General features: G+C 69.5%; 64 protein-coding genes and 2 pseudogenes (1 of these 66 running past the window's edge). 38 read left to right on the top strand and 28 right to left on the bottom strand.

Features of this window, described 5'->3' with window-relative positions:
• The first annotated feature begins 134 nt into the window (after positions 1-134).
• Together QMK30_RS38940 and QMK30_RS38945 are read left to right on the top strand one after the other, a co-directional pair.
• A complete protein-coding gene (locus QMK30_RS38940; protein WP_283521539.1) occupies positions 135-404 on the top strand; it encodes a hypothetical protein in 270 nt (89 codons plus the stop codon).
• On the top strand, positions 355-555 hold the full coding sequence (locus tag QMK30_RS38945) for a hypothetical protein (RefSeq protein WP_283521540.1): 201 nt from the start codon (positions 355-357) through the stop codon (positions 553-555). The genes QMK30_RS38940 and QMK30_RS38945 overlap by 50 nt, the downstream gene beginning before the upstream one ends.
• A 96-nt stretch (positions 556-651) precedes the next feature.
• Here the strand turns inward: QMK30_RS38945 and QMK30_RS30395 are convergent, their stop codons facing one another.
• Complete coding sequence (locus QMK30_RS30395) at positions 652-1,398, bottom strand: DNA-methyltransferase (protein ID WP_283521541.1); 747 nt, start codon at positions 1,396-1,398, stop codon at positions 652-654.
• 573 nt (positions 1,399-1,971) lie between these two features.
• Here QMK30_RS30395 and QMK30_RS30400 point away from each other — a divergent pair.
• The 29 genes and pseudogenes from QMK30_RS30400 (at position 1,972) to QMK30_RS30550 (ending at position 26,836) form a co-directional block, all read left to right on the top strand.
• Positions 1,972-3,117, top strand: coding sequence for a C40 family peptidase (locus tag QMK30_RS30400; protein WP_283521542.1), 1,146 nt, complete (start codon positions 1,972-1,974; stop codon positions 3,115-3,117).
• Positions 3,118-3,205: 88 nt separating this feature from the next.
• On the top strand, positions 3,206-3,514 hold the full coding sequence (locus QMK30_RS30405; RefSeq protein ID WP_283521543.1) for a DUF6112 family protein: 309 nt from the start codon (positions 3,206-3,208) through the stop codon (positions 3,512-3,514).
• A complete protein-coding gene (locus tag QMK30_RS30410) occupies positions 3,514-4,203 on the top strand; it encodes a hypothetical protein (RefSeq protein WP_283521544.1) in 690 nt (229 codons plus the stop codon). The genes QMK30_RS30405 and QMK30_RS30410 overlap by 1 nt, the downstream gene beginning before the upstream one ends.
• Positions 4,204-4,230: 27 nt before the next feature.
• Positions 4,231-5,619 carry an SCO6881 family protein gene (locus QMK30_RS30415; RefSeq protein ID WP_283521545.1) on the top strand — a complete coding sequence of 463 codons (1,389 nt, stop codon included), beginning with the start codon at positions 4,231-4,233 and terminating at the stop codon, positions 5,617-5,619.
• Positions 5,620-5,761: 142 nt separating this feature from the next.
• Positions 5,762-7,234 (top strand): SCO6880 family protein, encoded by a 1,473-nt coding sequence (locus QMK30_RS30420; RefSeq protein WP_283521546.1) that lies wholly within the window; start codon positions 5,762-5,764, stop codon positions 7,232-7,234.
• A gap of 34 nt (positions 7,235-7,268) precedes the next feature.
• A complete protein-coding gene (locus tag QMK30_RS30425) occupies positions 7,269-7,721 on the top strand; it encodes a DUF6238 family protein (protein WP_283521547.1) in 453 nt (150 codons plus the stop codon).
• Between the two features lie 26 nt (positions 7,722-7,747).
• The gene (locus QMK30_RS30430; RefSeq protein WP_283521548.1) at positions 7,748-9,253 is read left to right on the top strand and encodes a putative type IV secretion/conjugal transfer ATPase; all 1,506 of its coding nucleotides are present in this window, start codon (positions 7,748-7,750) and stop codon (positions 9,251-9,253) included.
• A 33-nt stretch (positions 9,254-9,286) separates the two neighbouring features.
• On the top strand, positions 9,287-9,757 hold the full coding sequence (locus QMK30_RS30435; protein ID WP_283521549.1) for a hypothetical protein: 471 nt from the start codon (positions 9,287-9,289) through the stop codon (positions 9,755-9,757).
• Between the two features lie 25 nt (positions 9,758-9,782).
• Entirely contained in the window at positions 9,783-10,475 is a 693-nt protein-coding gene (locus QMK30_RS30440) for a hypothetical protein (protein WP_502963256.1), read from the top strand.
• 135 nt (positions 10,476-10,610) lie between these two features.
• Positions 10,611-11,192, top strand: coding sequence for a hypothetical protein (locus QMK30_RS30445; protein ID WP_283521550.1), 582 nt, complete (start codon positions 10,611-10,613; stop codon positions 11,190-11,192).
• A 97-nt stretch (positions 11,193-11,289) separates the two neighbouring features.
• Positions 11,290-12,060 (top strand): hypothetical protein, encoded by a 771-nt coding sequence (locus QMK30_RS30450; protein ID WP_283521551.1) that lies wholly within the window; start codon positions 11,290-11,292, stop codon positions 12,058-12,060.
• Between the two features lie 26 nt (positions 12,061-12,086).
• Positions 12,087-12,584 carry a hypothetical protein gene (locus QMK30_RS30455; protein WP_283521552.1) on the top strand — a complete coding sequence of 166 codons (498 nt, stop codon included), beginning with the start codon at positions 12,087-12,089 and terminating at the stop codon, positions 12,582-12,584.
• A gap of 61 nt (positions 12,585-12,645) precedes the next feature.
• The gene (locus tag QMK30_RS30460; RefSeq protein WP_283521553.1) at positions 12,646-13,155 is read left to right on the top strand and encodes a hypothetical protein; all 510 of its coding nucleotides are present in this window, start codon (positions 12,646-12,648) and stop codon (positions 13,153-13,155) included.
• Between the two features lie 116 nt (positions 13,156-13,271).
• Entirely contained in the window at positions 13,272-14,549 is a 1,278-nt protein-coding gene (locus tag QMK30_RS30465; protein ID WP_283521554.1) for a hypothetical protein, read from the top strand.
• Positions 14,550-14,554: 5 nt separating this feature from the next.
• Positions 14,555-14,803, top strand: a complete 249-nt coding sequence (locus QMK30_RS30470) for a hypothetical protein (RefSeq protein WP_283521555.1) — start codon at positions 14,555-14,557, stop codon at positions 14,801-14,803.
• 127 nt (positions 14,804-14,930) lie between these two features.
• Positions 14,931-15,605: a hypothetical protein gene (locus tag QMK30_RS30475; protein ID WP_283521556.1), complete on the top strand. Its 675-nt coding sequence runs from the start codon at positions 14,931-14,933 to the stop codon at positions 15,603-15,605.
• 108 nt (positions 15,606-15,713) lie between these two features.
• Positions 15,714-17,502: pseudogene (locus tag QMK30_RS30480) on the top strand (type IV secretory system conjugative DNA transfer family protein).
• Positions 17,503-17,725: 223 nt separating this feature from the next.
• Positions 17,726-18,895 carry a DnaB-like helicase N-terminal domain-containing protein gene (locus QMK30_RS30490; protein WP_283521558.1) on the top strand — a complete coding sequence of 390 codons (1,170 nt, stop codon included), beginning with the start codon at positions 17,726-17,728 and terminating at the stop codon, positions 18,893-18,895.
• Positions 18,896-18,940: 45 nt separating this feature from the next.
• The gene (locus tag QMK30_RS30495; protein ID WP_283521559.1) at positions 18,941-19,522 is read left to right on the top strand and encodes a hypothetical protein; all 582 of its coding nucleotides are present in this window, start codon (positions 18,941-18,943) and stop codon (positions 19,520-19,522) included.
• Position 19,523: 1 nt separating this feature from the next.
• Positions 19,524-19,697: pseudogene (locus QMK30_RS30500) on the top strand (DNA cytosine methyltransferase); the annotation flags it as partial.
• Entirely contained in the window at positions 19,642-20,721 is a 1,080-nt protein-coding gene (locus QMK30_RS38950) for a DNA cytosine methyltransferase (RefSeq protein ID WP_502963257.1), read from the top strand. The pseudogene QMK30_RS30500 and the gene QMK30_RS38950, both read left to right, overlap by 56 nt.
• Positions 20,722-20,814: 93 nt before the next feature.
• Positions 20,815-21,426, top strand: coding sequence for a DUF4913 domain-containing protein (locus QMK30_RS30515; protein WP_283521561.1), 612 nt, complete (start codon positions 20,815-20,817; stop codon positions 21,424-21,426).
• The gene (locus tag QMK30_RS30520; RefSeq protein WP_283521562.1) at positions 21,423-22,190 is read left to right on the top strand and encodes a glycosyl hydrolase; all 768 of its coding nucleotides are present in this window, start codon (positions 21,423-21,425) and stop codon (positions 22,188-22,190) included. Before QMK30_RS30515 ends, QMK30_RS30520 begins: the two co-directional genes overlap by 4 nt.
• Positions 22,187-22,663, top strand: coding sequence for a hypothetical protein (locus tag QMK30_RS30525; RefSeq protein ID WP_283521563.1), 477 nt, complete (start codon positions 22,187-22,189; stop codon positions 22,661-22,663). Before QMK30_RS30520 ends, QMK30_RS30525 begins: the two co-directional genes overlap by 4 nt.
• Positions 22,660-23,328, top strand: a complete 669-nt coding sequence (locus tag QMK30_RS30530) for a hypothetical protein (protein ID WP_283521564.1) — start codon at positions 22,660-22,662, stop codon at positions 23,326-23,328. Before QMK30_RS30525 ends, QMK30_RS30530 begins: the two co-directional genes overlap by 4 nt.
• Before the next feature lie 443 nt (positions 23,329-23,771).
• Positions 23,772-24,314 carry a hypothetical protein gene (locus QMK30_RS30535; protein ID WP_283521565.1) on the top strand — a complete coding sequence of 181 codons (543 nt, stop codon included), beginning with the start codon at positions 23,772-23,774 and terminating at the stop codon, positions 24,312-24,314.
• A 56-nt stretch (positions 24,315-24,370) separates the two neighbouring features.
• On the top strand, positions 24,371-25,210 hold the full coding sequence (locus QMK30_RS30540) for a winged helix-turn-helix transcriptional regulator (RefSeq protein ID WP_283521566.1): 840 nt from the start codon (positions 24,371-24,373) through the stop codon (positions 25,208-25,210).
• Between the two features lie 121 nt (positions 25,211-25,331).
• Positions 25,332-26,276, top strand: coding sequence for an SPDY domain-containing protein (locus tag QMK30_RS30545; RefSeq protein ID WP_283521567.1), 945 nt, complete (start codon positions 25,332-25,334; stop codon positions 26,274-26,276).
• Positions 26,277-26,347: 71 nt separating this feature from the next.
• Positions 26,348-26,836 (top strand): hypothetical protein, encoded by a 489-nt coding sequence (locus QMK30_RS30550; RefSeq protein ID WP_283521568.1) that lies wholly within the window; start codon positions 26,348-26,350, stop codon positions 26,834-26,836.
• Between the two features lie 4 nt (positions 26,837-26,840).
• Here the strand turns inward: QMK30_RS30550 and QMK30_RS30555 are convergent, their stop codons facing one another.
• Positions 26,841-27,107, bottom strand: coding sequence for a hypothetical protein (locus QMK30_RS30555; RefSeq protein ID WP_283521569.1), 267 nt, complete (start codon positions 27,105-27,107; stop codon positions 26,841-26,843).
• A 220-nt stretch (positions 27,108-27,327) separates the two neighbouring features.
• Here QMK30_RS30555 and QMK30_RS30560 point away from each other — a divergent pair, with 220 nt between their 5' ends.
• The 6 genes from QMK30_RS30560 to QMK30_RS30585 all read left to right on the top strand — a co-directional run bounded on the left by QMK30_RS30560 (position 27,328) and on the right by QMK30_RS30585 (position 29,264).
• A complete protein-coding gene (locus QMK30_RS30560) occupies positions 27,328-27,675 on the top strand; it encodes an SPDY domain-containing protein (RefSeq protein WP_283521570.1) in 348 nt (115 codons plus the stop codon).
• 33 nt (positions 27,676-27,708) lie between these two features.
• On the top strand, positions 27,709-27,969 hold the full coding sequence (locus tag QMK30_RS30565) for a hypothetical protein (RefSeq protein WP_283521571.1): 261 nt from the start codon (positions 27,709-27,711) through the stop codon (positions 27,967-27,969).
• A gap of 52 nt (positions 27,970-28,021) precedes the next feature.
• Entirely contained in the window at positions 28,022-28,234 is a 213-nt protein-coding gene (locus QMK30_RS30570; RefSeq protein ID WP_283521572.1) for a hypothetical protein, read from the top strand.
• A 93-nt stretch (positions 28,235-28,327) separates the two neighbouring features.
• Positions 28,328-28,657 (top strand): esterase, encoded by a 330-nt coding sequence (locus tag QMK30_RS30575; protein WP_283521573.1) that lies wholly within the window; start codon positions 28,328-28,330, stop codon positions 28,655-28,657.
• A 104-nt stretch (positions 28,658-28,761) separates the two neighbouring features.
• Positions 28,762-28,998 (top strand): MarR family transcriptional regulator, encoded by a 237-nt coding sequence (locus QMK30_RS30580; RefSeq protein WP_283521574.1) that lies wholly within the window; start codon positions 28,762-28,764, stop codon positions 28,996-28,998.
• Positions 28,999-29,093: 95 nt separating this feature from the next.
• Positions 29,094-29,264 (top strand): hypothetical protein, encoded by a 171-nt coding sequence (locus QMK30_RS30585; RefSeq protein WP_283521575.1) that lies wholly within the window; start codon positions 29,094-29,096, stop codon positions 29,262-29,264.
• A gap of 70 nt (positions 29,265-29,334) precedes the next feature.
• Here the strand turns inward: QMK30_RS30585 and QMK30_RS30590 are convergent, their stop codons facing one another.
• The 9 genes from QMK30_RS30590 to QMK30_RS30630 form a co-directional block, all read right to left on the bottom strand.
• On the bottom strand, positions 29,335-29,739 hold the full coding sequence (locus tag QMK30_RS30590) for a hypothetical protein (RefSeq protein ID WP_283521576.1): 405 nt from the start codon (positions 29,737-29,739) through the stop codon (positions 29,335-29,337).
• A gap of 107 nt (positions 29,740-29,846) precedes the next feature.
• Positions 29,847-31,619, bottom strand: coding sequence for a relaxase/mobilization nuclease domain-containing protein (locus tag QMK30_RS30595; RefSeq protein ID WP_283521577.1), 1,773 nt, complete (start codon positions 31,617-31,619; stop codon positions 29,847-29,849).
• Positions 31,619-32,086: a MobC family plasmid mobilization relaxosome protein gene (locus QMK30_RS30600; protein WP_283521578.1), complete on the bottom strand. Its 468-nt coding sequence runs from the start codon at positions 32,084-32,086 to the stop codon at positions 31,619-31,621. Before QMK30_RS30600 ends, QMK30_RS30595 begins: the two co-directional genes overlap by 1 nt.
• 194 nt (positions 32,087-32,280) lie before the next feature.
• Positions 32,281-32,505, bottom strand: a complete 225-nt coding sequence (locus QMK30_RS30605; RefSeq protein ID WP_283521579.1) for a hypothetical protein — start codon at positions 32,503-32,505, stop codon at positions 32,281-32,283.
• A gap of 102 nt (positions 32,506-32,607) precedes the next feature.
• Complete coding sequence (locus QMK30_RS30610; protein WP_283521580.1) at positions 32,608-33,672, bottom strand: DUF2637 domain-containing protein; 1,065 nt, start codon at positions 33,670-33,672, stop codon at positions 32,608-32,610.
• Positions 33,669-34,235, bottom strand: a complete 567-nt coding sequence (locus tag QMK30_RS30615) for a WhiB family transcriptional regulator (RefSeq protein WP_283521581.1) — start codon at positions 34,233-34,235, stop codon at positions 33,669-33,671. The genes QMK30_RS30610 and QMK30_RS30615 overlap by 4 nt, the downstream gene beginning before the upstream one ends.
• Positions 34,236-34,352: 117 nt before the next feature.
• On the bottom strand, positions 34,353-35,057 hold the full coding sequence (locus tag QMK30_RS30620; protein ID WP_283521582.1) for an ATP-binding protein: 705 nt from the start codon (positions 35,055-35,057) through the stop codon (positions 34,353-34,355).
• A complete protein-coding gene (locus QMK30_RS30625; protein WP_283521583.1) occupies positions 35,057-36,076 on the bottom strand; it encodes a hypothetical protein in 1,020 nt (339 codons plus the stop codon). Before QMK30_RS30625 ends, QMK30_RS30620 begins: the two co-directional genes overlap by 1 nt.
• Before the next feature lies 1 nt (position 36,077).
• Positions 36,078-36,404, bottom strand: coding sequence for a transcriptional regulator (locus QMK30_RS30630; protein WP_283521584.1), 327 nt, complete (start codon positions 36,402-36,404; stop codon positions 36,078-36,080).
• Between the two features lie 589 nt (positions 36,405-36,993).
• Between QMK30_RS30630 and QMK30_RS30635 the strand changes: the two genes are divergently transcribed.
• Positions 36,994-37,839: a helix-turn-helix domain-containing protein gene (locus QMK30_RS30635; RefSeq protein ID WP_283521614.1), complete on the top strand. Its 846-nt coding sequence runs from the start codon at positions 36,994-36,996 to the stop codon at positions 37,837-37,839.
• Between the two features lie 318 nt (positions 37,840-38,157).
• Here the strand turns inward: QMK30_RS30635 and QMK30_RS30640 are convergent, their stop codons facing one another.
• From QMK30_RS30640 to QMK30_RS30720, 17 genes are all read right to left on the bottom strand, one after another.
• Positions 38,158-38,784, bottom strand: a complete 627-nt coding sequence (locus tag QMK30_RS30640; RefSeq protein WP_283521585.1) for an HAD-IA family hydrolase — start codon at positions 38,782-38,784, stop codon at positions 38,158-38,160.
• 267 nt (positions 38,785-39,051) lie between these two features.
• Complete coding sequence (locus QMK30_RS30645; protein ID WP_283521586.1) at positions 39,052-40,287, bottom strand: MAB_1171c family putative transporter; 1,236 nt, start codon at positions 40,285-40,287, stop codon at positions 39,052-39,054.
• Positions 40,288-41,625: 1,338 nt separating this feature from the next.
• On the bottom strand, positions 41,626-42,384 hold the full coding sequence (locus tag QMK30_RS30650; protein WP_283521587.1) for a 3-deoxy-manno-octulosonate cytidylyltransferase: 759 nt from the start codon (positions 42,382-42,384) through the stop codon (positions 41,626-41,628).
• A gap of 35 nt (positions 42,385-42,419) precedes the next feature.
• Entirely contained in the window at positions 42,420-42,971 is a 552-nt protein-coding gene (locus tag QMK30_RS30655) for an NUDIX hydrolase (protein WP_283521588.1), read from the bottom strand.
• Positions 42,972-42,977: 6 nt separating this feature from the next.
• Complete coding sequence (locus tag QMK30_RS30660) at positions 42,978-44,099, bottom strand: adenosylhomocysteinase (RefSeq protein WP_283521589.1); 1,122 nt, start codon at positions 44,097-44,099, stop codon at positions 42,978-42,980.
• 31 nt (positions 44,100-44,130) lie between these two features.
• The gene (locus QMK30_RS30665) at positions 44,131-45,135 is read right to left on the bottom strand and encodes an NAD-dependent epimerase/dehydratase family protein (RefSeq protein WP_283521590.1); all 1,005 of its coding nucleotides are present in this window, start codon (positions 45,133-45,135) and stop codon (positions 44,131-44,133) included.
• Between the two features lie 37 nt (positions 45,136-45,172).
• Positions 45,173-46,003, bottom strand: a complete 831-nt coding sequence (locus tag QMK30_RS30670; protein ID WP_283521615.1) for an aminoglycoside phosphotransferase/kinase family protein — start codon at positions 46,001-46,003, stop codon at positions 45,173-45,175.
• Positions 46,004-46,005: 2 nt separating this feature from the next.
• Positions 46,006-46,653: a histidine phosphatase family protein gene (locus QMK30_RS30675; RefSeq protein WP_283521591.1), complete on the bottom strand. Its 648-nt coding sequence runs from the start codon at positions 46,651-46,653 to the stop codon at positions 46,006-46,008.
• A complete protein-coding gene (locus QMK30_RS30680; RefSeq protein WP_283521592.1) occupies positions 46,650-47,411 on the bottom strand; it encodes a phosphotransferase in 762 nt (253 codons plus the stop codon). Before QMK30_RS30680 ends, QMK30_RS30675 begins: the two co-directional genes overlap by 4 nt.
• Entirely contained in the window at positions 47,408-48,256 is an 849-nt protein-coding gene (locus tag QMK30_RS30685) for a class I SAM-dependent methyltransferase (protein ID WP_283521593.1), read from the bottom strand. The genes QMK30_RS30680 and QMK30_RS30685 overlap by 4 nt, the downstream gene beginning before the upstream one ends.
• Positions 48,257-48,287: 31 nt before the next feature.
• A complete protein-coding gene (locus QMK30_RS30690) occupies positions 48,288-48,797 on the bottom strand; it encodes a P-loop NTPase family protein (protein WP_283521594.1) in 510 nt (169 codons plus the stop codon).
• A 96-nt stretch (positions 48,798-48,893) separates the two neighbouring features.
• Positions 48,894-49,946 carry a glycosyltransferase family protein gene (locus QMK30_RS30695; protein ID WP_283521595.1) on the bottom strand — a complete coding sequence of 351 codons (1,053 nt, stop codon included), beginning with the start codon at positions 49,944-49,946 and terminating at the stop codon, positions 48,894-48,896.
• Entirely contained in the window at positions 49,943-51,661 is a 1,719-nt protein-coding gene (locus QMK30_RS30700) for a carbamoyltransferase family protein (RefSeq protein WP_283521596.1), read from the bottom strand. The genes QMK30_RS30695 and QMK30_RS30700 overlap by 4 nt, the downstream gene beginning before the upstream one ends.
• Before the next feature lie 8 nt (positions 51,662-51,669).
• Entirely contained in the window at positions 51,670-52,620 is a 951-nt protein-coding gene (locus tag QMK30_RS30705) for a thymidylate synthase (protein ID WP_283521597.1), read from the bottom strand.
• A complete protein-coding gene (locus tag QMK30_RS30710) occupies positions 52,617-54,470 on the bottom strand; it encodes a hypothetical protein (protein ID WP_283521598.1) in 1,854 nt (617 codons plus the stop codon). The genes QMK30_RS30705 and QMK30_RS30710 overlap by 4 nt, the downstream gene beginning before the upstream one ends.
• Complete coding sequence (locus QMK30_RS30715) at positions 54,467-55,189, bottom strand: HAD family hydrolase (RefSeq protein ID WP_283521599.1); 723 nt, start codon at positions 55,187-55,189, stop codon at positions 54,467-54,469. Before QMK30_RS30715 ends, QMK30_RS30710 begins: the two co-directional genes overlap by 4 nt.
• A gap of 47 nt (positions 55,190-55,236) precedes the next feature.
• Positions 55,237-55,346: the 3' end of a DUF6082 family protein gene (locus QMK30_RS30720; protein ID WP_283521600.1), read on the bottom strand. The gene runs 373 nt beyond the window's last position; 110 of the gene's 483 nt are visible here — the last part of the coding sequence; the start codon falls outside the window, past its right edge; its stop codon occupies positions 55,237-55,239.

Genomic DNA, 55,346 nt, shown 5'->3' on the forward strand with positions numbered 1-55,346 from the left:
CTCGACGGCCAGGACCTACCTCCCACCGCGTCCGTCGTCCCCATGGGGAATTACGTGACCGCGGGGGTGGGGAATTACGTGACGCAGAACCCGCCCAACCTGGGGAATTTCATGATCGCTCACAGGGGACGCTGGTGACCGACCTGAAGCTGTTCCGGCTGGATGCAGATGGCCAGGACGTCGAGCTGCGGGGTTCGACTGTGGCGCTGGAGGTGCAACTGCAGCGGCGGGTCGAGGCCGGCCTGGAGGCGATGCTCGGCATCCGGTTCCTGGCGTCGGAGTACCCGACCGGTCCGTGGCACCGGGGCCGGATCGACACCCTCGGGCTACCGGCGGCTGGTGAACGTGGCGTCGGTGATCTTCCGTCCGAAGCACGAGGCGATCCTGGTCTATCTCAGACTTGACCCGGACACGGTCGAGTTGGAGGAGGGCTTCTCCCGGGACATGCGAGGTATCGGGCATCTCGGGACCGGGGACCTGGAGGTGCGCCTCGCCTCGGCGGCCGACCTGGAGAAGGCGGCGCCGTTGATCCGCCGGGCGTTCGAGGCGGCCTGACGCAAGCGGAAGGGCGGCTGGCGCATCGGTTACTCGATGCGCCAGCCGCCCTTTGGCGTCTGCGGTCCGTGGGCCCCGGGCTCTCCGCTCTCATGATCACTCCTCCGGTCCGGCCAGGACGAAGTCGTCCTGCGTCAGCTCCGCGCGGAGCCGCTGCTCTGCCACGTCGGCGTAGTGCGAGGACAGCTCGACCCCTACGAACCGGCGTCCCTCGCGGAGGGCTGCGATCCCCGTGGAGCCGCTGCCGGTGAAGGGATCGAGGACGGTCCCGCCCTCGGGGCAGATCTGCACGAGCTGCTGCATGATCTCGACCGGCTTCTGGGTGATGTGCACCCGGTCCTTGCGCGGCTGGGAGGCGATGAAGTGGCCTGGCAGGTACAGGTCCCGGTCCTTCGCCAGGCTGCCCTTGACACCCCAGGTGATGAACTCGGCCGACTGCTTGAACCCGCCCTTGCGAGGCCGGCTGGCGGGCTTGATCCACGGGATTGTGCCGCTCCAGGTCCAGCCCGCCATCTGCAGGGCGTCGGACGTGGTCGGCTCCTGGCGCCAGTCCGAGAAGACGATGGCCACCGAGCGCTCGGTGGAAGCCCGGTACGCCTCGGTGAGCAGGGCGGTCAGCCAGCTCCGATAGCTCCTCTGGTCGCGGTTCTCTCCGGGGAAGTTCTGCAGGTCGTGCGCACTGTTGCTGGTGACGTACTTGGCTCGCGCGGTGCGACCGGTGCGGTCCGAGCTGGTACGCCCGCCGGAGTTGTACGGGGGGTCGGTGATGACGGCGTTGACGCTTTCGTCCGGGAGGGTCTTGAGCACGGTGAGGGCGTCGCCTCGGTGCAGCGTGTAGCTCATGTGCGGGGCCTCTTCTCAAAGCATGGCGGGACTGGACCCGCTCCGGACGTCGCTCAACAGCGGTCGTTTCGAGCGGGGTTGCGCCGGAGGTTAATCGCGAATTCCGGCCGCACCTAACGAGCCGTGTCTCTGTCCCGGGCCGAGTTCAGGGGCCGTTTGGCGCGGCCGGATTCCCGGTCTACTGTCTCGCCATGTCACCGGAGCAGAGCAGCACTCCACCCCGGTTGACCTGTGCTTATCCGTGCTACCTCGTCCAAATGAGAAGCACGACAAGCCCGTTAGGCCCTCGTCCGAGCAGCCGTGAGGAGATCCGGTGTACCGCCTGAGATTACGAGCGCGGCTGGCTGCCGCGCATGACCTGAGACTGGCGTCCGGGAGCTACCAACTCCTGTGATCCGAGCTCGCCCTGAGAGGCGGATTCACATCGGCGCGGTGCCGGCGGCTTTGCACGAGAAGTCGGCACCGCGCCTCCTACGAACCACGAGGAGCCGCTGCGATGCAGCATGCCCTGACACCCCCGCGCCCCGACCCAGCACCGCTGTCCGGCTGGCACCGACGTACCGGTGAGCGGCGATGAAGAAGACCACCGGAGCCGTCGTCGGTCTCTTCGCATCCGGCCCGCTGCTGCTGGCCGTTCCCATCCTCGCCATCGGTGCCGGTACGGCTTCGGCCTCCTGCTCGACCGGCGGTGCACAGTCTGTGGATACCGCAGCCGTTGCCTCACAGGTGAAGGCCATCCTGGACGGCGGCTACAAGGGCGGCGTCTCCGTGCCGGGTCTGGACGATCCAGCCGACCAGGTACCCAACGCCAAGAAGATCCAGGCGACCGGCGTCGCGATGAACATTCCGGCCCGGGGGCAGGTCGTGGCCCTGGCAACCGCTCTCCAGGAGAGCGGCCTGCGGAACTTGACCTACGGCGACCGCGACTCGCTGGGACTGTTCCAGCAGCGACCGTCACAGGGATGGGGCACGGCGAACGAGATCCTCGATCCGGTGCACTCCTCGACCAAGTTCTACGAGGGGCTGCGGAAGGTCTCAGGCTGGCAGTCCCTGTCCATCACACAGGCGGCCCAGGCAGTGCAGCGGTCAGGCTTCCCGGAGGCGTACGCCAAGTGGGAGCCGCTGGCCACCGCCCTGCAGAAGGCCATCGAGCCCCTGCTGTCCAAGGCCGGCGGCGCGTCGCCGAGCCCCTCTTCGTCTGGATCTGCTGGCGCCGACGCCCCTTCCTCCACGACCGCGGGCGGTTGTACGACCGGCGGCGACGGAACCGACTTCGGAACCATCCCGGCGGGCGCGGTGCCGGCCGGATACAAGATCCCGGCCGATGCTCCGCCGAAGGTCCAGACAGCTATCCGCTGGGCCCTCGGCCAGCTCGACACGGCGTATCAGTGGGGCGGGAGCTGTACGGACTCCCACGGGCCCGACCCCATGGGCCGGTGTGACTGCTCCTCGCTGATGCAGCAGGCGTACAAGGCAGCGGGGCTCTCCCTGTCCCGGACGACGTACACGCAGGTCAAAGAGGGTAAATCGGCTTCGGTCGACGCTCTCCAGCCCGGCGACCTTCTCTTCACCGAAGGAACGGCCGCTGTCCCGGAGCACGTCGGCATGTTCATCGGACAGGGGCTGATCATCAACGCCCCGCATACCGGTGACGTGGTCCGCATCGCGACTCTCGCGTCCTGGAAATCGCAGATTCTCGCAGCCCGCCGAGTCGTCTGACCGGCGCTTCTCCCCTCCCCCTTCCTTCTCGCACCGCCGCTCCGTCCGCTCGGGCTTCGGCGTGCAATAAATCGAACTGGAGTTCGTAATGTTTCTCACCGACAAGGTCATCCAGCTCGCCTACGACCCCGGGATCAAGCCGAACGAGGGCGGGCTGCCGGGCCTCGCCGTCCTCAAGCAGGTGATGGGTTCCCTCAACCTCTTCGGCATCATCGCGGTGGTCGGCGCGCTCGCCGTCAGCGCGGGCGTGTGGGCATGGGGCCATCACTCCGGCGGTCACCAGGCCGAGGCCAGCGGCAAGAAGGGTGTGTTGGTCAGTGCTGGCGCGGCCCTTCTGCTGGGCGCCGCAAACGGTGTAGTTGCGTTCTTCAGCACGCTGGGGACGCAGGTCCACTGATGCCTTCTCGTTCCTCGAACCCCGGCGGCGCATCTCGCGTGCGCCGCCGGGCGCTGCTCGGCACTGCCGTTCTGGTGGTGCTCGTCGCCCTCGCCGGCCTGGCCGCCTACCTCACCCGTGATGGCAGGGGCTCCTCCAACGCTGAAGCCCCGCCCGCGAGTTCGCCATCCCCTTCCTCGTCGGCCGCTTCGCCGTCCGGGCCGCCCTCGCCGAGGTCACGTCCCCACTCCCTCCCGGCTCCTCCGGACACCCACGATCCGATCGCGTTCGGGAAGGCAGCCGCCGAAGTGCTGTGGTCGTACGACACCCGCGCGTACTCCCAGGCAGAGCTGCTGACCGCCCTGCACCGGTGGCTGACCACCGAGACCAAGTACGCCGACCCGGCCTCGGTCGACAAGGCCGTCCCCTCGCCCGTGCTGTGGAAGGAGATGGCCGCCAACGGCCAGTTCGCCACCGCCAAGGTGCACGAGGGGCACTTCCCGAATGCCTTCACCCGGGCCCTTCAGGAGGATCCCGGCGCGATCACCCAGGCATACGTCTACGCCGTCACGGTCTCCGGCAAGCAGTCGATCGCCTGGAAGGGCTCGCCCGCCGGCGGAGCGGAGAGCCGTTCCACCACCCTCGCGGTCCAGTGCCGGCCCGACCACCCCTGCGCCTTGGTCGGCGTCATGCCGTCCGTCGCTCCCTGACCACCAACCCAGAAAGGAGGTATCGCCATGGGAGTCTGCGACTTTCCGCTGATGGACAAGGTGTGCGGTGCTGTTGACTTCGCCACCAACCCCGCCGGGGCCGTCACCGACGGCATCGGAGCATGGATCGCGAAGTCGGCGGGTGAGTTGGCCGCCAGCGCTGCGGATCTCGCCGCGAAGGCCGTCAACGCGACCACCGCCATCGATCTCAACGCCACATGGTTCCGGGACAACTACGAACTGCTGCTACCCATCGGGCTCGCGTTGACCGTCGGCACGTTCTGCATCCAGTTGATGTTCGCGGCCTGGCGGCGGGACGAACGGGCCCTGGCTCAAGCAGCCATCGGCACTATGACCGGCATTCTCTTCAGCTTCTGCGCCATCGCCTTCACGACCGTGGCCATCACCGTGGTCGACGCTCTGTCGGACGGCCTGTTCAAAGCAGCCAACAGCTCAGTCGATGACGCGATCCGCCGTGTGGTGAAGGTCAACGAACTGGGGGCGATGTACGGCCTCGGCTGGGGAGTCCCAGCCCTGGTCGCCATAGGATGCGCAATCGGCGCGTTCATGTACTGGGGCGTCATGGTCGCCCGCAAGGTCGGCGTCCTGGTGCTGGTCGCTCTCGCCGTCTTCGCCGGAGCCGGAGGGGGCTGGGAGGTCGCCAAGCGGTGGCGACGCGGCTGGATCGAGGCCACCGCCACCCTGGTCGTCTCGAAACTCCTGATGACCGTCGTCTTCCTCATCGGCGTCTCAGCGATGGGCAAGTCGGACGCCCACGACGGCATGGCCGCGCTGTCCGACGCGATGGCAGGCATCGTGGTGATGGTGCTGGTCCTGCTGTGCCCGTACGCCACCTACAAGTTCGTCCACTGGGCCAGCGACGGCGGTGGCCACGACGACCTGCACCGCACCGGCGTCGCCGGCATGGCGGTCGCTGCGGGGGCTGCCAAGACCGCGGGCAGCCTGGCGATGCAGGCCAGCACAGGCAGCCCTGCACCGCAGGGGCCGAGCCAGGTCCCCGGCACCGGCGCCGGCGGCGTCGCCTCCGGCATCAGCCCCTCCGGCGGCACCCTCAGCAAGGAGGGCATCGACTCCGGACCGCCCAAGCCGCAGACCAGCTTCCGGTACGGCGAAGACCCGAACGCCTCCGGCGACAAGGGCCAGGCACTGATCCAGCGCCCCGGTATCCCGCCGCTCATCACCCGAGGCGGCGAGGGCGAATCGGAAGGTTCCGAAGGAGACTCCGCAGGCGGCCAGTTCGCTGCCCCTTCTGCTGCTGGCAGCAGCATGACCCGAGCTGGTGCCGCACCGCCCGCCGACCCTTCACCGCCGCCGTCCTCCACGGGACCAGCGGCAACCGGTTCGCCGACGCCGACGAACTGGGTGTATCCCAGCCAGCCGCCGTCGGGTTCCTGACCCCTCACATCCGGGGGCGGGCTGCACCCGCAGCCCGCCCCCGAGCCCCGCACCACCGATCACCAGAAACGGACCCCTGCCATGACCTCCAGAAGAGCGCCGCGCGCCCCGCCTCCGCCCGCTCCCACCGTCTGGAACCACCATGTCCGTCAAGCACCAGGCCGAAGCCACCACGGCCAGCGTCAAATTTCCGCACCGCTCCCGGCGCGGCATCCTGCTCGGCCTGACCGCCTCGCAACTGATCGTCGTCAGCCTGACCGGCCTTCTCCTGCTCGCCGTGATCCTCACCCGCGGCGTGGTCGGCGCCCTCGAACTCATTCCGGTCTGGGCCGCCATCGCCCTCCTGGTCTTCGTCCGCTACCGAGGCCGCGCCCTGGCCGACTGGGCTCCGATCGTCACCCGGTACGTTCTGCGCCGAATGCGGGGCCAGTTGGTCTGGCTCACCCGGCCTTCCCGCCGTCCGGTCCGCGAAGGGCTTCTCCACCTGCCCGGCACAGCGGCGAGCCTGCGTGTGGTCACCGCCCCCGACCGCCGATACGGCGCGGTCCACAACCCCCACACGGGCACCCTGACCGCCGTCGTCAAGGTTTCCTCCCACGCCTACGCGCTGCTCGACCCGGGCACCCAGAACGCCAACGTCAGCGGATGGGGACGCGCGCTGGCCGCGCTCGCCCGCACGGGCCAGGTCGCCCGTGTCCAGGTGATCGAGCGCACCGTCCCGGACTCGGGTGACGCGCTGCGCCGGTACTGGGAGGAGCACGGCCAGCCCCATGCCCCCGTGGCGGGTGCGATCTACAGCGAGCTGATCCAGAGCGCCGGCCCGGCGGCGGCACCGCACGAGGCGTACGTCGCGGTGTCCCTGGACGCCAGGGCCGCACGACGTCTGATCAACCAGGCCGGTGGCGGCCTCACCGGGGCCTTCAGCGTTCTGGCACAACTGACCTCGACCTTCGATCAGGCAGCCCGAACCGCCGGCCTCAACCCCACGGGCTGGCTCACCGCCCGCGAGATCGCGGCCGTCGTGCGCACCGCGTACGACCCCAAGGCCCTTGCGCCGCTCGACCGTTGGTCCGTCGCAGGACGTCCCGAGGCTGAGCCCGCTGCTGCCGGTCCGGTCGTGGTCGTCGAGAAGTCGGACCACATCGTGACCGACTCGGCTGTCCACGCCACGTACTGGGTGGAGAACTGGCCCCGCACCGAAACGTCGGCGGGCTTCCTGCACCAGCTCCTGTTCACCGCCGGGGTCCGGCGCACGCTGTCGCTGTCGTACGAGCCGAAGGGACTGGACGCCGCCCTGCGCGATGTCCAGCGCAAGAAGTCCAGTGTGATCGCGGATGCCGCCGAGCGAGCCCGACGGGGCCAGGTCGACTCCGAGGCCGACTCGATCGAGTACCAGGACATCAAGTCCCGGGAGCGCCAGCTCATCGCGGGCCACGCGGATGTCGCCCTGACCGGCCTGTTGACCGTCTCGGCCGACACGGAGGAGGAACTCCGAACCGCCTGCGCCGTCGTCGAGACCGCGGCTGTCGGTGCCCAGCTCGACCTCCGCCCGCTCACCTGGCAGCAGGCCGAAGCGTTCACCGTCGCCGCCATGCCGCTCGCCCTCGCCGCCTGATGCCGGCCCTCCTTCCCCCCGAAAGAGCACCCCCATGTCCCGCACCGCCAGCCCGACCGCGCAGGACTTCGTGCCCTTCGCCACCGCAGCGATCGACTTCCACCGCGCGCTCAACATCCCCGGCGGCCCGCTCGTCACCACCCGCGCGGAGCTGAACGCCCTGCACGCCCATCTCGTCTCGCTGCACGGCCTGCTCGATGCGCATGCCGCCCGCACCGGCCAGCTCGTGCCGGTCGAAGGCGACCAGCTCCGCGCCACCCGCACCCGGATCTGGCAGGCCGCCGACCACGTCCACGCCGCGTACCACGCAGCACCCCGCCCGGACTCCGGTGAGGTGCCCGAACGCGAGGCGTGCCAGGCGGGCCTGCCCGAGGGGGCGCCCGAGCTGACCATCTGCCAGCGCCACCAGCGCACCGCGCACCTGGTGCGCCGCCGCACTACCCCGGCCGACCTTCACTCGCCGTTCACGGGTCTCGTCCGCCGCTGACCTGCTTCCCGTCTGGAGAAACGTTCATGCCCCGCACCCGCGCCAGCGCGACCAACCTGTTCGTCCCCCGCAAGGCATCACGCGCCGAGCAGCGGGCCGCCCGCGCCGGTTTCACCGAGGCCCGCCGCCAAGCCCGCCGCGCCGGAGCCCCGCCCAAGCACCGGGCCGCGAAGAAGCTCGACCCGGAAATGCAGCCGACCTACCCGCCGTCCGGACGCCCCGGGGCCTCCTCGGCTCGGGGCGGCAAGCTCAGCCTCCCCGCCCATCGCATGACCACAGCCACCGTGAGTGGCGCCTATCCGTTTCTCGCAGAAGGCGGCCTGGGCGCGGAGGGGATCTTCATCGGACGGGACGTCCACGCGGAGGCTGCGTTCTGCTACGACCCGTTCTCGCTGTACAGCAGCGGGCGGATCGAGGGCTTCACGAATCCGAACGCCGTCCTGGCCGGGATCATCGGCATGGGGAAGTCTGCGCTGGCCAAGTCGATTGCCACCCGGGCGATTGCCCATGGCTACCGGGTCTACGTTCCCTGCGATCCCAAGGGAGAGTGGACGGCCGTCGCGCAGGCCCTCGGCGGCTACAGCATCGCGCTGGGTCCGGGCCTCCCGGGCAGGCTGAACCCACTGGATGCTCCGGCCCGGCCCGCTTCGGTGAGCGAGGGTGACTGGTCGACCGAGGTCCGAAAGCGCCGCCTCCTTCTCCTGGCGGGCCTGGCGCGCACCGTGCTGAAGCGCGATCTCCTGCCGATGGAGCACACCGCTCTGGACCTCGCACTCGACCTGGTCGTCGCCGAGGCCGACGCCAGCGGCACGGTGCCGCTGCTCGGCCAGATCGCGCACGCCCTCGGCTCACCCGAGCGCCTTGACCGAGCCCTCGGCGACCAGGCTGGACGCATGGGGCCCGCTGCGCAGGACCTCGCCCACGCCCTTCGTCGCCTGGTGCACGGCGACCTGAGCGGCATGTTCGACGCCCCCTCGACGGTGGCCTTCGACCCGACCACCCCGATGCTGTCCATCGATCTCTCCCGTCTCGGCGGCTCCGGGGACGACACGGCCTTGGTGCTGGCGATGACCTGCGCCTCTGCGTGGATGGAGTCCGCCCTCGCCGACCCGGACGGCGGCAGGCGCTGGGTGATCTACGACGAGGCGTGGCGTGTGATGCGGCACGTCGGCTTGCTGGAGCGCATGCAGTCGCAGTGGAAGCTCTCTCGCGGGCTTGGCATCGCGAACCTGATGGTCATCCACCGTCTCAGCGATCTGCTCAGCGCAGGCGATGTTGGCTCGCGCGGCCGAGTGCTGGCCGAGGGCCTGCTGGCCGACTGCTCCACCCGCATCATCTACCGCCAGGAACCCGATCAGCTCGCCGCCGCTGCGTCCCTGCTCGGCCTGACCGGCGTCGAGACCCAGGCGGTGTCCGCCCTGACCAAGGGCCGGGGCCTGTGGAAGGTTGCGGGCCGGTCCTTCATCACCCAGCACATCCTGCACCCGGCCGAGCGAGAGCTGTTCGACACCGACGCTCGAATGTCGGCCTAGCTCAACTAGCCCTCAAATCATAGGAGTTACACCGTGAATCCAACCGTAGCGCGGCCAGACCACCGAGTCCATGGAGGAGGCGCCCCCTCGGGCCCGAGTCCACGCACCGTCGCACTGGCCGACGACGGGATCGACCGCCTCGCCTCCGCCCGTCCCGAGGAATTCGCCGAGCTGTTCTGCGAGGCGCTCACGGACGACTTCGGCGCAGTGGCTCGGCTGCACCAGATGCTCGAAACCGCCTCCGAATGGTGCCTCACCCACGAAGCCCGTGGCAGCGCCTCCGAGTTGGGTGCCCTGGCCGACCGCCTGACCGATCTCGGCGAGGAGTTGCACCTTGTGGGGGAGGGCCTGGGTCACGAGATCCACTTCCACTCGCACCGAACGGCAGCAGCCGCTCGTATCTCCCCGGCGGTGTCCGTCAGCGGGCCTTCCGTCGGTCAGCAGAAGCAGGCTCCTGCTCCCATTCCACCTTCCACCGTCCGCTCACTGCCGCATTCGCGGTGAGCAGAGGCGCAAAAACAAAGGATCCATCGTGCCCGATTCCCGCGCCCCCTATGAAGAGCCGCCAGCGCCGACAGCCGATCACCTGGCGTGGCGGCAGCATGTTCCGTCGCTGGCTTCCGCCGCCGCCGGCATCAGGCAGGCGTCCGACGCCTGGGACGCAATCTCGGACTCCTTCTGCGGAACCGACAACTGGCCCATCGACGAGAAGGGCTACGCGGACGGCAAAGTGAAACGTGACGCCGAGGCGTGGGCGCACGTCGAGGTCTTCCTCGACCACGGCCCCGAGGTACTGGCCGGTGTCCGCGCCGCCGCCAGCGGTCCCGACTACGTCGAGGGGCCGATCAGCGAGGACCTTCGGCGGCTGCGCGGAATAGACACCTCTCTGGATCGAGCAGCCAAGATCCGGCAGGAGTGGGATGAGGTCCTGGTCCTCATGGACGCCTCCCAACCCGGTTCGCGAGCGATGTACGCGAGCCAGGCGGAGGAGATCCGCAACTCCGAAGGCTGGCACTACGCGGACGAGTTGTCCTACCAAGGCCCGGCGCTCGCGCGGGCTGGCGACTACTTGGCCAGCCGCGCAGACCTAGAGCAACCTTCACAGACCGAACGCGCCCATGCGGCCCTCGCACGGTCCACGGCAGGCAGCCGCAGGGCCCCACCCGCTTCGCCTCCTGCACCGCCTGCGGCGATGCCGACGGCCCTGCGCCGTTCCCGCTGACGCCTCTAGCACCGAATCTCGGCGGTGCCAAACCGGTCCCTCGCCGGATCCTCATGGAACGCCGCTACCCCGTCGCCCCAGCGCCTGCGGCTCGCGTCGTCGGCTGCTGGGGCACCCCGGCAACGGAGAAGCACCATGCACCCCGACCAGTCCCTGGCCCCCCTCCAACGGGAGGGCACAGCCGTCACCGCGCACACCAGTACGCCTCTTCCCCTGCACTCGACTGCCAGCGCCCCGGAACGGGAGCACGGGTACGGACACCTGACCGTTCCCCTTCGACAGCGTGGCCTGGAGTGCACCGTCGAGTACGGCCTCAGCGACTACATCGTCCACGTCGCGATCCCTGACGGTAGTTCGTTGATCATCTCGCCACCCCAGGAACCGCCGACCGACCATCCACCCGGACAACCCGAGAGCTGGCTGGTGACCCGCGGGCATCCCGACGACGACACCGTCCACGAAGTGATCTACGACTCGGAGCCAGACGGTCCCCACGCCCGGCACGGCGGCAGTGTCCCGAAGCTGCTCGCCGCCGTCCACGCGCGTCTTGATCAGCTCGGCGTGCCTCCACTCCCGGGCTCTGCCTCGCCGCGCGTGGCTGCTGCTCGCGCGCTCTCGCCGACCTCTCAGCTCACGGCTCCAGCACAACTGCCAGCGGCTTCGGCCGTGTGCCCCGCTTCGCCGCCCGCCCGTCAGCCATACATGCCCGGTCGCTGACCGCTTCCCGACTCGGAGTCCGCCATGTCCCGCACCAACAGAACCATCACGGCCCTCAACCGCCCCAACCCTCGAGCTTCCACCGGATGGATCTGCCATGCCCACCCACGACGACTCGCTCCCCGACATCGCAGTCGGCCGCCACCCCGACTACGGCATCGTCGCTGCGAACCCGAAGCAACTCGCGGCCAGCACATGGATGTTGAAGGGCTTCGACTTTCACCCCGTCCCAGACCAGCCGTCGCTGTACGCACTGGCCGACCAACAGCGTGACGGACAGGGCCGCGCCACCCGGGCCGTCGCGCTGCTACGCAATGCCGGCTACCAGGTCGACGTGGACGCCGCGTTCGACCCCTCGCTCGCCGCCGGCCCGGCTCTCGCCCGTGATCGCCCTCCGCGCATAGATCCCGACGTCGCGTTCGCCGAGCATCCGCGGCTCGGCATCGTCGCCGCCACCAGCGACTACTCCTCCGCCCTCGGCGGCCGACTCATCCTGGAGGAACACGGCTGGCGGCTGAACCCGGACCTGGATATCTACACGCTGCCCATCACCGCCGACCGCAGCGAGGCCCTGGGAAAGATCGCCAGCGCCACGGTGTCGATGCACCGATCCGATCTCCAGGTGGCGGTACAGCCCCGTCTCGCCCAGGACGTAGCAGCGCGCCGCCCTCCTGCAGCCGCAACGGCCGCGCGCCACGAGCGCAACCAGGGCGCCACCACACACAAGTTCCCCATCAGCGCCGCCGCGCTGGCCGCCAGCCCAGCCCGCGCCGGCCTCCCGGGCAAGGCGCCTGTCCCTGCTCCCACCGCCTCCGCTCCGGCGGCCCGGCCGGTCGACCCGCGCATCGCGTTCTCCCGCAACCGCTGACCCAACTCCTGTAAGGAGCAGTTCCCATGGCCGTGAAGACCATCTGGCAGATCACCCACTCCTGCGGCCACCAAGCCGAGCGCGACCTCTCCGACCGGGCAGCCGACCGTCGCGCGGGCTTCGCCGAATGGCTCACCAAGCAGGAATGCACCGCTTGCTGGCGGGCCGCCAAAGAGGGCGACGAGGAGGACAAGGCCGCCTGGCTGGAGGCCAAGCGGGCCGAAGAACAGGCCGAATCCGAAGCCTGGTCCAAGCAGTACCGGATGCCTCCGCTGGAGGGGACCGAGCGAGCTGTCGCCTGGGGTGTGCGCTGTCGTCACCAGGTCCTTGCTGCTGCCTACACCGCCCTGGTCCTCGAAGCCGAGACCGGCGAGACGGAGTGGCAGGAGGTCGAGGAGGCCGCTCGCACCATCACCCGTGCCGGGTGGTGGCTTGACCAGCGCTCCTCCGAGCCCGACGACCTCGCCGAACTGCTCCAGGCAGCCACCGAAGCCGACCGGCCGACCGAAAACCCCCACTTCTGACCGCCCGGTGCCCCGCCTCAGCGGGGCACCGGCTCCCCCTGCCAACGACCTGGATACCCCAATGCCCGAGTACCCCCTGCGCTGCGATGTGCGGCGCACCGAGAGCACCACAGACCTCCTCGGCCGCCTCCACGGCAGCGAGCCAGGCTTCGCCCCCTACCTGCTCACCGCCTGGTCCCCGGAACTGACCGCCCAGGAGACCGTCGTCCTACCGCACCTGGCGCTGCTGCTCGATGAATCGGTCGCGCTGCGGAAACCGCGGACCGGTCACACCGCTTCCCGGCGGCTCACCTGGCACTGCGCCATCCGCAACACCACCGACGTGGAACTCGACGACGAAGACTGGTTCGAGCTGACGCGCGAGGTTCTCGACGCCACAGGCATAGAGCCGGACGCCGATCCGGCGGCCTGCCGCTGGGTGGCCATGCGCAACCAGACCAGCGGGCTCGACATCGTCGCGACCGTCATCCGCCAGGACGGCCGCTGGGCCCGGTTGCACAACGACGCCTACTTCGCCCGCGCCGCCTGCGCGAACTTCACTTACGACCACGGCCTCGACGCAACGGGGTGAGCGGCGGCGTCTACCAGTGATCTCCGGCCGCGCCAAATCGCGGATCCTGCGGATCCTCTCTCCTGACAGCCCGAAGACCGGGCTCCTGTTCGCCACTCCCCTTCGAGGTAGACGCCGTGATCGCCCACCTGCAGCGCGCCAGCAACACCGCCGGCCTGCTCTCGTACCTGTACGGGCCGGGCGAACGCGGTAACCACACCAGCCCCCGGCTGGTCGCAGGCGACGGCCACGGAGCCCCGATCGACCCGCTCACCGAGGCTGGCTCGCTGCCCTACTTGGCCCGCGCCCTCGACGCTCCCGTCGAACGCCTCGGGACCCGAGCACCCGAACGGCCGGTATGGATCTGCTCGGTCCGCTCCGATCCTCGCCGACCGGACCTCACCGACTCGCAGTGGGCCACGGTCGCCCGCCGCCTCGTAGCCGTCACCGGCATCGCCCCAGAAGGCGATCCGGACGCCTGCCGGTGGATCGCCCTGCGCAACCAGCCCCGGCAGGTGCACGTCGTGGCCACCCTCGCTCGTGAGGACGGCAGCCTCCACAACGCCTACCGCGACGCCTTCCGCCTCCAAACCGAGTGCCATCGCCTCGCCGCCGAGCTGGGCCACCTGCCCACCACTCCACGCCCGACACCCCGCGCCCAGGAGACCCACGTGCCTGCCCCCTCCATCACCATCACCGCCGAGCCCAGCGGCAGCGTCTCGGCGAAGGGCGCCAGCGACGACCTCTCCGCCACACTCCTCAAGCACGCCGGTTTCCAGCAGATCGAGGACTGGTACGGCCGACGCCATCGGCTGCCCACCACCACCCCGGCCTCTGATCGCGCAGCCATCGCCACCCACGCGGCCGAGATGCTCAGCGCCGCCCGCTACGGCGTCGACCTCGCCCCCTCCCTAGACACCGCCCGGACGGCCACCCCGGCAAACCCGCTCGGGCCCTACACCGCCGGAGCGGAACTGCTCCAACTCACCGACCAGATCAGGTCTGCCGAGAACGGTGAGGAGCTTCGACGAGCGGTCGACCACCTCCTACATCCCGAACACGGCGCACTGGAGCGCGTCCGCGAAGCGCTGGAGGCGGCGAGTGAACAGATCACAGACCTCGACGACGAGGCGTACCAGCTCGCCGACCGGTTCGGCTTCGCTGCGGAGTTCGTCAGCTCAGCACAGTCGGAACTCAGCGACTCGGAGGCCAAGTTGCGCCGTGTCGGCCGCACGCAGCAGCCCCACGCCGAGACACGGACGCACTCGCCGAGGCTCCCCGACCCCCGAAGCGCCGCTCTCGCTACCTCGCCCGCAGCGGCTAAGGCCAAGGTCTCCTCGACCTTTGGTGCTGGGGCATCGGACGCCAGCGCAGCCGTACGTCCGTCACAGGCCCCTGGCCCTCGGACGCGGTGACCCGGATGATCTATCCCCCGGCCACCGGCACCCTCTCCACGCGGAACCTAGCGATCCGCCCCGGTCCGGAGTACCCGTGGCTGCACCAGGTGACCTGGCTCCGAGACGTCGGAAAGCGCGTCGTACTGTCGCCGGCGGGCAACCTCGACACCAGCCGGGTGGGCTTCCTCATCGACACCGCCGACAGCTCCGAAGCGGCCCAGGACTCTCTCTCGTGTCTCGCCGACGCCCTGACCCTGTCGGTCACCCCGTGAACCTTCCACCGCCCTCCTCCGCCACAAGACCGGTATACGGACCTGCGTCCGTCCATCCGGGTGGGGAGCACGTCAGCCTCGTGCCCCCACCCAGCCCGGAAATCCAGCGCACGACCGAGGAGCAACCGTGCCCGAGTTCTACCCGAGCATCGGCGAGGCCGTCGGAGCCGCGCTGCAGCACAACATCCGGCTCGCCCATGGCAACGAAACGCCGGGCCTCGACAAGCCTCTGCAGATCCGCCACCTGCCCCACCCTTCCTCCGACCCGTACTCCGTCCCCGGGATGATCGCCCGGCTCACCGAGACCGCGACGCCCAATGAGGTCGCCGAAATCATCGAGGAGGTCAACGGTGCATTGGTCGGGGCTCTCCCGCAGCTGACCGAACTCGTCGCCGCTGCCGCCGACTGGACCCGCGTCCGCCTGACGTTCGACGACCCGAACCACAACCCCACCTTCGAGACCTGGACGCGGCTGGCCGCCGCCCACGGCATGCTCCTCGACGTCCAGGAGCAGTTGGAGATCGCCGAGGACAGGATCGCCGCGTGCCCTGCCGAACTCACCGATCCCAGGCACCACGAGATGGTCAACGTCCTGCGGACCAGGGAGCTGCTCAGCGACGTCCTCGGTGCCGACCCGGTCACTCCGGCCCCGCCGAACGCCGATGGCACTGCGGAAGCGAACCGGCAGCGCGCTGCCCGTACCTCCTCGCCGAAGGCTGCCACCCAGCGCACGACGTCCCCGGCCAGCTCCGCAGACACCCCGCCGAGCACTCCGCCGCCCCGAGCCCCTCGCACCCGATAGCCCCGACCGCCGACTCCCTTCCTGAACAGGAGCTTCCTCGATGACCAGCAGAAGAGCGCCGCGTGCCCCGCCCCCATCACTCGCCTGCGCCCACTTCCAGGACCCACCATGCCCGCACCGCGTACCAGCGCGCCCTCGACCACCACCGGGTCGGACGCGCTCCTCTCCCTCCTCTTCGGCATACTCGGCATCGCGCTCGCCTTTGGTTCGCTGGCCTGGCTGAGCGGCAATCTCACCAACTCGCTCTTTGGGAGCGGGTCTTGGGGTCCCTTCAGGGCCACGGATGCGCTGCTTCACCCCGATGTGCTGTGGCCGCACCTGAGCACCACCGCCCTGCTGGTCGGCGCGCGGATCATCCCCGGCCTGCTGTCCGTCTGCCTCACCGTCCTCGGCCTGGTGCTGTGGATGCGACTGCGCGGCGGCCCGAAGAACGGCCTCGCCCGGAAGGCCGACCTCGCCCCGCTGCTGGACAAGGAGATCACCGCCAAGGCCAAGAGCCTGCGGCCGTCCTTGAGCGGCCGGGAGTGTAAAAGAGGTCGCCCCTGCTGACCGCGGCATCCTTCTCGGCACCCTTTCCCCGGGGCGGGCCAATGTCCGTGCGTCCTGGGAGGACGTGATCGTCGCGATCATGGCTCCGCGAAGCGGCAAAACCTCCGGACTCGCGATCCCCGCGATTCTCGCGGCGCCCGGACCGGTCCTTCTCACCAGTAACAAGGCCGCGAACGACGCCTTCACCGCGACGGTGGACGCTCGGGCCGAGGTCGGCACGATCTGGAGCCTCGACCCCCAGCAGATCGCCCACCACCCGCGCGAGATGTGGTGGGACATCCTGGCCGACGCCCGCGACCTGGCCGGGGCGAAACGTTTGGCTGGGCACTTCGTCGCCGCCAGCGTGGACGAGTCGAACGGCTCCGACTTCTGGTCCACCGCCGCGAGTAACACGCTCGGCGCGCTGTTCCTCGCTGCCGCCAGCCACCGGCGCCCGATTACCGATGTCCTGGCCTGGCTCGCCTCCCCCGCCGACCGGACCCCGGTCGACCTGCTCACCGATGCCGGCCACGACGCGGTGGCCGCTCAGCTTCAGGGCACTGTCTCCGGCGCGACCGAGACCCGTGACGGAATCTTCGAGACGGCGAGGCAGTACGCGAGCTGCCTGCTCGACACGGACGTCGCAGCCTGGGTCACACCCGCCAAGGATCTCCCCGAGTTCAAGCCCTTCGCCTTCGCCACGTCCCGCGACACCCTGTACCTCCTCAGCAAGGACGGCGGCGGCAGCGCGAGCGCGATCATCGCCGCAGCGGCCGACGCCGTGATGCGCGCGGCCGTGATCGTCGCCGAGCGCTCCGGCGGCCGACTCGACCCTCCCGCCTTGTGCGTCCTCGACGAAGCTGCGAACGTCTGCAAAATCTCGGATCTCCCCGACCTTTACAGCCACTTGGGCAGCCGAGGCGTCATCCCGATGACGATCCTGCAGTCCTACCGACAGGGCCAGCGGTGCTGGGGCGAGGCCGGCATGGACGCGCTCTGGTCTGCAGCCACCGTCAAGATCATCGGAAGTGGCATCGACGACGCCGACTTCGCCGACCGGCTCAGCAGGCAGGTCGGCGACCACGACGTGCAGACCACCTCGGTGTCGACCAGCGACGGCGGCAAGTCCACCTCAGTGAGCATGCGCACCGAGCGGATCCTGCCACCCGATGCGATCCGCGCCCTGCCCAAGGGCAAGGCACTACTCCTGGCCACAGGCATCCGGGTCGCCATGCTCGACCTCCGGCCTTGGTACAAGGAGCCATCCGCCAAGGTGGTCGGCCCGGCCTCGGCCCGTGCGACGAAGGCGATCACCGAACGGGCCATCGCGAAGACCCACGGCCGTGACGACTTCGGGTTGTCAGCATGAGCGCGCCCACACCGCGTCCCGGGCGGTTCGCACGCTCGCCAGTCGTTCTGCGCGACGGGCAGTGGTGGTTGGTCAGCGGGGCCGGCTCCATACTCGCCTCCGATCCCACGTTCACCAGCACCCTGGACTGCCTCGCGCAGGCGATGGCCGCTGCCGACCAGGCGGTCGACGACCTCCGTGCCCGGGAGAGCGAACCTCCCGCTTTTGATGCAAGGGGGCGGCGATGAACCCGCTGTTGGGCGCGGAGCAGGCGGTGCTCGGTTCCGTGCTGCTCGACCCGGGTCAGCTCTCGCACCTTGACTGGCTCGCACCGGATCACTTCTACCGGCCGGTCCACCAGGCGCTGTTCGGCGCGTTGCGCAAGCTCCGTGACGACGGCCACCCTGCGTTGGCCGAAGAGTCCGTACCGCTGTCTTGGGTGACCGATGCGGTCGACGAGGCCAGCACCCGCGTACGGGGTCTGACCGCGGTATACGCCCACACCCTGATCTCGGCCTGCCCGCGTCCCGCGCACGCTCCGGTGTACGGCCGCATGGTGCTGGAGGGCGCGATCCATCGCAGCATCACGGAACACGCCATCCGCCTTCACCAGGCGGCCCGCGCCGACGCCCTGCAGGGCGAAGTCGTGGGAGCCCTGCATCACGCGGACGTCCTTACCGGCGTGCTCAGCGATCTCGCACAGCGGTGGGGTACCGAACCGCGCCCGGTCGCGCCTGCCAATCCGCCGGCCACCGCCCCGGCCGTGCCACCGCCGGTTCGGGCAGACCAGGTCGCCGAGGACGAACGGTTCCTTCTAGCCGTCCTCGCTGAGCAGCCGAAGGCCATGAACGAGGTAGTCGGCTGGCTGCGGCCTGGCGACTTCGCCGACCCCGCCCACGGGCAGCTCTACCGCTGCCTCGGCGCACTGCACCACCGGGGTGAGCCCATCGATCGAGTCACCTTGCTCTGGGAAGCCCAGCGGCGTGGGCTTCTGGCCGACGGAACACTGTCCAGCGATCAGCTCGCCGCCATCTGCGACGGCGTGGGTCCAGGCAGCGCCGAATGGCTCGGCGAACTGGTCATGCGCTCGTCGGTCACCCGCACGGCGGCGACCTCTGCGCGTGTCATCCGGGCCCTGGCGGAGAACGACGCTCTGGCCCCCGGGCGGCTCATCAATCACGCGTTGCACGCACTCGGTCCCCTCGATGAAGTGCGTGCCCGCTGGCAGGCGGCGAACGGCCACCCCGCACCGACGCCGACGGCGACGGCTCCCTCGCCGACCGGGCCGCCCCCTGCGCAGGTGCACGCGGCGCTCGCCCGCAGCACACCGCACCCAGTCTCGCCCTCCTCGGCCCGGCCTGGCTCTGCCCCCAGCCCGGCCGCCGTGCGACCGCCCTCTCGCGGACACGGCTGAACCCTCCCCCTTTCCGTCGCTCGTCCTCATCCCTTGGGAATCACCGTGAACAACACCCCCGTCTCCGACGCCTTGGCCCTCCGTGCCACGGCCTCAGCCTTCGATGCCCAGCGCGGCAAGCTCCCGGTCTCCGGAGACCTCCACCGCTCGCCGGACAGCGTCGCCGTCGCCAGGCAGATATCCGAACTCGGCACGCTGATCAGCAGTTTGGGCGACGAAGTCCTCTTCCGTGTCACCGAACAGGACCAGGGGCCCGACAGTGCGCGGGTCGTCACCAGCTGCGCCGCCGCCGTAGGACCTGCCGGCGAGGCGGCATCCGCTCTCGGCGCAGTGGCCCACCAGCTCTCGTTCCTGAACCAGACCGAGCACCTCCACGACCAGCCCGATGCCCGGGACGCTCGGGAGGCTGCGGCACGGGTGACGGATGACGCGCTCAGCATGGCGAACACGGCCCTACGCGAAGCCGCCGACTCCCTTCATGCCGCGTCGGCTGCGGTTTCGCCTCCGTCCGCGCGGCTGCAGGCAGCCCGTAGCCGGTCCACGACCGCGGCTCCCGCACCTGTTTCATCTCCGCATGCCGTCCCGGGAGCAGCAGCTCCTGTGGACCGGATCGCTCGGGGTCGGTGACATGCAGACCGCCATCGCGCGCCCTCCGCTGATCGGCTCGCTCTGCTCCGGGTACGGCGGGCTGGACCTCGGCGTCCAGTCCGCGCTCGGCGGCACGCTGGCCTGGCACGCGGAAGTCGATCCGAACGCCTCGCGCATCCTGGCCCGCCACTGGCCCCGCGTCCCGAACCTGGGCGACATCACCGCCGTCGACTGGGCCACCGTTCCCCGGGCCTGCGTCCTTACGGCGGGCTTCCCCTGTCAAAGACGTCTCGGTCGCCGGCCGCCGGGCCGGACTCAACGCCCAGACCCGCTCCGGGCTGTGGCTGCACGTCGCCCGTGCGGTCGAAGCCCTCCGACCCTGCCTGGTTGTGATCGAGAATGTGCGCGGCCTCCTCACCTCACCCGCCGGTTCCCCTGGCGACGTGGAATTCTGCCCGTGGTGTCTGGGAGACACCCCAGGCCAGCCTCCTCTGCGGGCACTCGGTGCCGTACTCGGATCCCTGGCCGACCTCCGGTACGACGCGAAGTGGCTCGTGCTTCGCGCCTCCGATATCGGAGCCCCGCACCGCCGCGAGCGCACGTTTCTCGCCGCCTGGCCCGCCGAACGCGCTGTTCAAGACGCCGACCAGCAACATCGGCAAGAACGGCGGATCACAGCACCCCTCCAAGAGGAAGAGCGGGGGCCACGGCCCGAACCTGGCCGACGAGGTGGAGTGGCTCCTGCCTACGCCGAAGGCGTCGGACGGCATCAAGGGCTCACCCAACCAGCGCCACGGCAATGGGGACATGACCCTGCCGAGTGCGGCGGCGTCGCTGCTGCCCACACCGCGGGCCAGCGACACGGGCACCCCGGGACGCCGGCCGGGCAAGGGCTGGCGCCCGCCCCTGTCGGCAGTGGTTCTGCCGCTGTGGACGGAATCGGCTCCGGAAGCCGGGGGGCCGACCAGCGATGGGGGGCGTACGTAGCCGCCATCACCCGGTGGGAGATGCTCACCCGCCCCGCGCCGCCGCCCACCGATGCGGCCGGACGCCTTCGTGCCGACTTCGTGGAGTGGATGCAGGGGCTGGAGTCCGGCTGGGTCACCGCCACTCCGGGGCTCGGACGCCCAGCTCAACTCACCGCACTCGGCAACGGTTGCGTCCCCCAACAGGCCACCCGGGCAGTGCAGTTGTTGGCCCCACCCTTCCCGCGCTGCCCTCGCTGCGCGACGGCGTAGCGCCCCACTACCGGGCTTTTCCGGCCGAACCAAATCGCGGTTCCTCCGGATCCTCTTCCTCATGTCGCCGTCTCACAGATGGAGCACGCCCCCATGTCCGACACCAGCACGACCACCCCCGACCCGGAGCCGGAGCCGTTCCGCGTCCCCGACGGGGACCTCGACGACCTCGCCAGCACCCTCGCCAAGACCATGGCCGAGGTCAGGCAGCACGGCGTCATCCTCGACCGCCTGGGCTCCGAGCCCGCTCCCGCCTCCGCCGCACGCCCGTCGGCTGACGGCGTACCAGCCGCAGAGGCGGCCAGCTCCGCGCAGGAAGATGGCCCCGCCTCGGTGTTCATCCTCGCCTTGGGCGGCGAGGCGTACGCCATCGAGATCGCCGCCCTCAGCGACTGGGTGAACTACCTCTTCCTCCCGGTGTACGGCCGAGAGATCAGCACGTCCCGCCCATGGTGTGCCCAGTGGCACGAGCACCCCGAGGCTGTCGCCCGGCTGCACGCCCTCTGGCTCGCATGGCAGCAGCTCACCGACGCCGAGGCCGGCCTGTCCGGCCCCTCGACGTGGCACCGCGACCACCTGGACCAAGCGCTGGTCCATCTCCGCGCTCCCGACGGCCCCTTCGGCGCATGCACGACGAGCGCGACCCGGCCCAACCATCGTGTACTGGCCACCCCCGCGCCCGAACTGTTGGGGCTGGCGGCATGAGCGACGAACTCGACTTCCATCTGGACGACTTCGAGCCTGTTGACGCGGACTCGGAGTACGCGGAGCAGCGGTTCTGGGCCGGTGACTTCACCGTCTTGGCCGAGCACCGCACCACCCCCTACGGCTCCCACAGCTTCGTCGTCGCCCACGACGGCTCGGCCACCTGGGGCGTGCCCGGCGCACCTCAGATCGCCGCGATCAAGGTCGCGCGGGACCTCAGCCTGAACACCTTCACGTTCGAGTCGACCTATCACTCCTCCGTGCCCTTCGCTCAGAACTGGCTGATCGAGCAAGGGTGCCCGCCCGAGCCGATCTCCCAGATCGGCGACGGCTTCACGCAACCCGCCGATGACCTGACGACCCGCACCGAGCAGCAGATCCACTCCTCGGGGAGCCGGTACGAGGTGCTGGACAGCGACACCAGGGACTACGGCCCGGCCGAGAACTGGACGATGGTCAAGGACTCTGCCGCAGCCAAGGCTCCGATCCGGGTCTTCCTGGAAAAAGCAGACCTCAAGGCCGGCACCTACACGCTGCGCGAGGGCGCCTTCGCTGACGAGGACGCCGCCCACCACTGGCTGGAGGACCGCAGCAGCCCGCTGCCGCCGCCACCGGAATACCGCGGTGACGCCGGTTCCCTGCGGACCCGTGCTGCCCTCGCCCGGTCGGTCGGCGCCTCCGCGATATCGGAGGCCGGCCCCGATACCCAGAGCGAGCCGTCGGCAGGAGCTGCTCAGCGACCGAGCCCTGGGCGGTCGATGTGAGCCGCGCCCGCTTCGCCTTCGCCGCACATCCGGACGCCATCGCGGATCTGCGGGAACTTCCCGACACCATTCGCGACTTGGCCCTGCTGGAGCTGCAGAACCTGGTGCACGGGAGCGACGACTGCCTGCCGCTGAAGGGTCGCCTCGCGGGATTCCACAAGGTCTATGTCGACCCGTCAGTCTCCTACCGGATGGTCATCCAGTTCCGCGCGGCCCCGCCCACCTCCGACCACCAGCGCGAGGTCTATCTCGTCGCCGCCGGGAGCCGTAAGGACTACGCGGTCTACCGCTCAGCCCACCTCCGCACCGGCCCCCACCAGGACACCGAGACCGCCTCTGCCTCCGAGGCGCGCGTGCAGGCCGCTCGATCCCGCTCTCCCCGCACGATCGACCAGCCGACTGCGGTCCCGGCAGCTCCTCCCGCAGCAGTCCAACCCACTGCTGCCGCTCCTCGAAAGGCCCCCCATCGATGACCGCCGACCGCACCCCCCTGGCCCGTACCGAACTGGCTGACCTCCTCACCGAAGTTGCGCACAGGGTCTCCGGCATCCTCACGGCCGAGTACCCGACGGCCGCTAGCCGCTCCTACCTGCACCCCGTGCTCGGTGCACTGTCCGCCGGGCCCCAGGTCGTCTGCGAGCTGAACGACCGGCTCGAAGGCTTCGTGGCCGACGATCCGCTCCCCACGACGCCGGCAGGTCTCTTCACCCTGGCCTCCTACGCCTCGGCGCTGGGATGGCTTACCGAGTCCCTCGCCGAGCTGACCGCCTCGGTCGACCGGATCTGCACGCGCGTCGGCATCCCCACGGAGCCACCGGACCTGGCCTTCGCCGCACGGGTCAGCGTGGAGCAGAACAGCGAGTTCGACTTTGCCTTCAGCGCCCTGGAGTTGGCGGCAATCCGTACTGCGGCCGAGGCCGCCGGTCTCGCTCCGGTCGACTACGTCGAGGTGCTCTCCGAGTCCCTGCTCGCAGCCTCCCGTATCACCGACGCCTGCATGGAGATCTCCAGCGGCCTGCTCGAAGACGCCGCGTATGTCCTCGGTGAGGCGACCGAACACGTCTGGATCGGCGACGGTCCCGAGAGCCTGCCCACTCTGGTCCGCTCCCTGCTCGCCCGGATGGAGGCGTCGGAATGAACCCTCATGACGCGACTGGCCGGGACGATGACTGGCCATCTCGGGTGAGCGCCGCCTCGGGGCCCTCGAAGCCGTCGAGGCTGGCGGACTGCGATTCCACCAGAGCGCGATCTACGGCTACATCCACCTCTCCGACGGACAGGGCCAGCGCCCCAACCCGGAGGTCTGGCCTGAAACCGCCCAGCGGCTGGTCGCCGACGGGCTGCTCGCCCAGAACACCAGCGAGGGGCTGTACCGGCCTGGGCAGCTCCTCTCGCTCACACCGCAGGGTGAGGCGGCCCTGCGGTGTGCCCGTACGGCCACACCGCGCGTATCCGCCGCCCTCAGCCGCAGCGGCACCGCAGGGATCTCCGGCCCCGGCGTCGACCCATCCGCCGCGCCTGCGAAAAGCACGGCCACCAAGCCGCTCCGTTCCCGCTGATCTCCCTTGAAAGGACGCCCCCATGTCTACCGCGATCTACACCCGCCGCCTGGTCGAGCACCGGTACGGCCGCCCGCTGGAGAAGCTGCAGCGCGGCAACGCCTCCAGCCGCTCTGACGACCCTGTCCTGCCCATCCTGCTGCGACGGCTCGACGGACTGGCCCAGAGCGGCGCCGATGCCCGTTCAGCCCGCCGCAACCTCGACGCGGCCTGGCAGCGGCACCGCTCCGGCGAACACGCCCTCGACGATCTCGTGCTGCTGTACGCGACTGAAGTCATCGACCTCGAACGCCAGGAACAGAGCGAGGCGGAAGCGGTCTGGGACCTGCTGGATGTCCGCCTCCTCCTGGACCGCGCTTCTTCTCGGCGGTCCTCGGCTCATCGAGCCGCCCCTTCTCCGGACGATCAGGACCTGCTGGACATCGCCCGCGAGGTCGCCGCCGGCCTGCATCGCCTCAACCGCGAGGCACTGCGCCAGGGCCTTCGAGCCCGCGGGGTCACCGTCAGCAACCGTCGCCTCGGCGCGGTACTCCAGAGGCTCCGCACCGAGAGCACCTCCGGCTGACCGCTCGGTCGCATCACAGATCCACAAACCCCCATTCCCTTAATGGAGTTCGGCCCATGTCCGCCACCCCGCAGTCCTCCGCTGTCTCGATCGGCTCGGTCGATGCCCAGCGTGTCGAGGACGCTCTTTCCCTGATAGCACCGAAGTGGACCACTTGGTCGGCGCAGACCCTGGCGCAACAGGGCAGCCCCATGCGTGTGCGTGATGTCGCCGCCAGGCTTCCCTTCGTCAGCGAGCAGTTCGTCGGCAAGCGGCTGGCCCAGATGCATGCTGATGGACTGGTCACCCGAACCGCCGACCGCCCCGGGGCTCCATATCAGCTCAGTGCCTTCGGCGGATCGCTGTCTCGGGTACACCACGCCCTTTCTGACTGGTCCCAGGCCAACCTGTCGCTCGGCGGCCAGGTAGCCGGTGCCGAACGCGTCGAGGACGCCGTGCGGCGTCTACACCTTCGGCATTCAACCGCCGTGATCCAGGTCCTCGACGCGGGCGGTCCCATGCGGTTCGTCCGCATCGCCGAGGAGGCCGGCCTGGACAACGGCTTCACCCGGCAGCGGCTCAACCGGCTTCAGGTCGACGGCTTGGTTGCCCGTACCGGGCCCCGCCACGGCGACCCGTACGTCCTGACCGACGCGGGGCGGGCCCTGGGCCCCGTCTACGCAGCCGTCGAGCACTGGAGTGGCCCCGTCGCCACTCGGAATCGCTCGGCACCGCCGACCCCTGTCGCGGCGGCCACCCGGACCCACACCGGCGTTCCGCTGGGCTCGGACAACATCCGCACTTCAGCGGCTCTGCGCCGGAGTGCCTCCGCGCCGAGCGCTCTGTTCAGCCACGCGCCGCAGCCGCGGGTGCCCGCAGCCCTCACCGCCCTCTCGACCCCCTCCCGGGGCCGGTGATCCGGATGGCGCTGAGAGCCAGCCACGCCTCCCCGTTGCCACGGCGCCCGCGTGCAGTCGAGCAGCCCGTTCCGCTGCGCACGCGGGCGCGTTCCCCTCCCTCGCCCCCGGAGTCTCGACCATGAACACCCGGCAGCCCTACACCCAAGATCCCTACCAAGAGGTACTGGTCAGCCCCATGTACCTCGCCGGTTCCAACGGGACCGGAGACGCAGGCTTCGCCCCCGTCGCTCACTGGCCCCACCACTACCTCGACGAGGGCCCCTGCCAACTCCTCGTTACCTCGCCCGATCAGAGGATCCGCATCGGCTGGTTCGGCGACGACTTCGAGCTGTGGAAGATCAGCGCATCCCAGGAGGCCGTCTCCGCACCCCGCTGGACGGCCACCTTCAACCACGTCACCCCGGCCGAGATCGTCGCCGGTCTCACCACCGCTCTCGCTCACGACTACGCCGAAGCTGATGCCTACGAGGGCAACGCGCGCTTTCTGGCGAACCCGTCTTATCGCTGGGCCGACGCCGTCCGGCCCCTGACCGATGCCGGCTGGACCCGCGACGGCGGAGCCGAGCTGGGCACCGTCGAGATCATCGCCCCCGACGGACAAGCGGGCGTCCTCATCGACAACCGACGCTCCCGCCGGGACGACGAAGCCGTGGAGCTCTGGGCCGGTCCACCGGGCTGGGGCACTCGCGCGGAGGCGGTCTTCTCCTCCCGGACTCCCTCCCACCTGATCGCCGCAACGGCAGCGGCCATGGCCGATCCAGCCCCGGCGGCACGGGAGCGGCACCAGATCCACCGCGAGGTGGAGCACCTGGTCTCGCTCAGCTCCGTCGGCCCAACCGCCCTCCAGGCTCCCCGGGCTCCCACTCCCCTTGACGTACGCCGCACGGCCGTCACGCAGGCCGTCCACCGTGCCGCACGTTTCCCTCGGACAGCCGCCGACCTGCGAGTCATGGCCGCCCGCAGCCGTACAGCGGCCTCGGCGCAGAACCGGTCGAACAACCCTGCGCCCGCTCTCGGGGCCAGGTCGCCGGCCACCCCGACACCCTCTCGCCATAGCCGATGACTGTCGGCTCCGGTCCCCGCTGGGACAGCACCTCTGCCCGAAGCACCACTCCGAATGCCGGGAGTTCCACCATGCCCGACGCCACCGCGCTCGATCAGGCCACGGCCATGATCGAGAATGCCTGGGGCCGCCCGATTGAAGCTCTGGAATCCCTCGCGGTCCGCCGCCCGAGCGACGACCCGCTCCTGCGCTCGGCCATGCACATCCGCTCGGCCTTGGTCGTCACCGACAACGCCGTAGCTGTTCACCAAGACCGGCTGCACGCCCTCACCCGGTCCGGCCATGTGCCGGCCTTCTACGACCTGGAACGGATAACCGGCTCGGCGGCGGACCTTCGCGTCGCCCATGCGGAGAGCCGTACTTCGCTGCAGGCCATCAGCCACGTGATCGACGCCCGTGAAGCTGCCGCACCCGCCGGCCGGGCCCCGGCAGCCCGGCTGACCCAGGCCGCTGTCGCCCGCTCCGGGCACGCTCCACGCGCCCTGGGCCAGTCGCCCGATCAGCCCGCTCCTCCGGCCGTCGTCGGCCCGTCGGTGGCCGGACTGGGGCCGCACCGCTGATCGGTCAGCTGAGGTCCCCGTCGCGGTGGGCATCCCCGATGCGGGAGCCCACCGCGCGGGCCAGGTCCTCCAACGTCAACTCAATGCGACGCCCATCCGCGATCCGGTCCTCCACCACGGCGTCCTCGTCTCGCCGTCCGTCGGACTGCACACCGACAGCCCACTGGCTGTCGGCGACCATCGCGATGTCGCCCACCGTCCACGGCCGCCCGGCGGCGCGGATCTTGCGCTCCAGCCCGGCCCCGTCCCAGTGTCTGCTCGGCTCCGCCATCCCTGCTCCCCCATCGGTCCCGTGCGGCCCGCTGCCGCAACTCAGATACGACAACCGCATCCACCGATCCATTCCCGGCGTCAGCATCCCCCCACCGACGACCGCCAGTTCGCCCACGGCAGACGCCGCTTCCCGGGAAAGGACTACGTACTTCGGGACACTGCATGTCAATGTACGGGTGTTGGGAAAAACCGCAGGTCAATGAATGGATCGTCCAACCGTGAACACCTCCCCCACCCTCCTGCCCGCCGTCATCCGCCGGGCCGTGGAAGAACGTCGCTGGCTCTCCTCCGACCACTGCGCGGTCCCAGTGCTCGACCTCCTCAACGCCCTCGACCGGACGATCGTCGACACCCCGGAAGCCAACGTCCACGCAACGAGCCCGGACGGCCGCGTCTACGTCGGCTGGCTCCCCGAAGACCCGGCCGCCTGGAAGCGCAACGTCGTCTGGCAGGTCCGGGTGCAGCCCACCGAAAACGACCCGTGGGTGCAGGAGTTCGGCCCCTACACCCCCTCCGAGGCCGTCGCTGGATTCCTCTCCGCGCTCATCGCCACCCCCACCCGCTGACCGCGCTACCGACCCCTGTCTCGGAGGAACCCCGTGGCACACCGCGCCCCGCTCACCAACCACCATGCCGATGGCACTCTCTGCCCGGCGGACCACAAGCACACGAGTTCCGGCAAGCCGCTCCACCCCGACTGCCCCGGCCGCGCGTACACGCAAGCCATCTGCTCGTGCGGCGGCTGGGACATGAAGCAGTCCGGCAAGGGCTACGTCAACGAGAGCCGCAAGCGGCACCTCGCCAGCCACACCCAAGGGCCGAAGGTCCTTCGCGACCTTCTTCGCCTCGACGTGTCCTGACGCTCGACCAACAACCTCGTCGTGCCGTTCCGCACCACTCTCGGAGGATCCCGTGCCCCACTACCTGACCGTCGGCCACCTGCTCCGCCAGCTCCAGGACCTTGACCCCAGCCTGCCGATCCGCCTCGCCATCAACCCGGACTTCCCCTTCACTCACTATCTCGGGGCGGATGTCATCGTCCGGGACGGCACGGCGTTCATCGCCGACGACGGCCAGGAGGACTACCTCCCGGCGACAGTCAGCGACGCCCTCGCCTGGGCCTGACCGGTCCCACCGAGATACCCCCGGAGGCTCCCTATCCCGTCGCGATCCCGCCCTTCGCAGGTCCTTCCCCTGCACAGCCTGGCCGTGCGCCCCATGCCGAGCGCGATGCGCGGCGCGCTGGTCCAGCGCGTCTCCGCACTGCCCGAGGGGCCGCTCGACGTCACCTGGCTCCCCCTCGAAACCCCGAGACTCCCCCTTGGCCGCATTCGCCTTCACTGGGAGCCCGCCTCCCCCGCAGGCTGGGACGTCACCGCCCACCTGGGCCTGGCCACCACCGAGGTGCATCTCGCCTCGTGGCCTGCTGCCCCGGACGACTGGCCGCGCCTGGTCCGCCCTACCCTCCACGAGGTGCTTGGCCTCTGCGCCGCCCTCGCGGTCGCGACCGCCGCCCTCGACCTCTCGAACCGCCTCGCCCAGGTCTGACCGAACCGCAGAAGGCCGCCCCATGCCGATCAGGCAGGGGCGGCCTTGCCGTACGTCCAGCCGCGTGTTGCGTACGCTCATCACCGAGGAACGAGGAGGACACGATGGCCGACGACCAGCAACTCTGGGGGTACCCCGAGGTCGCCGCTCACCTGGGCATCAGCGTTGGGGCTACCCGTAACCGCAAAAGCCGGGGCAGCCTGCCCGCGCCTGACGACACCACCGTGCCGGACCGGCCACGCTGGAGACCCGCCACGTTCCAGGGCTGGAATCCAGTCGGCCGGGGATTCCGTAGCGACCTGCACAGCCCCGCCTCGCACGGGATCACGCCGTCCGGCTGACCGGCGCTCCTGCCCGCCCGTAGGCTGCGGCCATGATGTCCGATTCACCGATGCCCTCCCCACCATTCCCTTCCCCTGACAACGCTGCGCTTCGGGTGGTAGTCGGCAACGCCCTCGCATCAGTCCGCAACGGCGAAGCCTCGGTGGAAGACGCGATCCTTCACGCCGCCGTCCACGGCTGGTACGAGGGGCATATCCAGGGCGAGGACGAGTGCCCCGGCTGCGACTTCCGAGGTGGGCTGCCGAAGAACGGGAACCGCGGCTGACCATCGTGCAACGCCGAGGAGCGCCACCGACGTATCGGTGGCGCTCCTCGGCGTTCGGTATTCCGCTCGCCTAGTCCAGGTAGGTGCCGGCGAAGGCCCCGTCGAAGCCGAGCGCGGTGAGGCCCTGCTCAACGCTGGGGTAGGTCGTTCCGTCCGGGATCGCGATCAGGGCGTCGAAGTCGGCGCGGCTGATCTCGGGTTCGAGCCACTGGTTGCTGCAGCGGCAGCAGAACCAGACGTTTCGGCCGTGGTTGATGAGCAGCCAGTCGCGCCGGGCACGGCACGCCGTGCACATCACCGGGATCCCGCGAAGGGCGAGTGCACGTGGGTGGCTGAGGCAGCGCGTCGCGCCGGGGCCGCTGGGCGGCTGCGTCTCGTACTCGAGTTGCAACAGGGGATCGGTGCCGGCGGGGATGACAGGCACCACGGGTGTCGTCTCTGCGGGGCGGTCGGTGGTTCTGAGCACGAGCGTCATCTCCCGGTCGAGGTGCTTCGGCTTCCATCCGTAACAGCCGGTGGAACTGGTTGTCCAGGGGTTTCTTGAAGGCCGGCGGCCCGGTCAACCGGCCCGCCGGACCGTCGTCAGCGGCGCGGTGGGCGGTTACGCGGGTCAGAGGCGGTGGGGCGAGCTGCTGCCGTGGGCGCCGTCCGGTTGCTGGTGCGATTGGTCGAGGCTTTCGGCTGGCTGGTGCCGGCCTTCGGGCGGCGGGTCGCTTCACCCGGGTGAGCGGGAAGGTGGGCGAGACGACGCAGTCGCCAGACCAGCACATCGTTCACGTCGTCGGCCGTGCCGAGTTCGCGCATGTCGATGGCCTGCTGGAGAAGTGCCTTGGGGTCGTGGCCTGCTTGCTCGGCCTGGGCAAGCGTGGCGGTCAGGGCATCGGTCTTCGTGGAGGAGCTGTCTGCTCGCAGCGTCGCTTCCGGCAGGGCTGCGCGGATGGTGGCCTGGTGGGTTCGGCGTTCGGCTTCGGGCAGGGCGCGACCTTGGTCGTGCAGTGCCTGCATGGGCGTGGCTGCGGCCCGGCGGTAGGCGGCTCGCAGATGTTCGGCTGTCTGTCGGGAGGCGTGGGCCTGTTGGGCGTGGCCACGAGCGGAATGCCAGCGGGCGGCGGCCAACGTGACCAGGACCAGGGTCGAGAGGAGCATGGCGGTGGTGCCCCCGTCCTCGCCACGGCCGAGGGCACTGCCAGCCTGGATGATGCCCCGGGCCGCCGAACGGATCGCCCGGGTGTCGGCACGTTCCGCTCGGACGTGACTGCGGGTGGCACGCTCGAAGGCGCGGGCGGCGGCACCCAGCTCGACGCGGGTGGCGGCCGGGGAGGTCTGTGTCACCGCGTCCAGGAGTTCGCCGATGCCTGCCAGTTGAGCTGCGGCTTCGTCGTCGTCGCTGTCAAGCAGGATGGCGGTGCGCTCGACGATGCTGGTGGCGTTGCGTCGTTCCCGGGCGGGCGGCGACCAGTCCGGTCGGCCGCTGGTGGCCGCCGACTGCGTCGTCTGGTCAGCGGTGCCGTCGACCAGGCGTCGGCGGATCTTGGGGAGCGAGAGGTCAGGGGCCAGCTTGGAGCCGGGGTACCAGATCGGTGTGCCCTCGCGGTTGCGGTCGCCGGGAAGTGCGACGTTGTAGCCGATGGCGTCGCCGGACGGGGCGTTTCGGAGTTTCACGCGGAGGCCGGCCTCGCGGAGCCTGGTGAAGAACTCCTCTTCGGTGGCCGCCCCGGCGAGGGCTTGGCGGACGGCTTCGCGGAGAGTCTCGCGAGGGGCCTCGGGGCGCCCGGTCCGCTCGGCCTTGAAGCGCTCTGCGCTGGTGGGGGACTTGGCTCCGGTGCCGTCGCCGGGCCTGAGCTGGCGCAGGCCCATCTCCGTCTCGATGCGGCGGCATTCGGCCTGGGCCTTCTTGAAGTCGTAGTTCATGCGGGGGCGGCGCAGGTCGCCTCGGACCATGGTGGCAAGGATGTGGATGTGGTCATCCGCGTGCCGTACGGCGACCCATCGGCAGCCGTCCGGGTCGCGTTCGGGGGCGAGGTTGACGGCATGGACCAGGCGGCGGGCGACGGTGTTCCATTCGGCGTCGGTCAGATTGCGGTCGCCTGGGTCGGTACGGACCGAGCAGTGCCAGACGTGCTGGGCCGGTGCCGTGGTGCCGGCCTGCTTCACCCGCAGGTCCAGTGCGGCGGAGAGGCGGGCGAGGGTGACCTTGGGGTCGGGGTCGGGGCTGGTGTCCCGACCGGGGTCGGGGGCGAAGCCGTCCCAGCTCCCGACGAGGTGGGCGTCGGTGTGTTCGTCGCGTTTGCCAGGGCCGTACAGGTAGACGAGGAGGCCGTGGGTGCGTGAGCCGCGCCGGATCTTGGGGACCATCAGAATCGCTTCTTTACCAGGGTGTCGGCCGCGTCGTCGATGCGGTCCAGGAGCCGGGTCAGGGCGGTGAGGGCGTGGTCGAGTTCGCCGGGCCTGGGCTGTCCTCCGGCGTTGTGGATGTAGGCGATCTGGTTGATGTTGTTGCCGATCCGGGCCAGGGCGGTGCGCAGGGCGGCCAGCTCGTCGATGGCGGTGTCGAGTTGTTCGTTGGTGTGCAGAGTGGTGGAACCGCGGGCGGCGGCGAGGCCGGCTGCGGCGAGGAATCGCGCGACGGTGACGCTGCGCTGCGCGGCGGCTTCGGCGATCTCGGCTTTCTCTGTGTCGGAGAGGCGGGTGGTCGTCTTGCGGGTGCGCTCGGTCGGGTCGCGGGTGCGGCGGCGCGGCGTGCGGTCGGGGAAGGGCGACGGGCTCGGGTGGGGCTGCTCGCTGTCGCTGCGGCGGTCTGCTTCTCCCCCCGCGTCCGGCACCCCCTGGTGTCGAGCGTCTGGCTGGTCCCCGTGCGCCCTCGCTCGGGGACCAGCCAGGCTTCCCCCGCCCTCTGGGGCGGGGGCAAGTGCGTACGACGGGCCGTAGGACCGTCGTACGCGACAACTTGCTCCGCCAGGAGCCGTCGTGGGGTCACCCTGCTGTCCGGCCGTAGTGACGACCGGGTCGTTGGCGGTCACCGGCTCGTCTCCGGATTCTCCTGGCGGAGTTCGCGGACGAGTTCCTCGATCCAGTCCATGGCCAGGACCGGGTGGTGGAGGGTCCAGGGGCGGCTTTCCCGGGCTCGTTGCACGGTCCAGGTGGTGTCGGGGCCGGATTGGGCCCGGTGCAGGTGGCCGCGCTCGTGCAGGACGGTCAGCCAGGAGTTGACCTCGGTGGGTGTGGCCGGGTGGGTACGCATGGGGTGCTCTCCGCTTCGCTTCGGAAGGATGTGGGGCGCGCGTCCGGGGGCGGGTGACCGGCCGTGATGTCCGGCTCGGTCACCCGCCTCGTACTGTCCTGTTCAGTTCCGGCCGGAGGTGACCGGCTGTCCGTGCTGGGCGCGGAGCTGGGCCATCAAGGCGGTCAGGGTGTCGCTGGACAGCGGTATCTGCTGACCTCGGATCGCCTGGGCGACCACCTTGCGGGTCAGCTTGTCCTCGGCCCTGACCGCTGACCGGGCGATCTTCAGCAGTTCCTCGGTGTCCGGGTCACTCCGCCGGTCACTGGCCGTCCGGGTGTCCCGGTCAGTGACCGGCGACGGAGTGACCGGCCGGTCGGTGTCCGGCGCGTGGCTGTCCTGGTTGCCGGTGACCGGCTCTGAGCCGACCGCGCGGTCACTGACGGGCGGCGCGGTGTCCGGCTGTCCGGGCAGGTCAGGGGCATCGTCCGGCTGTTCGCGGTCACCGGTGACCGGGCTGCCGTCCGTCGGGGCGTTGTCCCCGGTCAGTGACCGAGGAGTCGGGGCCTGCTTGTTCAGGGACGGTCGGGGCCGGTCGGTCAGGGCAGTGACCGGCGGCCCGGCGCTGACCTGACCGGCCTGCGGCTGCTGCTGACCGACCCGGTCAGTCCGGGTGACCGCGATGCCCTCGGGCCGGTCAGACTGACCGAGGTGACCGGCCTGACCGGGGTCCTCCCGGTCACTGCCCTTGACCGGGCCCCGGGCGATCAGGATGTAGAGGTGGACCGCTCCAGCCAGCGCGAGGGGGGCGATGGTGGACAGTACGGCGACCACCGTGTCCCCGAGTCGGAGGCCCGTGCCGGCGACCGATTCGTCGTTGAGCCGGACCGCGTGGAGGGCGTTGGCCCAGATGCTGGCGGCGGTGGCCGTGCCGAAGAGGGCCCAGACGTAGAGGCGGGCGCGCAGAGGCGCGTCGCGCAGGACCAGGAGCGCCCGGATGCCGTAGGCGATGAAGCCGTCGATCACCAGGGGGAAGAGGTAGGTCAGGAAACCGCGGACGTGGATGGCGACGGCCATCTGCTGGAGGGCGTCGTACGACAGGGCGCACCCCGCGCCGCCCAGGGCGATGACGACCGCTCGGTCCCAGCCGGTGATGTGCGCCGTCTTCGGCGCGCTCGGGGTGCTCACGCCGCCGTCCCGAAGTCGTCGCGGCCCAGGCGCTCGCCGTGGGTCTCGGGGGGCGGGGTGGTCTTCGTGGTCTGCTCCAGGTCTCGGTTGCGCAGGGCCCGGCGGGTCTCGCGGTACAGCTTCTGGGCGTGCTCCTCGGTGATCTTCAGGAGCCAGGCCAGGCGCTGCTCGGTCACCCCGTGGCGGTAGGCGGCGTGGACGACCGCACGGCGCTCGGCCTTGGTGAGGTGGACGTCCCGCCCGGCGATGGTGGCGTTGACGCGGCTGTAGTCGAGGCGGTTGGCGAGCTTCTCGTGCAGCGGTCCGCGCTCCTCCTCGGTCAGTCCGCCCCGGATGCCGTCGGTGTCGCCGCTTTCCAGGGCGGCGTCCAGGCAGGTGCGGCGGACCGGGCACTGGCCGCACAGCGACTTCGCGGCGGTGATCTTGTCGGTCTCGTCGGGCTCCGGGAAGAAGATTTCGGGGTCCACCGGGTTGTACTCGGTGCTCTGGCAGACGGCCTGGTCCTGCCAGGTCTGGTCGCCGAGCGACCGGTGGCGGGCAGGGCTGATCGTCGTGGGGGTCATGCCGGTTGCTCCGATCGCTCTCCGCGCGCAGGGGCGTCGGCGGGGAGGTGCGCTGGGTCGGGAGGTGCATGGGGCGGCGCGCCGAGGGCGCGGCCCGGCGTGGCGGCCTGCGGCGGGTCAGGCTGCGGCGCGGTGGCGTCTGCGGTCGACCGGCTCGAACTCGACGCGCGTGGTCATCTGCGCGAGGCGGGAGGCGACGCGGTCGCCGAGGTAGGCCCGGAGGTCTTTGATCGCCAGGTTGGTGGTGATCAAGGTCGGAAGTTCGTAGTTGTACCGGCGGTTGATGAGCCGGTACGTCACTTCCTCGACCCACTCGCTGGCCTTGGCCGCGCCGAGGTCATCGATGATCAGCAGCGGGCAGCGACTGACGGCCGCCAGCTCCCGCTCGCTGTCGACCCCGGGCCGGGGCCGCAGGTCGGCGTACAGGTCGGCGGCGGTGGTCGCGCGCCAGCGCACGCCGACTCCGCTCTGCACAAGTCGCCGGACTGCCCCGTACGCCTGGTGCGTCTTGCCCGCGCCGACCACCCCGGCCATCAGCAGGCTGGGGCCGGTGGCGACCTGTCGCCGGGCTCCCCTGCTGGGGGCGACGGCCGCCTCGGCGACGTCACGTGCCCAGGCCAGGACCTGGGGGTGGTCCGCGACGGCGGCCTGGTAGCGCGGGGGCATTCCAGCCGTCAGGGCGTCCAGCGGGGAGAAGGGCTCGGGCTCGTCGACCAGTTCGGCGGCAGCCGGGTCAATGTTGCGGGCGGCCAGGATCCGGGCCATCCGGTCCAGGGTGCCCTCGCTGCCGAGGGTCTGCGGTTCGCGGGTACGGGTGCGCATCACAGCTCCTCGGCGTAGGCGGCAGCAGCGTTGGCCGGGTTGGTCCACGCCTGGTGAGCGGGCACGTTAGGCCGGATTCCCGGCCGCGCCAAACCGCCGGAGCGTGCGTTCATGGCCTCGTTGACCATGCTGGTCAGCACGCTCGGGTGCCGGGGGTTTGCCACGAAGTTCTGCAGCCCGGCCCGGACGTGCTCCGGGGCGATGCCCTCGCCGAGGAGCTTCTTGATGATCCGCCCGAGGTGCCCGATCACGTCGCTGGGCGGACGCTCGTCGCAGGCGGCGATGTACTCGCCGACGAGCTGATTGGGCGAGACGGAGGCTGCGGGCGCTGTGCGCCCCGTAGGGATAGAAGATCCAGGATCCAAGATCCTAGATCCAGGCGCCGAGCCCTCTCCGAGGCTTCGGGGAGTGTTCGGGGAGTCCTCGGGGAATGCGTCCTGACCTGCGCTTTTCTGGTCTGCGCGGCTAGGGGTGCCAGTCATGCCCTCGAAGGCGTCCTGCTGGACGCTGGGAGCCTGATCGGCGTGGCCGCGAGGTGTCGTGGCGGGCTGCGCGGGCAGATCGAGGGCTCGGGGAACGTTCGCCGAAGCCTCTCCGAGGTTACGGGGAGGGGCGGGCGGCTCCTCGGCCCGCTTGGTACAGATCCCCTTGCACGGCCCGCACCCGTCGGCACCGTGGTGCTGCGGGCAGGAAGGCAGGCGGGACTGGCTTCGCTTGTCGATCTTCTGGTGCTCGGACCACGTCACGATGTGGAGGTAGCGGCGGCCGTCGCAGCCGGTGTACCGGCAGATCAGGCCAGCGGTCGCGAGCTGGTGGAGGTCGTCCTCGACGTGCACCGAGGTGTGCTCGGCGCGCAGGGGCCAGAGCAGCCCGGCGATGATCGCGGCATTGTCGCGGTGGCGACCGTGGTCGTCGGCCTGGGTGAACAGGCCGAAAAAGGTTCGCTCCGCCTCGACGCTCACCTCGGCGAGGGACTCGGAGAAGAACGCCTCCGGCTTGATAGTTCGTATCCGCGCCATGTCAGCGGCCCCGACCGGCGGCGACCAGGTCGCTGCGGGTGAGGGTCGCCTCGGCGAGGTCGAAGGTGTGCGGCCGAGTCCAGTCCGCCTCCGGCCAGACTCGCAGGATCCAACGGGCTGCGACCCTGGCGGTCGTCCGCCCCAGCTCCAGGGTCTTCCCGGCCGCGTCCTTGACGATGGCGTGCGGGTGGGGCCACGCCTCTTTCGGGTCGTTGAGGCTGACCCGGACAGTGGCCGCGCCCGGGATCATGTCGGCGAGCTGGGCGGCAAGGCGGCGCTGGCGGTCGGTGTCCGGGCAGGCAGGGGTTCCGCTCGGCATGGCGAGCATGCGATACTCCGTTGTTCGTAGGACTGCGGTGCGGCGGTTTTCGTGCAAGAAGCCCCGCCGCCCGCGTGATGTGAATTGGCGCCCCTCGGGGTGCCGGCCCGGCGCTTGGGAGCTGGTAACTCCCGGGCGCCGGTTTGCTTTGCTGCGCTACGTCACGGACCGTGCGCTCCCATTCGCACCCCCACCTCCTCCCTGCCTTCCACCTGCTCGTTCCACCCCTCCCCGGGGTGCTGCCCGGCGGGGGACGACGAACATACGTAGACACCCGCGGACAAGTCCATCCCTGTCCCTAACGCGTCGCACAAGGCCGGCGACGGTCGGTATCGGGAAAGATGCTCCCGCGATCGGTCGACAACGACTGAGTACCGAATGCGACGGGGCGTTGCGTGAGTCAACGGCAACGCAACATGCATAGAGGTCCTCCAGGGGCTGGCACACTGGAGGTCGGGGCCCGATCAACAGGTGCGATACAGGAACGTACGTTAGTTGTGCGGATGTATCAAGCCTGGATTACAGTTGTCCCTGACGCTGCCCCGACCGCCACGCCGCAGGAGTTCATGTGCCCCCACGTCAGTTCGACGGCAGTCGCGTGCGTACTGTCCGACGGGGCAAGGACCTTGGCCAGAAGGAGTTGGCCACCGAGGTAGGTGTCAGCGGCCCCACTGTCGCGCGGTGGGAGAGCGGCCAGGACTTCCCCAAGGGCGAGAAGCTCCCAGCGATTGCAGCGGCGCTCAGTCAGCAGCTCGATAGCCTCTTCCCCCACGACGGCCCGCCGGACCTGCAGCTCCTGCGGTGCGACGCCGGCCTCAGCGTGGCGCAGGCCGCTGCGATCATCGGTACGAGCCGAGCGCCAGTGAGCAACGCCGAATCCGGTCGGCGCAGACTCAGCGATGCTTACGTGCAGCCGCTCGCGGATGCGTACGGGGTGACCGAAGCGGAATTGTTGGCTGCCCAGGACTGCTCGTTCGGCCTTCGCCCCAGATCCTCACGCGATGACCAGGAATCCGCACCCCGCACTATCGGGGAAAAGATCAACTATCTCCTGCAGCACGGATACGCGCGCCAGGAAGCGCCCTCTGACGAGGAAATCGCGAGGGTCGTCAATGACCACGCGGGTGTGGCAGCAGTCACAACCGACGACATCGTCGCCCTTCGCGCGGGTGCTGCCTCCGAGGCTTCGGACGTAGTGCGTGCCGGCCTAGCGGAGGCGCTCCAGGTCGACGCCGCCCTCTTCCAGGATGATGCCGAGCTCAACCCTGCGGCCCGCGAACTCCTGGAGGCGATCCGCTTCCTCGGCTCGATTCACCGAGGACAGATCCTCGGTCTGGCTGCCCGCGGCAACAGCGGGGGCCTGTCGGCCGAGATGTTGGCCAGCATCAACGACCTCGTCGGGCAACTGAAACACAAGCTGCCAGAAGTGCCGGACGGGGAGTGACACCCTCCGGCAAGTGGTCCTTGGATCTTTGAGGCGCCGACTCCCGCTCTGCAAGATTCGCCATCTGACGCCGATCGTCGTCCGCGCGCAGAGGGACTGATCGATCGTGCCGCTCTTGGGGCTCTGAACCGGCCGAACCCCGCGCCCCGGCCGGGCCGACGCCCCGTAGCAGGCTGGCGCCAAGAACAGCGAAGGGTCTATGGCGCTGCCCCAGTACGGGGCAGCGCCATAGACCCTTCGCTGTTCTTGGCCTCGGAGCTTCCAGGCCGAAGGCGGACGTTCACTCGCCCCCGGTCGGACAACCCCGCACCCGCCGGGCTAGGACGCGATGAGGTCCACGCCGAGCAGTTCGGAGAGAGTGGCCACCGTCTGCTTCGGGTCCTGGTTGTGTACCCCCGCGAGGCCCAGCTGCTCTGCTGCCTGAACGTACGCTTCGGTGTCGTCGACGAAGATGCACTGCTCGGCCGGCAGATCCATGAGCTTGAGCGTGATTTCGAAAAGGCCCAGGTCAGGCTTGCGCATCAGGTGCTGCTCGGAGATCACCACGACGTCGTACAGCCGCTCAAGCTCGAAGCCGTCGTACAGGTCCCACGGAGCCAGCCCCACGCTGTTCGACAGGATGCCCACCTTGATCCCGGCTCGCCTCGCCGCCGCAGCCGCGTTGATCAGCAGCGGCTCAGGGCGAAGGTCACCGAAGATGCGACCCATCAGGCCGTCGGGGGACACGCCCAGCATCTTGCCCGCGAAGTCGTTCCACTCAGTCTGCGAAACCGCTCCGCGCTCAAGGTCGCTGGTGATCCGGACGCCTTCGTCGTCCTTGTACAGGGCCGTGAGGCAGGCGCCCTGCGGAAGACCCTCGCCCTGCTCGAAGGCGAGCACAGCAGGCAGCAGGGGGGTGGTGAGCACGCCTCCGAAATCGAGGATGAGGCCGGTGCGGTTGGACATGCGGGAACTCCATTGCTGAGATTTCGGACGCCCATCCGGACCGGACAGCGTCACGGACTCGGCTGCAGATGGTGACGACAGCACCGTGCGCCCTAGGGCCGTATTCCATTCATCACTTACTGGGCAGAGCAGGGCTTATCAGTCCGCTCAACCCACGGTACCAGCCCACTTCGTGCAATCGATGGTGCCGAATGTCACTCGCAAGCCCGCCACTCAAGATCAATATGTCGATTGCCCTCGAGTGCCGGGCAGGCGGTCTATTGCAAGCTATTGATCCACTTCGGATTCCACTCTCGCCGAGTGTATGAGAAGACCCTGCGCTTGATCCGCCGTTATGCGCGAGTAAGCAGTGCTAACTCGTACTAGCCACGCCGCTTCGCTATCGGTGTCAACAAACGGCTTATCTCTCATGGGTGCAGCGGCATGTGGACGGACTGGTGCGGTGTCAGCGGCCAGGAGTGCCGCCTTAATCCAATACGCTTCTGCAGCCGGCTCAGGGTCGGCGTGCGAGGCGGTAATGTCCTCCGCGGCGAACATCAGGTTTCGTGGAGCATAATGGCGCAGCTTCTCGCAAGCGTCAGCAATATCCTGAGTCCATCGGTCTAGACGGACATCGATGGGGACGCGTATATGCATGAGTTCCGCAATCCGCCGTCCAGCCGGGTAAAGGCTCGTCCCGGGAAAAGCCTGCACCAGGTCGAACCAGAGCGGGTAAGTCCTGTAGAGGGTTTGCCATGTCTTCCACCGGGCCACTGCAGCACGGGTGGTGGGAATACTCGCCCCTGCGGCAACAATCAGGAAGAGCAGGTCCATCCATATCGATGTGACATCCACGAGGAACTGAACTGTGGAGGAGCTTAGGGGGAAAGCCACCGCAACCCAGAGGATGGCGATACGGGCGACCGTATGGAGCAGTCCCATCCACATCGAAATTCCCATCAACCTCAGCCCGACACGCATGCTTGTGCTCTCGGCCTGTCGCGCCGCCCTCGTCCACTGGTAGCCGCAAACTGCGGTCGTGATAAGCGGGAAGAAGTAGAAAACGGTCATGTAGACCGCAACTCCCCACTCTCCCGCATGGTCGATGAGGAAATTTTCGCTCGGCCTGTCGCGATCCACCACGGTGAAGAACAGAACCGTGAGTAGAACTACGCCTATTGCCCCTGCCTTATATGATGCGCGAGCAATCCAGCGGGAGACCGCGACGTGCCGAGGCACGACCGCCTCCGTGCTCTTTCCGTAGCTGGTGGCGACGTAAGTCAGGGCTGCCATGATCGCTGCGGTACTGGCAAAGTGCCTGAGTAGGGCGCTCAGGTCGACCACGGGAATGCGATCTACGGCATCCATTACTGCCGGCGTGTAGAGACACAGGGCTACGGCAAATCCGGCATAGCCGCCCCAGAGAGCCCTGCGGTGAGAGTCACCATACCGAACTGCAGGAAATCGCCAGATGGCGACAATGGCCATGACTGCCGCAGTCAGGTATTGAAAGTATTCGAACACGGAACCAGTGAATCTCTACGCAGGCTGCATTTTGTCGACCCGCAAGGTCGGTTGAGTGCAGACTTAGCTGTCGGTAAGGGGACTACGGGGCGCAGCGAAGGGCACAAGGGCGGTAATTTTGCCTACGTGCTCGCCTAGCGCTCGCGCCTATGCCCGACGCCGGGGAGGAGCAACAGGGTGAGCAAGAGAATTCTCTAGAAGGCTTACCATGTCATCTCCTGTGATCGACTGGCGGCGCGCCAATCGCTTTATCAACGAGGCCGACAGTTCGGCTTGCTTTTCCTCGGGGCTATCGAAATCGACTCGCCCTTGGACCAGAGTCGACGGAAAACGCCTAAGGACTTCCTGGCGAATACGTTCAGGGACGTATCGCTCGATCTCGGCAGCCGTTAGGCAAGTTCCGTGGTCCAGCCACTCGTGTACGAGCTCATGGAGAATGATGTGCTCGGTTTGATTTCGACTTGAACGGCGACGATAGAGAATGATCGTAAACTCCGGCGCTTTGACCCGAAGCCCGCACGCTGCGCCCAGACCTCCGCCGGAGTCGTCCAATGGCACTAGTCGAATCTGGCGACCCAACAGGACTTCCAGATTCCGCACCAGAGCCTCAACACTGAAAGGGGTGGGGATAGGGAGGCCCACGAGCAGTCTCTCGCATTCCTTCACAAAGGCGCGCTGTGAAGGGCCTCGACGCCAACGCATAGTCGCTCCCTAGAAATTCCACCGATATTCGGCGCCAGCTCAATCCCGACACTCGTACGAGGCGCTGATAGCCAGGAGCTTGCGCTTTGGGTGTGTGGTGGTTGACCAGCACACCTGTCTGCGCCTCACCCTACAAGGAGGCAACCGTGATCCACATGAGAGGGGCGTGTAGCGAAGGTCACCCAAGTGCGATAGACCACAAACTGGATACCAAGATCGAAATTGCGCGACGGCCTTTAATTGATCTTTGAATGCCTCTGGATTGAGGCCGGGCACCCTGCCTTGTCAGGTCCATTTCGCTCACTGTCTTGTCAGGTCCATTTCTGTCGCGGGCGCACCTCTAAGGACGAAAGAGAGCCTCAGCGAACACCGCTTTCGTTCTTCAAATCCCGCACCCGTGCGCGCCGTACGCACCTCCGGCGGCGTCCATTTACCGCGTCAAGTAGAACGTCGTGTTGGCAGGGCTGCAGGTGGTCCGGATCTCGGCACGGACGGCGATGGGGGCAGGGCGCTGCCCAGCAGCCCGAACCGCTAGCACGGGGAGGGCCCCGATCGGCGTGACCGGGACTCGCCATGATGTTGGGTCAGGAGCCGTCGGACCGCCCTGGCCCACCACGCGTGAGCGGGCCGTCCGGCCTACGGGACGAGGAGGCTCTCGGCTCGCGCGAGATCCTCTGGGGTGTCCACTGGTACGCCTTCGTCAAGGACGGGAATCATCCTTACGGCGTGGCCGTGTTCGACGAAGCGCAGCATCTCCACTCCCTCGGCGCGCTCCAGGGGGCCCTGCTGGAGCTGTCGGAAGCACTGGAGAGCTGGGCCGGTGAAGCCGTAGAGGCCCAGTTGGCGGAGGTACTTCGGTCGGTCGCCCTTCGGGTAGGGGATGGGCTGGCGCGAGAACATCAGGGCCTCGCCCTGGGACGCGATGACGACCTTGACGACGTTGTGGTCCAGGACGGCGCCGACGTCGAGCAGCTCGGTGTAGGCGTTCACGGCGAGCGCGCCCGGCGGCAGATGCTCCAGGGCCTCGGAGATGGCGTCGATGGCGGTCGGCGAGATGAACGGCTCGTCGCCCTGGACGTTGATGTACGCCTCGGCTTCCAGGCGCTCGGCGACCTCCGCGACGCGATCGGTGCCGGTGAGGTGCTCTCCGGTGCGGATGTACTCGATGCCCAGTTGGCGGCACGCCGCTTCGATGCGTTCGTCGTCGGTCGCCACGACGGCTCCGTCGAGACGTTTGGCTTCCAGGCAGCGCTGGTGGACGTGCCAGAGCAGCGGCTTGTCGCCGAGGAGGGCCAGAGGTTTGCCGGGGAAGCGCGATGCGCCCCAGCGGCAGGGTATGACGGCGATGTGCCGGCGCGGTGTGGGGCTGGTCGGTTGGACTGTGGTGGCGGCCACGGCGTCCTCCTGGTGGTCGAGTAGGGGGCGGGACTTCAGGTGAGCAGGGTGAGCTTGGCGCGGACGGTGGGTGAAGCGGCGCTCGCGAACGGCCGCCATTCGTAGCCGTCGACCTCTTCTGCTTGGAGCGTCACCGCGTGTTCTGCGGCGAGGTGGAAGGCCCAGCGGAAGTCCACGTGGCGGTGGGCCGGTTCGTCCTTCGAGGGGTTCGCCTCGATGGCGTGCACGTCGATGTCGAGGGGAACGTCCTCGTAGCCGGAGAGGGGGACGACGGCACTGGGCGGGATACCGGCCTCCTCGTGCAGTTCGCGCAGGGCGGCGTCACGCAGGTGTCGGTCATCGGGTTCGTTGTGCCCGCCGGGCGCCAGGAGCTTCCCGGATGCCTTGTGCACGACGTGCAGCACGCGCCGGTCGCCGTCGGTGAGTATGGCGCTGCAGGTCACGTGGGCGGGGTACGTCTTGCGGCTCGTGGGGTCGTCCGGGGCGGCGAGCGCTGCGAATAGCGTTGTGAGGGAGTCGCGTTCCTCCGGGTGGCGGGCGAGGTACGCCTCGGTGACGGAGCGGATGTGGTGGACAGCGGGGGCCACTGCGGGTCACCTTTCGAAGTGGTCGAGCCAGATTCTGGCGATGTCGTGACGGTCGGCCGCCGGCATCCCGTGCAGTCCGGGCTGGAATCGGGTGTGGCTGAGCGCGGCGGTGGCGGCGAGTATCTCGGCCTGGACGAGGTGGATGTACGCGCCGACGGCGGCTCCGTGCACGAAGTTGACGGCACCGCCGTCGGCAAGCACGTAGAAGTAGTGGCCGGTGACCTCGTAACGCGTCAACTGGGGCCCTATGCAGCTTCGTTGGTAGAGGTCATGGAGGCTGTCGAGTTCGAGTTCGTCCTCGGAGGAGGTCACCGATCCGAGGTACGCGCCGTTGCGCAGGGCGGTGAAGTCTCCCTGACGCAAGGCGAGGTTGCCGGTGGCGCACAAGACGAGTTCCGCGTCGCGTACGGCCTCGGTGGTGGATGCGCTGGTGTGGAAGCCGAGGGAGTGCGCCTGGACTCGCTTGATCGGATCGCTGTCGTACACGGTGACGCGTAGGTCCTGGGCACGCAGGGTCTGGGCGATGGCCCGGCCGATCTTGCCGAAGCCGATGACGCACGCGTTACGGCTCGTGAGGATGTCACCGCGGGCGCGGACGAGGGCGTCGGTGGAGAACACGATCGACCGGCCGACGAGGTGGTCTTCGCAGTCCTTGAGCGGGGAGCGGGCCACGGACACGACGGGGCACGGCAGGGAGTCGAGCGCCGCGTACCGCTGGTGTCCGTTCTCGGTGTCCTCGACGACGCCGAGAATGCGGCCGGAGAACTTGCTCACGAGGGTGTCGAGGCTCGCCGCGAAGTAGCCGCCGATGTCCACGAGGACAACGTCCCGGCCGGCCGTCGTGTCCTCCAGGTAGTCCAGAGCCTGGGTCTCGTCGGCAAACTGTTCCCGGGTGAGATCGTGGACCGGGAGGGTGCGGCGGACGGTGTCGAGGGTCGGCTGGTGGATCGACCGGGGCTTGGGCAGCACAGCGCCGACCGTGGACACCGCGGTCATCGCGCGTAGGAACGCCGGCCTTTCCGGGAGCAGGTGCGTGATGACCAGCGTCGTGATCGCCTCGCCTGCGGGGAACTGCGCGGTGATCTGCCGGAAGAAGGCGTCCAGCCGTGCTCGCTCGGGACTTTCCATTACCTCTCCTCTCGGGCTCCGGGTCGCGGGGCTATGCGGCTCGGCTGTAGTTGGGGAGCTGGGCGGCCAGGGCCTGCATGTGAGCGCGCAGCCCGTTGTGGAGGTCGACTCGCGGCTGCCAGCCGAGAACCTCTCGCGCACGGCTGGGGTCGGCGCGGGTGAGGAGGACGTCACCGTTGCGCGCGTGGTCCTGCTGGAGCTGGATGTCGCGGCCGGTGAGGCTGGTGGCGATGTTGATCACTTCCAGCAGCGAGGCGTTCGACCCGCCGCCCACGTTGATGGCACCGTTCGCGGTCGGTACGACGGCGGCGGCGATCGTGGCGGCGACCACGTCGTCGATGTAGGTGAAGTCGCGTCGCTGGTGGCCGTCTCCGTACAGGCGGAGTGGCTGTCCGGTCAGGGCGGCCTGCAGGGCGCGGTGGGTGAACATGTCGGCGCGCTGGCGGGGGCCGTACACGGTGAAGTACCGCAGGGCGACGACGCTGGGACCGATGGGGCGCTCGGCGTAGGCGAGGCAGAGCTGTTCCTCGGCCAGTTTGGTTACGGCGTACGGGGAGGCAGGCTTCGGACGGTCGGCCTCGACGCTCGCGCCGCCGTCGGTCGGACCGTAGACGCTGGAGGAGGAGGCGACTACCAGTCGCGGGACGTCGATGCGGGTGCAGGCTTCCAAGACCCGGTGGGTGGCCAGCACGTTGGACGCGACATAGTCGCCGAACTGCGGTCCCCAGGAGGGTCGTACGCCGGGTATTCCGGCGAGGTGGAAGACCGCGTCCGCGTCGATCAGGAGGGGGTCGATCGCGCAGTGGAGGAGGTCGGCGGTGACGTGGTGGAATCCCGGGAGTCCCCGCAAGGCGGCGAGGTTGGCGGCGGCCGTCGGGTCGGTGGACGGGTCGCGGCGGTCGACGCCGATCACGGTGGTGCCGGCCTGGATCAGGGCAAGTGCGAGGTGGGAGCCGATGAATCCGGCGGAGCCGGTCACCACGGCCCGGCGGGGTGCGGCGGCGGCGGCGGTCGGGGGCTGGTCGTGCTGCGGCACGGGAATCTCCAGAGGTGTGGTCGAAGAGGGGACGAAGTCAGGTGAGCCGGGCCAAGACGGTCCGGCCGTGCGCGCTCAGGGTGATGTCGTTCTCCCTGTGGCCCTTGACCAGGGCGGTGGCCGCCTCGATGGCGCCGAAGGACTCCAGGAAACGGCGTTCGGAGTCGTTCAGTGGACGGCCGTAACCGTCGAGGAAGGCGGTCCGGAGGTGGGGCGCGGCCTGCCAGCGCCGGAACTCGAGCCGGGCGAAGTCACGGATGCGGGCGTCGCGTCGCATGTGCTCGAAGTCGCAGATGCCGAAGGCGTCGCCGATGAGCCAGTTGCGCGGCTGGTAGTCGAGGTGGCAGACCGCGCTGTCCATGAGGCTGTTGTCCAGGATGGCCGCATGGTGGTTCAGCCGGTTCCGCTCGGCCGTGTCGATCAGGTCGGCGCGAACAGCCCGGTCGATCCAGCCGTGGAGGCGCTGTGCCAGCACGGCACCGACGGCGCCGCCTTGGGGCATGGAGGTGGCCCGGTGGAGCATGCCGAGGACGTGGCCGGCCTCGTGATGGGCCAGCTCCTCCTCGGGTGAGCCTGGTCCCACGGTGTCGGCCCGATCGCCCGCGAACGCGGTCAGCAGGATGGTGCGAGTGGCGTCGTACCGGCCGACCAGCTTCGGCGCGTGGCCGCTCAGGTGGGTTCCCCAAGTCCGGTAGGCGCGAAGCTCTCGCGCGTACCGGTCCTGCTCGGCGTGCTGTTTGGCGATGAAATGCCGCCCACTGGCGTCGACCACCCGCACGACCCGGGGAGGGAGCAGAGGGTCCGGCACGATCTCGACCGCTCCGAGGAGGTCGTTGGCCAACTGGATCCGCGGGTCGTCCGCCACCATGGTCACGAGGAAGCCTCCAGCGCGAGGTGTCCGGTGTCGTTGTGTCGGTCGAGCATCCAGCGGGTCCGTCCGAGCCGGTTGTGGTGCTCCTGCCAACAGGTGATAGAGGCGTGGTTGACCGTGAAACCTGCGGGGGAACCGATCGGGATGCCCAGGAGCAGCGTGTGGGCGGTGATCACCGTCTCGCCGTGCGCGGCGAAGACAACGCGCTGCCCCCGGTGCCGGTCGATGATGTCGCGCAGGAAGGTGCCGGCGCGCTCCAGGTAGCCGTTCCAGGTGTCCGAGCCAGCGGCCCACTGCTGGTCCGGGTGAGCGTGGGGGCCGCCGTCTGCTGCGGTCTTCACTGCGGTCCAGGGCTCGCCGTCGGCGTCGCCGTGGACGGGTCCGTCGAGGCGTTCGTCGGTGGACATGGGTATCTGCAGTGCCTGGCTGATGATCTCGCCGGTCTGGATCAGGCGGATCCGCGGGCCCGTGTAGACGAGGTCGAAGGGCCGCTTCTGGTGCTCGGTGGACAAGCGGCGTGCTGCCGCCTTGACCTGGGCGTACCCGAGGTTGGTCAGGCCGGTGCAGGTACGCGGGCCCCCGACGAGGCCGTCGGCGTTGCACTGGGCCTGGCCGTGCCGTACGAAGACGAGTTCGGTGTTGATCATGAGGCTCCTCGGTGGTGGAAGCGGAGGGGCAAGGCGTAGCAATAGCCGTTACGGCCGACGTACGGGGCGGTGAGCACGGCGTGCAGGCCCAGGAAGCTGTCGAGCCGTCCTCGGTCCGTCGTGCCCAGCCGGGCGTCGTGGCGTCGGGCTGCCGCGTTGTACGCGAGCAGAGCAGCGTTGACGGTTTGGTCCGTGAGCGGCCCGTACGTCAGGTGGAGCGTCGCGATGAGCTTGGCGAGGTCGTACCCCATGGGGGCCAGGGACAGATCGTCGGTGTCGACGGTGACGATGTCCCCGGTGCTGGTGATGATGAAGTTCCGGGGGTTGCTGTCCTTGTAGAAGGCGAGAGGCCCCTGAGCGGTCTCGTCCAGCAGGCCGAGCATCGCGTACAAGGCCACCTTGTCCGGCAGGTAGCCCTGCTCGTGGCGGCGCCGGAGCGCGATCTCCCGGGGGCCGACGTAGTCGTCGAACGTCGTGCCGTCGGGGAAGCGGTGCGGGATGCCCAGCGACGCGGACTGCAGGTCGCTGGCCCAGGCGGCACCGTGGGCGCGGCCCAGCAGTTCCGCCATGCGCGGAAGGTCCTCGGGGCGTACGCAGCGGCCCTCGACCCGCTCGAACGTCAGGCTGTCAGGTCCGATGGTGTGGAGTGCCGGCTGCCGCAGCGGCTTGGCGTGTTCGGTGATCCACCGGTAGTGGCGCACAGCCCCCGCCGCGCGCTCCGGTGTCGCGTAGTGCTTGGTGAATGGCGGGAGGGTCATTGCTGCCGCCCTTCGTTCGGCTGGGCGACGACGAAGGTGATGAGGGACCTGGTGGTGAGCGGCTGGTCCGGGAGGAATTCGTGCAAGGTCGCGGCCAGGGCCCCGGGGTTGCCGTACAGGCCGGGCGCGAGGTCGTACTTGGGGTTGGTAGCCAGGTACTGCGCCGTGTGGTCATGGCCGCCGAAGGTGAAAGCGTGCTCCTCGTCCACGACGGCGATCACGTCGAGCGAGGAGGCGGACAGGTCGGCGAGGTTGCCGCTGTGTGCGGCGGTGTAGAGGCTCTCGTGCCTGTCGGCCTGCGCATCGAGGCCGGCGGAGGCGACCAGCTGGTCCATCTCCTGGTAGCTGTCGAGGCCCTTGGTGACGAACACGGCCAGGCCCCCGGGGGCGAGGACCTTGGCGATCTGTGCGATGGCGTCCTTGGGCTGCGGCGAGTGGTAGAGGCAGAACGCGGCGACTGCGACGTCGCACGATCCGGCGGGCAGCGGGAGGTCGTGGAAGTCGCCTTCGCCGAAGTCCACCGTGGTGTGGGGCAGCTCTTTGGCGCGTTCACGGGCTTGGGCGAGCAGGGAGGGGGCGGCATCCAGGCCGACGACGCGCTGCGGCCGGAGCTGCTCGGCGATGACGAGGCTGCTCGTGCCGCGACCGCAGCCGATGTCGAGCACCACGCCGAGCCGGTCCGGCCTCGCGTGGTGGGTCTGCACCAGGCTGACGATCGTCTCGGGCACGGGGTTGCCGGAGGTCTTCGCGCGCATCAGAGCGCTGGTGCGCCCGGCCAGCCGGGCGGCGTGACCGTAGAGCTCGTGCTGCCGGGCGGGGTCCAGGAACGGGTTGCGCTCGTTCATGCCGCGCCCCCTGTCCGGGGGCGCGGGTCGTTCAGGACTGCTCGGCGGCCACCTTCTGCAGCCAGCGGCGCGTCTGGCGCCGGTTGGCCAGCAGCACCACGTTGGCCTTCGTGCCGAACTCCTCGATCTTCGCCATCACGCGGGGCCGCATCTTGCGCCGGTACGTGGCGACGTACTTGATCACGCCCCAGTGGATGCGGTTGTGCACCCCGTTGCCCTTGTGCCCGGCCCCGTGCCGGATCTGCCGGGAGAAGATCCCGTACAGCGCCGACACTGTTGACACGTCCATCAGGACCACCGTGTCGCAGGCGTCGAGCCGCACCTGCAGTGTCGAGTTGTAGTTGCCGTCGATCACCCAGCGCGGCTGCGAGACCAGCTCGCGCTGCAGCTCGGTGAACTTGTCCATGGGCAGCGGGTTCCACTCGTCGTCGTAGAACGCGGCGTCCAGGTGCGTGACCGGGGCGTCGAGGATCGTGCCCAGTTCGCGGGCCACGTGGGATTTGCCGCTGCCTCCGCAGCCGACGATGGCGACCTTCTTCATGGTGCTCCAGCGTAGAGAGGTTCGGGGATCCGGTGGGGCCATCCTCCCGGACTCGATCGGATGATCCAGGCGCTACGGCCTGTCGAGTGGTCGGCATCAGGCAGCTCCCCGCTCGATCGCGGTGGCCCGGACGAGCCCGTGCAGGACGGATTCCAGGGTGTCGACCTGCTTGCTCAGGCCGAACAGGCGCAGGCGGTCCACGCACGCGGCGATCAGGTCGGCGTGCTGCTGGGTGCCGGCGATCTCGTGGAGGTAGGAGAGGCGATCGGTCACGTCGCTGCCGGAGCGCACGACTAGCTCCTTGGGGACGAACCGGTCGGCGAAGCGGATGTCCGCAGGGGCCAGCGGCAGGCACCCGGCGAGGACGGCCTCGAAGATGCGCTGGGTCATCTGCCCGACGGCGGCGTACCGCTCGGGCAGCATGAGCACCGTGGCCAGCGACCGGCCGTAGACGCCGGCGGCGGCCTCGAACGGGATCCGGCCCGCGAAGCGGACGTGCGGCCAGCGGTCGGTCTTCGTCCACTTCCCTGCGACCAGGTGCTCGACGCGGGCGGCGGCCGGCGCGAAGAAGCGATCGAAGGACTCGTCGCGGTTGTACTGGTTTCCCACGTAGCCGAGCGCCAGGTCCCGCTGCTGTGCCGCGAGGGCCACGGGGTTCGCCTGAGCGAGGAGGTCCTCGGCGACGGGGAAGAGCAGGGAGTGCGCGCCGTGGGTCGGGGCGAGGGCGGCCTCGCAGACGCGGGTGTGCGCTGTGCGGCGCCACACGCTTTCGGCCCGCAGAGTACGGTCCTTGTCCCAGATCACGGTGGGCGTCTGGTGCCGCACGGTGTAGTGGTTGATGAGCTGGGCCTGGCGGTGCAGGTCGCAGGTGTGCCCCTCGCTCCCGCACATGGTGGTGTTGCGGCCGGTGATCGCCCAGCGCCACTCCAGAAACAGGACGTCGATGCCCGGGAGGCCGTCGTCGAAGGTGTACGTGCCGCCGAGGTCCTCGCCCGCTTCAAGGCGGTCGCGGTCGGCCTGGAGGAAGACGATGTCGTGACCGCGGGCGAGGAGGGCGTCGATGAAGGGGCGGCGGTGGCTGCGGCCCCCGTCCGGGGTGTCGGTGACGCCGTTGCCGAGGAAGCCCCAGAAGCTGTATCCGATCTTCACTTGGTGATCCACCGCCCTTCGAGGAGCAGGGCGTCGAGCCCGGAGTTGGCCAGGCAGTCCAACGCCATCTCCGGGGTTCCGCAGATCGGCTTGCCCTTGACGTTGAGGGAGGTGTTGATCAGCACGGGCACACCGGTGCGGCGACCGAAGGCGGTCAGGACCGCGTGCATGAACGGGTTCTGCGTCCTGGTGACGGTCTGCAGGCGGGAGGTGCCGTTGGCGTGCACGATGGCCGGCACCTGCTCGCGCGTCTTGTCCGTCACGCCGGAGGCCATGGACATGTACGGCGCCTGCTGGCCGAGGGTGAAGAACTCGTCGCTGCGCTCTGCCAAAACCATGGGGGCGAAGGGCCGGAACGGTTCGCGGAACTTCACGGTGGCGTTCAGTCGCTCGACGACGCCGGGTTCCAGCGGAGAGGCAAGGATCGAGCGGTTGCCGAGGGCGCGCGGCCCGGCTTCGACGGCCCCCTGGAACAGGCCGACGATCGTGCCGTGGGCGAGCTGGTCGGCGAGGAACTCTGCCGTTTCGATGCCCAGGGTCTTCTGGCCAAGGCCGGGCCAGGGGGCGAGGTCGAGGGGCTGGTCCTCAAAGGACGGGCCGAGGTAGCAGGTGCGGGCGACTCCGGCCAGCGGGCGCGGACTGCGGACGTCGACGTGCACGGCGACGGCGGCGCCGATCGCGGTACCGGCGTCACCGGGCGCGGGCGGCACGAACACCTCGTCGAAGATGCCGGCCTCGATGACCTGCCCGATGCTCACACAGTTCGTGGCGACACCGCCCCCCACGCACAGGCGCGGGGAGCCGGTGAGCACACGGGCGCGGCGGGCCAGGTGCACCATGACCTGCTCGGTCCGCTCTTGGAGGGCCGCCGCAAGGTCCTGGTGGACCTCGGCCAGCGCCTCGCTCGGGTGCCGCTCAGGGCAGGTCTCGGCGACGAAGCGGCCGGAGATCCGGTCGTATCCCGACGTGAGGGTGCGTGTGGGGAAGTAGGCGGGGTTGATGTGGAAGCCGGTCGCGGTCGTGCGGACGGCCTGGGCGAACAGGCGGCGGAAGCGGGCGGGGTCACCGAGGGCGGCCAGCGCCATCACGGTGCCTTCTTCGTCGCCCCGGCGCCAGCCCAGGTGCTCGGTGACGGCGCCGTACACGTATCCGAGCGAGGCCGGGTCGTTGATCGCTTCCAAGGTCTGCGTGACCGGGCGGTGCGGGGTGTGGCCGTGGGCGATGGTGGTGGTCTGCCGCTCGCCGAGGCTGTCGACCACGAGCACGGCGGCCTCGTCCCAGCCCGAGGCGGCGAAGGCGGTGAGCTGGTGGGCGCGGTGGTGAAGGACCGGCACGACGCGGGCGGCGGGGAACTGCCGGCCGATCACCCGCAGGCGGAACTGGGTGCGCAGGGCCACCTTGGCGAACCCGTGGGCTCGGGCCAGGGCCCGGTCGCGCGTCGCAGGAGAGAGGGCCAGACGCAGGGCGGCGGGCGACTCGGCGAGGTAGCGGGCGGGCTGGAAGTTGTAGGCGACGGCGTCCACGTCGGCGGCGGTGAGCTTGGCCTGGCTGAGCAGCCACGCGATGGCGCGGGCCGGGTACAGCTTGGTGTGCTTCTGCTCGGAGAGGCGTTCCTCCTCGACGAAGCCGATCAGTTCGCCGTCCACCAGCAGGGCGGCCGACGAGTCGTGGGTGTACGAGCACAGGCCGAGGACGACCGAAGGGGTGCGTTTCATGACGGCCGTCACCTCGCCCCGGCGGTCGCGGCAGGCTTGGAGGCGCGGCGTTCCAGCTCGCCGTACCAGGCGGTGAGGGCCTGGCCGAGGGGACCGTCGATCGCGTCGGCCGCCCGCCACGCCTGCTGGCGCTGTCCGTCCTTCCACAGCCGGTAGCTGCGCAGCGTCTCGGCCATCGTGTCCCAGCCGGGGTGGCCGGTCACGTCGCGGGCCTCCACCTGGTCGAGCAGGCCGTCGAAGCCCTTCCACGGCGTTCGCAGGTCGGGCATGACCGGGCTCGCGGCGAGCGCGGTCAGCTCCTCGGCCCGCTCGACGTGCTTCTCGTAGACGTGCAGCGAGCCCACGTGCAGGTGGAACTCGCCCAGCTTCGCGTCGAGCCACCCGGCGACCAGCTCGTGCAGCACGGTGTAGAAGAACACGTCGTATGGCATGCCGATCCACACGTCCTGGCCGCGCATCATGGTCGCCATGTGCATGCGTCCGGCGCGCAGGTGGAAGCGGAAGCCGAGGGTGCAGGGGACGTCCTTATGCCCGGCGGTGTCCTGGCCCGGGTCATAGAGCTGGATCAGGGCTCGCCGGGAGTCGGGGTCCTCCTTGAGGATCTCCACGACGCGGGCGAGCTGGTCGACCATGCCGCCCCAGTTCCGCATCCTGGGCCCGTACGCGCCGAGCAGGACGCCATCGTCGGCGTACTGCCGCAGCCGAGCGTTGTAGTCGAAGATCCACGGCGCGTCGGATCCGGAGAGGTGCCAGACGGTCTCGGCGACCGCGAAGGCCGGGTTCACGATCCGAGCCGGGGGCGCGTAGAGCAGGCGGGCGCGCGGCTGGGTGAGCAGCAGGTGGACGTCGCGGACTTCGCGGGTGGCCATGCCCCGGGGGCTGACCTTCTCGCCGGACTTGGCCAGCGTGATGGCGCCGGAGAACAGCTCGGCCATGCTGTCGGCGGTGAGGTGTGTCATCGGGCAGGAACTCCTTCGCCCTGGGGCGACGCAGAGGTCGCACTGGGGGCATCGTGGTGGATGTGGTCGGATGATCTGGCACCGGTTTCGGCGCGCTGAGTTATGAGGCGGGCGACCTGGGCCGCGCTGTCGCCGCGCCACCGGCACACCGCGTCCAGGGCCGTCTTCGGGACGGGCGTGCCCGGTTCACGCAGGGCGGAGAGCGCTTCGGCGACGTCACCGGCGTTGTGGCAGCGGGTCGCGAGGCCGTGGCCGACCAGGTCCAGCGTGCGTTCGCCCGGGGTGCCGATTTCGAGGACCGGGACGTTGAGCAGTGCGGCCTCGATTCCGCACGTCGAGTACGCGCTCGCCAGCATGTCGGCCCCGGCGAGGCAGCCCCGGGCGCCGACCCGAGGGTCGGTCACGGCCACGAGCGGACCGCCGTCGCGCTTCAGCATGGTGACGAAGGCATCGGCGCCCTGGGCCGGATGCGGAGCGATGATCAGTCCCCAGTCGCCATCCGCCTTGCTCAGGCCGTCCAGGAGAAGGTCCGCCTGGGCCTTGAGGTGTCCGGGGCTGAACGGCTGGCAAGCCCACACCGCGATCCGGGCCGGGGCGCGGCGGTTGCCCGGAGCGAGTACCTTCTCCAGGTACCGCCGCTGTGCGTCACGACCGAGGCTGGCCAGCGCATCGAAGCGGGGCTGTCCCAGTACGTGGACTGCCGCGTCAGGGTTGCGCACCCACGATCGGGCGAGGGGAGCGTCTCGTTCGCCCATGACGACGATGTCGCGGCTGTGCAGGGCCGGCCAGGCGACTGATTCTGCCGTCCACGCTCCGTGCTGGACGTGGACCGTGCTCGCGCCGTGCCGCTCGGCCGCGTGCACGGCCAGTGCACCCAGCGGGCTGGTGTCGTTGCTCAACAGGACGGTGTGCGGCCGGGTCGCGGCCAGGACGCCGTCGAGCCAGCTCTCTGCTCGCAGGATGGTCCGCCATGACGGCTGGGTGCACCCGCCGCTGGTTTCGAGGAGTACGGACAAGAGCAGTACGAGTCGGGCGAGTTGGAGGTCGTGGCCCTTGACGCGGACGACGTGTCCGTCGTCGCACGGATGGAGGCCCTCCGTGGTGCCGGAGAGAGTGAAGAGGTCACCAGGCGCCGCACGCAGGTCGATACCCGTGGCCGTCGGCGCGGGGCACCGCTCCGTCGGGTCGGTGGCGAGGTCGAGCACGAGGCTCGTCCGTCCGTCGCGCTCCAGCTCGGTGAGCACCGGCATCAGGGTGTCGACGTGGCGGGAGGTCCAGGACAGCGCCACGACGTCTTGTTGCTGCAGGTCCGCGGGGAGCGGGCTCGGGTCCGTGTTCGCCGTGCTGACACGGGCCCGGTTGCGTAACTGGGCGGAGCGGGTCGGGTTGTGCGGAGCCGCTGCTCCGAGCAGGTAGGCGATGCCGGACCAGGTGACGGTGTACGCGAGGTACTCCCGCGAGCTGCTCGAACGCAGGCCGACGCGCCCCTCGTACGGGGCGAGAGCCAGAGGTGCCGGAGTCGATGCGAACGGCTCCCAGGCGTCCAGGGCCAGCAGCTTGCGCAGGACCTCGGTCACGAAGCGCCGCACGGGAACGTGCTGGACGTGGAGCCAGCCTGCGCCGCCCGGTGTGGAGGCGAGCGAGGCGCCGTAGTGCTCCAGGGCGTCCATGACGTTGTCGACGAGACCGCGCAGCTCCTGCCGGTCGACGGGCATGGCCTCCAGCTCCCCGGTCCGGATGTGGTCCGTCGTGACGTTATCCAGGGCGTCGCTGCCGACGAGAGCCCACCGGGGCTGGCCAGCGAAGTCGGACCGGACCAAGCTCAAGCCGCCGGTCGCGCGGGTGCTCACACCAGGCTCCCCTCGACGAACGGCGTGCCGGAACGCAGGAGTTGCAGCAGTCCCTGGGGAGCGACGACGATCTCGGGTGCGGGCGAGGTGGGCTGTCCGTATCCCCACCCCGCATGGACGTAGGCGACGCCGGCGCGGGCCGCCGCTTCCTGGTCGACGGCCATGTCCCCCACGTACACGGCTGCGGCGGGGTCGACTCCGAGGTCGACCAGGGCGAGGAGGATCGGGTCGGGGGCCGGCTTCGCCCGGCCCGCTCCAGCGGGGGTGCGGACGGTGGTGAAGGGGCAGCCGAGGTGGGCGAGGAGCGGGGCGGCGCGGTCGACGTGTTTCGACGTCACGACGCCCAACCGCCAGTCGGCGGCCACAAAGGCATGGAGCACTTCGACGACGCCAGTGAATTCGTGCGCCAGGTGTGCGGCGGCGACGGATTCCGTCTCGTACGTCCGGCGGACTGCGTCGATGTCGGTGATGCCCAGCCGCTGCATGATGTCGCTGAACTCGCGTCCCAGGTGACGCTCGTAGTCGGTGAACGGAAGGGTGACGCCGTGGGCCTCCTGGACCTTCCGCCATGCTTTCTGCATCACCGGTCGGGTGTCGAGCAGGACGCCGTCAAGGTCGAGGAGAAGGGCACGCTGCGCACGGTCGGTGTGCAAACGCTCGCCGACTTCGCTTTCGGATGCGGCCGGAGCCGGTGGAGTTATCGGGGCGGGAACGGTCATGGTCGTCCTCCTCGTCAGGATGGCTATTGGCAGCGGGGCGGCGCGGCTCAGAGGGCCGAGATCGGTTCGAGTTCGCACTCGGGGTACTGGCTGGGGCCGCCGGCCTCCTCGAACGCCGCATTGAGCAGCGCCACGTACGCGCGGTCGTGTCGATTCC

It is taken from the genome of Streptomyces sp. H27-C3 (genome assembly GCF_030063415.1).
GTDB lineage: Bacteria > Actinomycetota > Actinomycetes > Streptomycetales > Streptomycetaceae > Streptomyces.

Coding starts and splice junctions, on each gene's coding strand:
- QMK30_RS30395 (WP_283521541.1), bottom strand. CDS start 1,398: ATGAGCTACACGCTGCACCGAGGCGACGCCCTCACCGTGCTCAAGACC.
- QMK30_RS30400 (WP_283521542.1), top strand. CDS start 1,972: ATGAAGAAGACCACCGGAGCCGTCGTCGGTCTCTTCGCATCCGGCCCG.
- QMK30_RS30405 (WP_283521543.1), top strand. CDS start 3,206: ATGTTTCTCACCGACAAGGTCATCCAGCTCGCCTACGACCCCGGGATC.
- QMK30_RS30410 (WP_283521544.1), top strand. CDS start 3,514: ATGCCTTCTCGTTCCTCGAACCCCGGCGGCGCATCTCGCGTGCGCCGC.
- QMK30_RS30415 (WP_283521545.1), top strand. CDS start 4,231: ATGGGAGTCTGCGACTTTCCGCTGATGGACAAGGTGTGCGGTGCTGTT.
- QMK30_RS30420 (WP_283521546.1), top strand. CDS start 5,762: ATGTCCGTCAAGCACCAGGCCGAAGCCACCACGGCCAGCGTCAAATTT.
- QMK30_RS30425 (WP_283521547.1), top strand. CDS start 7,269: ATGTCCCGCACCGCCAGCCCGACCGCGCAGGACTTCGTGCCCTTCGCC.
- QMK30_RS30430 (WP_283521548.1), top strand. CDS start 7,748: ATGCCCCGCACCCGCGCCAGCGCGACCAACCTGTTCGTCCCCCGCAAG.
- QMK30_RS30445 (WP_283521550.1), top strand. CDS start 10,611: ATGCACCCCGACCAGTCCCTGGCCCCCCTCCAACGGGAGGGCACAGCC.
- QMK30_RS30450 (WP_283521551.1), top strand. CDS start 11,290: ATGCCCACCCACGACGACTCGCTCCCCGACATCGCAGTCGGCCGCCAC.
- QMK30_RS30455 (WP_283521552.1), top strand. CDS start 12,087: ATGGCCGTGAAGACCATCTGGCAGATCACCCACTCCTGCGGCCACCAA.
- QMK30_RS30460 (WP_283521553.1), top strand. CDS start 12,646: ATGCCCGAGTACCCCCTGCGCTGCGATGTGCGGCGCACCGAGAGCACC.
- QMK30_RS30470 (WP_283521555.1), top strand. CDS start 14,555: ATGATCTATCCCCCGGCCACCGGCACCCTCTCCACGCGGAACCTAGCG.
- QMK30_RS30490 (WP_283521558.1), top strand. CDS start 17,726: ATGAACCCGCTGTTGGGCGCGGAGCAGGCGGTGCTCGGTTCCGTGCTG.
- QMK30_RS30515 (WP_283521561.1), top strand. CDS start 20,815: ATGTCCGACACCAGCACGACCACCCCCGACCCGGAGCCGGAGCCGTTC.
- QMK30_RS30520 (WP_283521562.1), top strand. CDS start 21,423: ATGAGCGACGAACTCGACTTCCATCTGGACGACTTCGAGCCTGTTGAC.
- QMK30_RS30530 (WP_283521564.1), top strand. CDS start 22,660: ATGACCGCCGACCGCACCCCCCTGGCCCGTACCGAACTGGCTGACCTC.
- QMK30_RS30535 (WP_283521565.1), top strand. CDS start 23,772: ATGTCTACCGCGATCTACACCCGCCGCCTGGTCGAGCACCGGTACGGC.
- QMK30_RS30540 (WP_283521566.1), top strand. CDS start 24,371: ATGTCCGCCACCCCGCAGTCCTCCGCTGTCTCGATCGGCTCGGTCGAT.
- QMK30_RS30545 (WP_283521567.1), top strand. CDS start 25,332: ATGAACACCCGGCAGCCCTACACCCAAGATCCCTACCAAGAGGTACTG.
- QMK30_RS30550 (WP_283521568.1), top strand. CDS start 26,348: ATGCCCGACGCCACCGCGCTCGATCAGGCCACGGCCATGATCGAGAAT.
- QMK30_RS30555 (WP_283521569.1), bottom strand. CDS start 27,107: ATGGCGGAGCCGAGCAGACACTGGGACGGGGCCGGGCTGGAGCGCAAG.
- QMK30_RS30575 (WP_283521573.1), top strand. CDS start 28,328: ATGCCGAGCGCGATGCGCGGCGCGCTGGTCCAGCGCGTCTCCGCACTG.
- QMK30_RS30580 (WP_283521574.1), top strand. CDS start 28,762: ATGGCCGACGACCAGCAACTCTGGGGGTACCCCGAGGTCGCCGCTCAC.
- QMK30_RS30590 (WP_283521576.1), bottom strand. CDS start 29,739: ATGACGCTCGTGCTCAGAACCACCGACCGCCCCGCAGAGACGACACCC.
- QMK30_RS30595 (WP_283521577.1), bottom strand. CDS start 31,619: ATGGTCCCCAAGATCCGGCGCGGCTCACGCACCCACGGCCTCCTCGTC.
- QMK30_RS30605 (WP_283521579.1), bottom strand. CDS start 32,505: ATGCGTACCCACCCGGCCACACCCACCGAGGTCAACTCCTGGCTGACC.
- QMK30_RS30615 (WP_283521581.1), bottom strand. CDS start 34,235: ATGACCCCCACGACGATCAGCCCTGCCCGCCACCGGTCGCTCGGCGAC.
- QMK30_RS30620 (WP_283521582.1), bottom strand. CDS start 35,057: ATGCGCACCCGTACCCGCGAACCGCAGACCCTCGGCAGCGAGGGCACC.
- QMK30_RS30625 (WP_283521583.1), bottom strand. CDS start 36,076: ATGGCGCGGATACGAACTATCAAGCCGGAGGCGTTCTTCTCCGAGTCC.
- QMK30_RS30630 (WP_283521584.1), bottom strand. CDS start 36,404: ATGCTCGCCATGCCGAGCGGAACCCCTGCCTGCCCGGACACCGACCGC.
- QMK30_RS30640 (WP_283521585.1), bottom strand. CDS start 38,784: ATGTCCAACCGCACCGGCCTCATCCTCGATTTCGGAGGCGTGCTCACC.
- QMK30_RS30660 (WP_283521589.1), bottom strand. CDS start 44,099: ATGGAAAGTCCCGAGCGAGCACGGCTGGACGCCTTCTTCCGGCAGATC.
- QMK30_RS30670 (WP_283521615.1), bottom strand. CDS start 46,003: ATGGTGGCGGACGACCCGCGGATCCAGTTGGCCAACGACCTCCTCGGA.
- QMK30_RS30675 (WP_283521591.1), bottom strand. CDS start 46,653: ATGATCAACACCGAACTCGTCTTCGTACGGCACGGCCAGGCCCAGTGC.
- QMK30_RS30680 (WP_283521592.1), bottom strand. CDS start 47,411: ATGACCCTCCCGCCATTCACCAAGCACTACGCGACACCGGAGCGCGCG.
- QMK30_RS30685 (WP_283521593.1), bottom strand. CDS start 48,256: ATGAACGAGCGCAACCCGTTCCTGGACCCCGCCCGGCAGCACGAGCTC.
- QMK30_RS30690 (WP_283521594.1), bottom strand. CDS start 48,797: ATGAAGAAGGTCGCCATCGTCGGCTGCGGAGGCAGCGGCAAATCCCAC.
- QMK30_RS30700 (WP_283521596.1), bottom strand. CDS start 51,661: ATGAAACGCACCCCTTCGGTCGTCCTCGGCCTGTGCTCGTACACCCAC.
- QMK30_RS30705 (WP_283521597.1), bottom strand. CDS start 52,620: ATGACACACCTCACCGCCGACAGCATGGCCGAGCTGTTCTCCGGCGCC.
- QMK30_RS30715 (WP_283521599.1), bottom strand. CDS start 55,189: ATGACCGTTCCCGCCCCGATAACTCCACCGGCTCCGGCCGCATCCGAA.